Consider the following 56,570-nt stretch of genomic DNA (forward strand, 5'->3'; position numbering starts at 1 on the left):
TCGCGCAGGACTTCCGGTCCTACCGGGACGAAATGATCCTTTCCACGAAGGCCGGATATCTGATGCACCCCGGTCCGTACGGAGAATGGGGTTCCCGGAAATACCTGCTCTCGTCGCTGGACGCGTCGCTTCGGCGGATGGGCGTCGATTACGTCGACATCTTCTACTCGCACCGATTCGACCCGGAGACGCCGCTCGAGGAGACGATGGGCGCGCTGGCTTCCGCGGTGCAGCAGGGCAAGGCGCTGTATGTGGGCGTTTCCTCCTACAACTCCGCGCAGACCCGCGAGGCGGCCCGCATTCTGCGGGAAATGGGCGTACCGGCGCTGATCCACCAGCCCTCGTACAGCATGATCAACCGCTGGACCGAGGACGACGGGCTGCTGGACACCCTGGAGGCGGCGGGCATGGGCTGCATCTCCTTCGCGCCGCTGGCCCAGGGGATGCTCACCGACAAGTACCTGAACGGTATCCCCGAGGGCTCGCGCGCCTCCCAGGGCAAGTCGCTGGACCCGAACCTGCTGTCCGACGAGGTCGTGCGGCGGCTGCGCGGGCTGAACGAGATCGCGAAGCGCCGCGGCCAGTCGCTGGCGCAGCTGGCGCTGTCGTGGGTGCTGCGGGACGCGCGGATGACCTCGGCGCTGATCGGCGCGAGCAGCGTGGCGCAGCTGGAGGCGAATGTCGCGGCGCTCGGCGGGGACAAGCTGACCGACGCCGAGCTGGCCGAGATCGATGAATTCGCGACCTCGACGGAGGGCGTGAACATCTGGGCGCGGCGGTAGGCCGCCGACAGCGCGCCGGAACATAAAAAAGCGGGCCGGTCCGTGGGGGGGATACGGACCGGCCCGAGGGGGGGTTTCCACCATAACCCCGGTTGGGGTGTGCTGCGCGCATCAGCGGCGGTCAGCCCGCGTGTCACGGAGTTGATCAAGGCGCGGCGAGAGCGTCCCGGCGGTACCCGAATTCCGTTAATGATCTTGAATTCGGGTGCCGCCGCCCGTGCCATGGCGGGCCCGTCGCCTTAATGATCTTGTTCCGTACCGTGTCGGACCTGTCCCCTCCGTCACGTCGCGAGCGTGACGGACCTCTCGTCCCGCCGGTCACGGATACCCCGCAGGAGCGACACGTCCACGGTCGTCGGCTTGACGCGGAAAAGGGAAGCGCCCCGAGTGCGGCGCGGCGCACCCGGAGCGCGAGGCAATGACCGGACTTTTCCGGTCTTCGTAGCGGACTTCACCGGTCGTCGTGCGATCGTTCCGTCTCGGTCCTCCGCGGCCCCCAATCCTCACGGTCCTCGGTCCCAGCGGCGCGCCGCCGTGCCGCGCACCGGCTGGTGGCTCGTCGCCGCGGGCCCGGCCGCCCCCGGCGGCGGGGACGGGCGGCCCGGGCGATGCGCTTCCAGCTGAGCGCCGCGGGCGGTGCGGAAACGACAATAGGGCACATACCGGTCAAGCTGTGGCGTATCCCCCGAGCAGCAGGCCGAGCAGCGCGCCGAGGACCATGAACGGGCCGAAGGGCATCGCGGACTTCCGGTCCGCGCGTCGCGCGAGCACCAGCCCGATCCCGTACACCGAGCCCAGTACGAACCCCGCGAAGGCGCCGAGGAAGAGCACGGCCCAGCCGTACCAGCCCAGCGCGATCCCCAGCGTCAGCGCCAGCTTGACGTCGCCGAAGCCCAGCCCGTCGGGCCGGATCAGAAAGAGCACGAAGTACGCGGCGGCCAGCGCGAGCCCGCCCAGGAGCGCGCCGGTCCACGATCCGCGGTGGCCCGGCAGCAGCGCGGCGGCGCCCAGGAGCGCGGCGGCGGCGCCGGCGGCCGGCAGGGTCAGCACGTCCGGCAGCCGGTGCACGGCCGCGTCGACCGTCGCGAGCAGCACCGCGACCGGCGCGAGCAGCAGCCAGACGGCGAGCTCGGGCCGGGGCCCGACGCCCGCGGCCAGCAGCGCGCAGGCCGCGGCGGTGATGAGGGGCGCGGTGGTGCGCGCGGGTCCGTACGCCGGGCAGGGCGCGGGGCGTACGGAGGCGAGGGGCGCGGGGACCGTGACGAGTGCGGCGGGCTCCACGGCCCGGCAGCGCGCGCGGCCCAGCCAGCCGCGTGCCACGCCCGTGATCGGGTGCCCCTGCGGACACGCCGTCCGCCGGCCCTCCTCGGGCTCGACGGCCAGCCGGTAGGCGGCGCGCGGCACGAGCAGCCCGGCGGCGGCCCCGTACACGGCGGCGAGGACGATCAGGAGCGGATGCACGCCCCGACCGTACGGGCGATGACCGCACCAGGTCATGGGCCCTGGGGCCCAACCACGGCCAACGACCCTACGGCGTCTCGATCGTCAGGCGGGTGCCCGGCCGCAGGCCCCAGGCGGCCAGCGCGCCCGCCTCGGCCTCCAGGACGTGGCGGGCGCGGAGCCGCGGGCGGCCGAGCCGGTTCGGCCGCATGGTGCGGACGGCGCGGACGGTCAGGTCACGGTCCAGGTAGGCGACATCGATCGCGAAGCGCATCCGGAAGGTGTGGATACTGCTCGCGGGCGTCAGCAGGACGGCTCCCTCGATGCCGTCCCGGCCCAGCAGCCCGCGGGTCCGGGCGCGGTAGGACGCCGCGATCTTCACGGGGACGCTCTCGCCGCCCGAAATTTGCAACCGCCCCCGGCCGTCCCGCCACCTGCCCATCGTGCCCCTCCCCTGCGCCGGGCCGGGATCTTACCGGCGCGCGATCACCACTTCGCGCGGTCCATCGGGTACGGCAGTTCCTCCAGCGCGCCGGCCTTGCGGAGCAGGCCGTTGACCGCGAGGACGTGGTCGGCGTCCGGGGCCGTGCCGTCCGGCCGGCCGAGGTCGATGACCAGGCCGCCGTGCTCGGTGTGCAGCCGGCGCCCCGGTACGTCCTCCGGGACCAGCACCCGGCGGCGCTGGGAGAGGTAGACGGCCCGGCCGCAGCGCGGCGTGGAGTTGTCGAGCTCGTACTCCTTCTCCAGCGCGCGGAGGAGGTCGTCGTCGGCGATGTCGCCCCAGTCCGCGTCCCACTCCTCCGCGATCGCGGTGAGCACCTCGGGGAGCCGGGTGACCAGCGGTGCCGAATCGTTCAGGTCGGCGGAGCGGACCGTGATGACGGCGGTCTGCGGCGCGAAGGCGGGGGTGCCGCCGGCCCCGACGCTCAGGGTGATGATCGGCCGGCCGGGCCGGGCCGCGACCAGGACCGCGGAGTACCCGATCGTGGCGGCGTCGTCCTGGGGGTTGACGCGCGAGAGGTACGAGGCGAACCACGCCGCATCGACGTTCTCGGGCAGCTGCTCCGCCTGTCCGACCGCCTCGGCCCGCCAGCCCGCGAAGTCCTCCGGCGCGATCCTCGCCAGCCGCCGCAGGAGTCGCAGCCAGCGCTCGGCGAGCTGGTCCGGGCTCTCCTGCCGCGGGCCCCAGACACCGCCGACCGTCAGATCCAGTGTCACGTCAGCTCCCACTCAGGTGTTCCGTATATTGCCTTTCGTCGCCGCACCTGCGGGATGTGGCCGCGGGTACGCCGGCCGGCGCGTACGACAGCCATCAGGCCGGCGCCCACCCGGTCCGGATGCACGCTGTCATCCGTCCCCGGGCCGCGTCGAGTCCGGCCTGGGCCTTCTTCACCACCTTCACGGGGATATGTGGTGTCTCTTCACATGGAGGCGCCCGTCACGGGCCGATGCTCACTCGGCCCGTGGGAAGGACACCTCGACGCGGCGGTTCTTCTTGCGGCCTTCCTCGGTGTCGTTGCTCGCGACGGGCGCGTCCTCGCCGTAACCGCGGATCTCGAAGGTGATGCCGCTGCCGCCGAGGTCCTCGTTCAGCTGCCGCTGGACGGCGTCCGCCCGCTGCTTGGACAGCTTCAGACCGTGCTCGGACGAGCCGAGGTCGTCGGTGAAGCCGGCCACGGTCACGGTCGTGGCGTGCTGCTGCTCGATCTCGTCGGCGATCTGCTCGATGCGGTCGTTCGCCACGTCGGACAGCTTCGCGCTGTCCTTGCCGAACAGCACCTCGGCCTGGAGCTGGAACTTCACATCGGAGTTGGAGTCCTCGCGCTGCTCCGTGCCGCGCTCGTCACCGACGACGGTCTTGATGTCCAGCACCTTGGGCGCGGCGAGGGTCTTGCCCTCGGGAAGCTTGAGGTCGGGGTCGTTGACGTCGACCTTGCCGCGGAAGACGGAGGGCGCGGCCGGTACGTCCTCGTCGGCGAGCGCGGCCGATCCGCCGGCCAGGGTCAGGCCCGCCGCCAGCGCCGAGGACAGCAGCAGTACGGGCCCGCGCACGCGGTAGCGGTGAGTGGTCCTCATCGGATCACGCGTCCGTGAGCGTGAGGGAGACGGCCTGGAAGGTCGGGATCTGCAGGTCCACGTCGGTCGTGCTCTTGGGCGGCGCGGGGAACTGCATGAAGACCTTCTGGGCCGAGTTGGCCGCGACGATGCCGAGCCCGGTGGTGGCCAGCGGGCGGTTCTCCGTGTCGCGCAGCGTGTAGTACCGCTTCTTCTCGGCCTTGTCCACGAGGGTGGCGCCGCCGAGGGAGTCGCCGGCGGCCCGCTTCATGGCCAGCTCGGGACCGGTCCACTGGGCGGTGTCGGTGAAGTCGTCGTCCGAGGAGTTCTTCAAGTTGCCGTTGACGGTGACGAATCCGCTGGAGTCGCGGGTCGCCGAGGTCACGTCCAGCGTGATGCCCTGCGGGCCGTGCAGCGTGGCGATCACCGTCTCCTCGGCCGGCTTCTCGGGCTGTCCCGCCCGCTCGCTGCCGCCCTGGTCACTGGTGTGCTGCGGGCCGGCCGACGGTATCCGGCTCTGCGTCTTCCCTGTGTCGTCACCGCACGCGGACAGCGTTAAGGCGAGCGCCGCCGCGAGGGAAGCGGCGGCCACCGTCCGTCGCGCCGGGGTGATCTGCCACATACTCATGAACTCGTCCTCTACTCGTCTTCGCGCCGTCAGCCGTGAGAGGGCTTCAGTCGGCAAGCTTTACGGAGAACAGATCGGCCGCACGCGGGAAGCCCGGGTGCGCGGGATCCGGTTCCTCGGGATCGATGGACCACTCCTGGCCGTCGCACCTCAGGCTCAGCTGCCGGGAGTCGCGGTCCTTGTCCTTGTCGCCCGCACCGGGCTCCTGGTCGCCCGCGCCGGGCTCCGGCTTCGGGCTCTCGTCGCCGGTACCGCCCCCGCCCGGCTCCTCGTCCGGTTGCAGGGCGCACTTCGGCTCGATGACCGCGGTGGCCCGCGCCTCCGCCTGCTCGTTCTCGGTGCCCGGGATGACCGAGGCGCCCATGCCGCCGGTGGTCCGCACCTGGACGGTGAAGCCCTGCCGGTCATCGGCCAGTTGCAGGCAGCCGTCGCCCGCCACCGCGGCGTCGTTGCGCTGCGCGAAGCTGCCGGCCGCCAGACAGGCCCGGATAGCGTCGTAGCGCTGCCCCGCAAGGAGTACGGGCCAGTCGGCGGGCTCCTGGAGGGAGCCGATCAGGGCCTCGCGCAGCTGGTCACGGGCATCCTGCGCGGCCGCCAGCGCCGCCGCATCGGCCGCGGACTGGGCGCCGTTGCGGGCGGCCGCCGCCTGTCCCACCGCGAAGTACGCGAACGCGAGAAAGAGCAGGCCCGCCACCACCGTGATGTAGATGGGGAGGGCCTGCCCTGAATCGCGGCACGTCCGCAGCGCCGCGCGCGAAATCCGCGGCGCGGGAAGGGTCAGCCGGTCTTGACGCTGTTGATCGCGGCCTTGATCTTGTTCTTGATCGTGTCGCCGATGTCCGTGAAGCCCGCGATCGCCGCCATGATCGCCACGACCACCACGATCATGCCGATGTACTCCACCGCGGTCTGCCCCTTGGAGCGCTCCCGCCCGTACATCCGCTCGATGCAGGCGTCCCGCCAGGATCCGATGTGCACCTGGGTGGCGGTCGTGGCCTTCAGCATCCGCTTGTTCATGATGGTGGTGTTCCCCTCCGGGTCCGGCCGGCCGGATACGGGCCGGCGCGCAGGCTTCCACGCCGTACGTGGCACCTGCTTCCCCCCGGCCGGTACCGCCGGCGACCCGGGAAACGTACGCCGGGGCGCCCACGCCGGGCATGGGTCCCCGGACCCAATCCCGGGCCCAAACCTCCCCGCGGGCCCAAATTTCGGTGCGGGCCGCGCCGGTCCCCCCTCGGACCGGGCGGCCCGTCCCCCCTTCAGCCATGGCTCTGCGTTCCCCTTCGGGCGGTACCGAGCCAGACCGCGATGGCCTGGCTCCGGCTGGTGGCGTGCAGCTTGGTGAAGATCCGGTTGATGTGGTTCTTGACGGTCTTCTCGCTGATGAAGCAGGTGGCGGCGATCTGCGCGTTGGTCATGCCTGCCGCGATCAGTTCCATCACCTCCGCCTCGCGATGGCTCAGCCCGAACCGGTCCGTGCCGTTTCCCTGCTGCGCCCACCGGGCACCGTCCCGCTGCGCGGGGACGGCCGCGGCCGCTCGGTGCGGCCCAGTCGCAGACTGTGCCATATCGACTTGCGGTTGCGAAGTAGTTTGCACCGGACGCGATGAATTCGAGACCGAGTACACCCCGCAATACTGCGAACTCGCAGCGTCAGGCGGGCCATTCTGACTGGAATTGCCATTTGCAGCAGCAGCGAGTTCGTCCGGTGCGCCCGCACGGTGGCCGGAAGGTGAAGCCCCGGCTCCTTGGCCGGTTCCGTACGGCGCGCCGCCCGCCGGCTCCGCCCCGTACGCCGCGCCCAGCCCCTCCGGGAGGGGCTGTTGAGGTACTCCCGGCCCCGGCGGCTCCGAACGGACGTGGGCGAGCAGGGCGTTGCAGGCCGTGGCGGTGAAGCGGGCGCGGCCCGCCGTGATGTCCCGTACCGCGTCGGCCAGTTCGTCCGCGGTGAACTCGCCGTGCACGAGATAGCCGCCCGCGCCCAGCCGCAGCGACTCCCGTACGAGCTCGCTCTCCCGGCTGTACGTGAGCATCATGACGGGCGCGAGGCGGGCGAGGTGCGGCAGCGCGGAGATGCCGTCGACGCCGGGCATCCGGACGTCGAGCAGGATGACATCGGGGCGGTGCAGGCGCGTCTCGTCGTACGCCTGGCGGCCGTCCGCCGCCTCCGCGACGACCTCGATGTCCGGGCGCCCGGAGAGCAGGACGGTGAGCCCGGCGCGTACGACGGGGTTGTCGTCCGCGACGAGGACCCGGAGGGGCGCGCCCCGCCCGGGCAGCGGGCCGTCCGGGAAAGGGGCCGGAGCCTCCCCGAAGGACGACGGCCCGCCCCCGTAGGACGACGGCCGGTCCCCGAAGGCGAACGGGTCCTCGTCGAGGACGAACATCTCGTCGTCGAAGGGGAACATGTCGTCGAGGGGGAACGGGTCGGTGGCGGGCGCGCCGCCCGGATCACGGAATTCCGGCATGGTGCGGCCTCCTCTCACGGCCTGGCGGCTGGTCGGGACGGCGGTACGGGCAGCGGCGCGAGGGGCGCCTTCGGCAGGACGGCCGCCAGCGGGAGTTCCACCCGGACCTCCGTCCCCTTCGTGGCACGGCCGCGGCCGATGCGGATGCGGGCGCCGATGCCGGCCGCCCGTTCCACCATGCCGACCAGGCCGAAGTGCCCGGCCCTGCGCAGGCCGTCCAGGGTGGTACCGGGCGGCAGGCCGCGGCCGTCGTCGTACACGCTGATGCGCAGGCTGCTCTCGACCACGCCCGCCGTGACGTCCAGGCGGCTGGGTGCCGCGTGCCGGCGGGCGTTGTCCATCGCCTCGGTGACGATGGTGAGCAGCTGCCGGGCGATGGCCTGCGGGACCGGGGGCGCGGGCGTGTCGCCGAGCGGGCGGTAGCAGGCCGTGAAGCCCGTACGGCGGGCGAAGTCGGCGACCCGCGCGGAGAGTTCCCCGACGACGTCGACGCCGCCGTCCAGGCCGGTCTCGCGCCGCAGGTCGGAGAGGAGCTCGCGGGACTCGGCCGCGGCCCGGCGCGCGGCCCGGGAGACCAGCTCGGCGCGGCGCTTGACCGTCGTGGGGTCGGTGCGGTCGGCGGAGCCGGCCAGGCCGTCGGCGGCCAGCGCCAGGCCGTGCAGCGTCTTGGCGACCGAGTCGTGCATCTCGCGGGCGAGCCGGGCCCGTTCGGACTCGACGGCCTCGTTGACGGCGAGCCGGGAGCGGGTCTCGGTGAGCGCCTGGCTGGCCGCGCCGAACCGCAGCATCAGATTGCGCAGGGTGACGCCGACCGCGCCGGCCAGGACGCAGACGCCGGGCAGCAGGGTGGAGCCGGCGAGGGTGATGTCGAGGTCCGCGTCGCCGACGTACGCCAGCAGGACGATGCAGACGGTCAGCGAGGCGAAGACGCCCGCGCCGCGCCAGCCGTAGGCCAGGCCCGCCAGCAGCGGCGTGCACATCGTGACGTAGCTGAGCGGGCTGGCGGGCGAGGCCGTGAAGAGGAGGAGGGCGCCGAAGGCGGCGTCCAGGGCGAGCAGCCAGTGGTGGCGCAGCAGCAGCGGCCCGAAGCGCTCCCAGTCACGGAAGAGCATGTAGGAGGCCATGAAGGTGAACAGCACGGCGGAGCAGACCAGGACGGTGGGCCAGCCGCGCTTGGTGCCGTAGATGGCGAACGGGGTGGCGAGGGCGATCATCGCCAGCCGGAAGCCGAAGACCTGCCGGCACAGCGCCTGGAGGGCGCTGAGCTGGAGGCGGAGGGTGGGCTCGGCGGTGGGCGCGGCCGGGTCCTCGGGGCCGTGCGGCGGCAGCGGGCCGCCCGCGGTGATGGGCGCGGCGGCGCGCCGCCGGAACATACCGTTCCGCCGGTCCCGCCGGTCCGCCGCGCCGCGCCTCACCCCAGCAGCCCCGATCCCAGGAACATCCCCGCGCCGATCAGCAGGATCGTGGCGGGGACCATGACCATCGTGATCGTGGTGGTGGCCTTCGGGACGGCCCTGGCCGCCTTGCGGCGGGCATTCTGCGCGTCGGTGCGCCGCATGTCGTTGGCGATCGCGATGAGCGTGTCGACGATCGGCGCGCCCAGCTCCTCGCCCTGCTGGAGCGCGGTGACGAACATCGCGACCTGCTCGGAGTCATTGCGCCGGCGCAGCTCCTCGAACGCCTGGCGGCGGCTGACGCCCATGTCCATCTGGCGCAGCGTGATGCGCAGTTCGTCGGACCAGGGGCCTTCGTACTTCTCGGCGGTACGGTCCAGGGCCTGGCGGAAGCCGAGGCCCGCCGAGACGACGACGGCGAGCACGTCGAGGAAGTCGGGGAGGGTGCGCTCGATGGCTTCCTTGCGCTGCCGGACGGCGGACCAGAGGGCGACCTCGACCCAGAAGAGCCCGAACGCGACCATCAGGAGGGCCAGTACCGGCTGGCCGTTCGCCGTCATCGCGAGGGCACCGAGCGCGCCGGTGACGCCGTAGACGAAGCGGCGGGCCGCGTAGCGGTCGACGGTGAGACCGCCGGGGTTGCCCGCCATGTCGATGCGCTTGCGCAGCCGGTCGACGCGCCTGGGGCCCATCATGCGCAGCACCATCGGCGCGTACCGCATGCCGAGCCGGTCGATGGCCGAGCCCGCCGCGCTGGTGCGGGAGGAGCCGACCTCCAGCGCCACGACGAGGTCGCCGGGCAGCTTCGCCTCGGAGCGGTACAGCCGCCAGCCGTACACCGCGCCGAGGACGGCGAGGCCGAGGAGGAGGGCGTAGAGGAGTCCCATGGTGCGCCTCTCAGACGTCGATCTTGCCGAGCCGGCGGACGAGGAAGAAGCCCAGCGCGTACAGGGCGAGCGAGACGAGGATCGTGCCCTGGCCCAGTACGCTGCCGGTGATCTTGTCCAGCGCGCCGGGCCAGATGCCGTTCATGACGAGCAGCGCGCCCAGGCCCAGCAGCGGGACGACGTACCCGGTGGCGGTGACCTGCGACAGCTGCGTACGGACCTCGCGGCGGGTCTCCTTGCGCTCCTCCAGCGTCTCGGTGAGGTTGCGCAGCGAGCTGACGACCGTGCCGCCCGCCCGGTTGGCGAGTACCAGCGTGGTGACCAGCACGACCAGCTCGCGCGAGGGCAGCCGTTCGGCGAGCGCGCCGAGCGCGTCGTCGATGGAGTGCCCGATGGCGAGCTGGTCGGCGACCTTGCCCAGCTCCTCACCGGCCGGCGCCTCCAGCTCCTCGGCGGCCATCGCCAGCGCGGTACGGAGCGCCAGGCCCGCCTGGGTGGCGTTGGCGAGGACCCGGGAGAGCTCGGGGAGCTGATTGATGAACCGCTCGGTGCGCTTCTGGCGCTGCCAGTTGAGGTACGCGAACGCGCCCCACAGGCCCGCGGCGGCGGCGATCGGCCCGAAGAACGGCGCGAGCAGCACACTGGCGAGCAGCCACAGGCCGAGCACCGCGGCGACCATGGCGGCGAAGAACGTGCCGGGCGTGAGGTCCAGGCCGGTCGCGGCGAGCCGGATCTCCAGCCGCTTGCCGAACCGCGTCCCGCGCAGCCGGCGGTCCAGGCCGTCGAAGCCGCGGCGGCGGCCCGGCGCGCGGAACTGCCCGGTCCGGTCGAGCCGGTCGACCAGCGCGGCGTGCTGCGCCCGGCCCGAGGCGACGGCGTGCACGCCGAGCACGGCGAGCACGCAGCCCAGCAGCGTGGCGCCGATCGTCAGGAGCGCGAGGTTGTCCATGGCAGCGGGGGTTTCTTCCGTGAGGGGGCGGGGTGAACGGGCGGAGGGTCAGTACTCGCCCCTGCGGACGAGGAGCTGGCCGGGGTCGGAGGCGACGCCGAAGGCGGCCGGGAGCGGTTCGTTCTTCATGTAGAGCCGGTCGGCGACGCGGCGCGGCAGCGGGTAGTACTCGAAGGTGCCGTGCACCGTGCCGTCTGCGGCCATCGGGCGGGGCAGGAACTTGGCGACCGAGACGAGCCGGTAGTCCTCGCGGCCGTAGGAGTCCACGATCGCGATCTCGCTGATCTTGCGGGTGCCGTCGGCGTGCCGGGTGAGCTGTACCAGTACGTCCAGCGCGCTGTTGATCTGGTCCTTGATCGCCACGAACGGGATCTCGACCTCGGACATCGACGCCAGGGTCTGCAGCCGCATCAGCGCGTCCTCCGCGCTGTTGGCGTGCACGGTGGCCAGCGAGCCGTCGTGGCCCGTGGACATCGCCTGCAGCATGTCCAGCGTCTCGCCGCCGCGCACCTCGCCGACGACGATCCGGTCCGGGCGCATCCGCAGCGAGTTGCGCACCAGGTCGCGGATGGTGATCTGCCCCTTGCCCTCGACGTTGGCGGGGCGCGCCTCCAGGGTGATCACGTGCGCCTGCTGGAGCCGGAGTTCGGCGGAGTCCTCGATGGTGATGATGCGCTCGCCCTCGGGGATCAGCCCGGAGAGCGCGTTGAGCAGCGTGGTCTTGCCGGAGCCGGTCGCGCCGGAGACGACGATGTTGAACTTCGCCCGCACCAGCCCCGCGAGCAGCATCAGCATGTGCTCGTCCAGCGAGCCGAGGCCGATCATCTCCTGCAGGGTGTACGAGCGGGGGAAGCGGCGGATGGTGAGCGCGGGGCCGGACAGCGCCAGCGGCGGGATGATGACGTTGACCCGCTCGCCGGAGGGCAGCCGGGCGTCGACCATCGGATTCGTCTCGTCCACCCGGCGGTTGACCGTGGAGACGATGCGCTCGATGGTCTGCATCAGCTGCTCGTTGGAGGCGAACCGCAGCGGCAGCAGCTCGACCTTGCCGGCCCGCTCGACGAAGATCTGGTCGGGCCCGTTCACCATGATCTCGGTGACCGAGGCGTCCTCCAGGAGCGGTTCGAGGATGCCCAGGCCCAGCGCCTCGTCGACGACGCGCCGGATGAGCATGGCCCGTTCGTGCGTGGAGAGGACCGGGCCCTCGCGGCTGATGATGTGGCCCAGTACGCGCTCCAGCCGCGCCCGCCGCTCGGCGGCGGCCAGCGAGGACATCTCCGCGAGGTCGATCTCCTCCAGCAGCTTGCCGCGGTAGACGGCGACGAGGTGATTCTCCTCCTGCTGCCCGTTGGGGGCCTCGGGAGCGTTGATGCGCGCCCTCAGGCTCATGGTGCGGACTCCTTCGTACGCGGCATGGTGACGGTCTTCTCGGTGGCACCGAGGTCGTCGACGAACGGGATGATCGAGGGGATGCGTACCGTGGCGGTCACCGTCACCGCGTCCGGCCCGCCGCTGCCCGGCGAGAAGGTGGCCCCCCTGGCGAGCCAGCCGCTCATCGCCGCCCGCCCGGCGGCGTCCGGGGTGATCTCCGGCTCGTCCAGCCCGGCGGTGCGGGCCGCGGCGCGCGCTCCCGTACCGGTCTGCTGGATCGCGTACGCGGCGATGCCGAACTGGACCAGCGCCAGCCCGACCAGGATCAGGATCGGCAGCATCCCCACGAACTCGACGACCGTCTGGCCCCGGTCCTTGGCGGGCTTCCCGCGCAGCACCATGGCTCAGTCCTCCTTCACGGCGGCGGCCTCGCCGGTGACCCGGAAGGGAAAGGCGAGCGAGCCGGGGAAGAGGACCGGCACCTTCAGGGCGACCTCGGCCTTGACCAGGCCGGGCGCGGGCGTACAGGAGACCGAGGCGCCCGCGCGCCAGCTCGCGCCCAGGTCCTCCGTACCGCCGCGCTCACAGGCCCCCGGACCGCCGGAACTGCCCGCGCGGGCCGCCCGGTCCGCGGCGTTTCCGGCCAGCGTGTACGTGAAACCGACCAGCGCGCACTGCCACAGCAGCACCAGGGTGGTCACGATGAGCGGCAGCATGCCGAGGAACTCCACCGCGACCTGCCCCCGGTCCTCCCGCATCCGCCGCACGCGCCGCGCGACACGTACCCGCAAGGCCGTCATCGGTCAGCCTTCCTCTAGCGGTCTGTCCGCGGGGGCCGCGCCACCGCGGCCCTCTCGGCGGCGCCGGAAGCCGATCGAGCCCCGGTCGTTGCGGTACTTCCCGCGCCTGCTCCGGCCGTGCCCCACCGGACCGTCCTGCGACCCCTGGCCCAGGCCCAGTTCGCCGGCCAGCGCCCACATCGCCTGCTTGACCTGGCCCCGGTCGTCCAGATCCTGCATCCGGCCCGCGTCGACCGCGGGCTGCAGCTCCTTGAAGCCCGCGGGCACGGCCGTACGGGCCACCCGGGTGCCGACGATCCGCTCGACCAGCTGCGGCTGGATCTCGGTGGTACGGGTGTGCCGGTTGACCACCGCCAGGGTGTCCTCGGCCTTGCGCACCTGGAGGCGGTCCCACATCCGCACCGTGCGCTTGGCCGCCCGTACCGTGACCACGTCCGGCGTGACGACCAGCAGCGCGCCGTCGGCCAGCTCCACCGCCGCGGCGTTGGCGCCGGTCAGCTGGGTCCCGCAGTCGACGATCACCACGTGGTACCGGCTGCGCAGCGCGCCGATGACCTGCCGGGTGGTCCGCTCGTCGACCTCCTCGCCGCGCTCCCCCTCGCCCGGCGCGAGCAGCAGCCCCACGCCCGTCTCGTGGTGCAGCACCACGTCCTGCAGCACGCGCGGCGAGATGTCCTTGATACCCGCCAGGTCGGCGATGGACCGGCGGAACTGCACGTCCAGGTACGACGCGACATCGCCGCTCTGGAGGTCCATGTCGACCAGCGCGACGTGGCGGCCCACCGCCCGGGCCGCCAGCGCCAGCTGCACGGCGAGCGTGGTCGTCCCGACGCCGCCCTTGGCGCCGCTGACCGTGATGACCGTGCCGCCGGGCCCGGCCGGCATCCCGGCGTCCGCCATCAGATGGCGGCGCACCCCGGCCGCCCAGTTCCCCGTGGCGTGCACCCGCGCCGACAGCTCGTCGTACGACAGGGGCAGGCCGACGACGCCGCGCGCGCCGGAGTCCATGGCGGCGGCGTACACCCCCGAACCGGTGTCGGCGGTTATCAGAATCACCCCGACCGCCGGGAAGCGGAGGGCGACCTCGCGGATCAGTTCCAGCGCCGGCACCGGGCCGATGCGCTCGTGGACGAGGACGACCTCCGGCAGGTCGGCGAGCGATTCCTCGGCGAGCTGCGCGAGGGTGTCGAGCAGCAGCGTCGAATCGCCGACGGGCTGGGCGGGCTCGGTGTCCGGCAGCTGGCTCAGCAGCGTCGTCACCGCGCGCGCCGCGTCGGCGTCGCCGACGGCCGGGAGGATTCGTGTGACCATCCGTTACCTCACTTGTCCCCGGCCAGGGTGTAGTCCCGCTGGTCGTCCGGGATGGTGGCGTCGCTGCCCGGCGCGACCAGCGCCAGGCGTACGTGGGTGGCGAAGGACTCCGCGTACGCGACGCGCTGCGCGTCCAGCGTCTTGAGCGCGAACGTGATCGGCACCGCCTCGCCGCCGTTGGCCGTCTCGCCCGGCCGGGGCTTGAGCGCGGTGAGCCGGCCGACGTCGATGACCTTGGCGTTGCTGACGATCACCTTGGAGCTGTTGGCGCCGCCGTCCTCCCCCGCGAAGGTGGCGTAAATGTTGACCGAGGCACCGGGGGTGATCTTGCCGGCCACGCCGGTCGCCGCGTCGATCATGATCGCGATCTCCTGCTGGCCCGGCTTCAGCGCCGGCCGGTCCGCGACCATGTCGGTCTGCAGCAGCGAGCCCTTCCGCAGCGGATTGACCGCGATCTTGCCCACCACCTGGTCCAGGTCGCGCACGGCAGTACTCGGCAGCCAGCGCTCGGGCACCTGGACCTTGCGGAACTGCCCCTCGCTCAGGGTCTTGTACGCGGCGACATCGGTCCGCAGCTCGTACGCGGAGACCTCGGGCCCCACCTTGGACTGCACGTCGCTGATCACCGACAGGACACCGGCGAAGGCGCCGAATGCGCACAGGACCGACAGGAGCAGCAGGACGATGCCGCGGCGCTGGCGTGAGTTCATGGTTGCGGACTACCTCGTTCAGGGCGATTACGGTGAGCGGGGCGGGGCATGACGCAGGGGTGATACGGGTGCGGTGGGGCCGTGACCGGCTCGTGTGCCGCCCCCGTCGCCGAGTAATCCGTCCATGTGCCCACTGTGGCCGCCGCACCGGATGGCCGCTACCGCGACCGGCCGGACGGTCCGGCTCCGCCCATGGCGGCGGTGCCGGAGGGGCTGGAGTGCTCCGCGGGGAGCACCGGGGCAGCACAGAACGCACAGCGGTCGCCGATCAGTTCCAGACCGCACCAGGGGCAGGGGAAGCGGTGCACGGAAGCCACGAGCCGGGCGAGTACGGCGGTGTCCGCGATGCCGGCGGCGAACTCGGTCAGCCGGCCTGTCCCCCACCAACTCGCCGAATCAGCGGGCAGTTCGGCCTGCTGCACGGCCTGTACGGACCACTGGCGGGCCAGGGTCTTCGGCCACTGGGACACGAACTGCCCCTGCGCCACCGTCAGGTGGGTGGGGAAGTCGGGACCGGGCAGCCGGGCGCCGTCCGCGCCGAGCATGGCCAGGTGCGGGGTCGGGTGGGCCAGCACGGCGAACTGCGAGCCCGGCACCCAGGATCTGGCGTGCGCCTTGAGGCTGACGGGCACGGCGTCGAGGCGGGTCACGCTGTTCAGCAGCGCGCCCGCGTGGATGTAGTACGTGAGCAGCTTCGCGGCCGCGCCGAGCACGCCGGGGCCCACGTCGCACGCCGACAGCTGACGTAACTGACGGACCAGCAGACCGATGCCGAGCGGCGGCAATGCGCTACTGATCAACGCGATCCGGTCACTTTCCAGAACGGCACGGAGGGTCTGCAGGCGACGCACGTGCTCCTGCGGCGCCGCGTGGGAGTGGACCACCAGGACATGGCCGTGCTGCTCCAGGAGGAAGTGCATCTGGGACAGCGCGTCGTCCAGCGACTGGCGTTCCGGAGGGCCGAGCACATGCGCGGGGGGCGTCACCCTGTCGGGCGGCGCCAGCACCAGATCAGGGCTGGTGACGGCTATCGCGGTCGGCATGTGTGTGTCCCCGTTTCACCACGTCAGTCGCTCCACAACTTCCCTCGCTGCGGTGTCTTGTCCTGCGCAGACTTTAGCCGCGTCCCGGGCAACAGAAAACACTCCGACGCCTCCGACGACCGCCACCACAACGCTCTCACGGTAGCCATTCCGGAGATCATTTACCGATCAACGGCGATCTATCCACAGCCATTACCGTTGAATGCTAAAGTTTACAAGTCGGCAGGCGACTAGATCCGGACAAGGGGCGCGATCCGGCCACAAGTGCGGGCATGTGCCGATCAGTTGCCGCGTACCCACCCGCAACGACCCACCCACGACCCGCCATTCCGTACGGATCCGGGCAGCCGCGCGCTCTGTTCGCTCCCAGGAGAATTCCCCTCCCCGCATCGCGCACGCGAACACCGGGAGCCCGCCGGGGAATTCAGCCCCCTGTCCCGGAAATGACGCCACGAAACGTGATCTGCGCCAATTCCCGTTCCACTCGGACCCGTGCCGGAATTATTGGTCTGGACCACGTTGCAGAGCGGCAACAGAGGGCGTCACGCCCGCGTTCACCGACACCACCGCCACGCCGAGCCAGGTCGCCGTCCCCCTCAACCCGGCGCTCACCCACGCCTCGACCGACGGGACTACAAAGCAGACATCAAGGCCAAAAAGGCGGCCGGCAAATCCCTCGCCGATTCCGTCGGCCGGCCGATGGACGAATACGGCCTCGACGGCGCCGACAACGACCTGGAGAGCGACCTCAATTCCACGTACATGACGTGCGCGGGGCCCCAGGCGCCGAAGCCCCGCACGCCGCCCACAGCGACCTCGTGGCCCGGATGGCACCGCCGACGGTCGACACACAGTCGCCGCGGAACGACTACTTCAAGACCGCCCCCGGCATCAAGGACGCCCCCACCCCACTGGCCTGTATCCACCTGCAGAACGGCCGGGACCCATCGCAGGTCGGGCCCGCCACCGGGTCCCCCGGCGACGGGCCCCTTTCACCCAGTCACTCAGTCACTCGGTCGCTCGCTCACTCCCCGGCCGGCCTGGGGAGCGTGCACCCCTCCCGCCCCAGGTCGAGCTTGTTGCCCGTACCGAAGCACTTCGGGATGGTGTAGGTCTGCTGGGCGTAACCGATGCCCTGACGGACGGTCACCTGACCGCTCTCGTCGACCTCGCACGGATTGTTCAACGTGCAGCGCGCGCCGTCCTCATTCATGGTGTTGTTGACCGCCGTGACCTTGCCGGTGGCCGTGTCGATCACCGGCGAACCGGACGTCCCGCCAATGGTGTTGCACGTGGAGGTGTAGCGGACCGAGTCCTTCCAGGTCCACTCCCCCTCCTTCAACCGGTACGCGAACCCGTCGATGCCGCACGAGTAGATCTTCTTCCAGTACCCGGAGACGACCTTGATACCGGCCCCCTGCGTGGGGTGCTCGGTCGCCAGCTGCAACGCCTTGATGCCGTACTTCCGCTGGATGTCGGCGTAGGTGGAGGTCAGTTCGTACAGCGAGACGTCGGTGTCCGTCATCGTCGCGTACGAGATCTTGCTCGCCCGCACCGTGCCCTTGTTGCCGCCGGACGAGCTGAGCAGAGTGAAGCTGCGGCTGGACGGCTGGTCGACGAGGACCTCACCGGCCCCCGGCATCCCCGACTCCACACAGTGCCCGTTGGACATGACCAGCGCCTTGTCGGTGTCCACCGACTCCGGCATCCGCACCACCGCACCGGAACAGTTGCTGAGCGCCACGGTCCCGGCAAAGTCCACGGCCTTCACCCGCGGCGAAGAATCCGCCGCAGCAGGCCCGGCCCCGGCCCCTATGAGCGCGGCACTTCCGAGTACGGCACTGGCGAGAGCGCCGACGAGAGGTCTGTGCATGTGGGGTCCTCTCCGATATGCGAACCGAAGACACCAATCTCCGGCATTGTCATGCACATACTCGGGTGCCCGAGGCGCCAAGGCAATGGCCGTGCACGGTAATCACCGTGCACGGCCAGGACCACGTCAGACCACGAGACGCACCGTCAGACCACGAGGCTCACCAGCGCCGCGACCACGAAGCCCGCGACGGAGAGCACGGACTCCAGGACCGTCCAGGTCTTGAGGGTGTCGCGTTCGGAGATCCCGAAGTACTTCGAAACCATCCAAAAGCCCCCGTCATTCACATGCGAGGCAAAAATGGACCCCGCCGATATGGCCATGATGACCAGGGCCAGGTGGGGCTGGGAGAGGTTTTGGGATTCGACCAGGGGGAGGACGATGCCGGCGGTGGTGACAATGGCTACCGTGGCGGAGCCCTGGGCTACGCGGAGGACTACGGAGAGCAGCCAGGCCAGGACGATGACCGGGAGGCCGACGTTCTGGAAGGTGTCGGAGAGGGCGTCGGCGACGCCGCTGCCCTTCAGGACCGCGCCGAAGATTCCGCCGGCGCCGACGACCAGCAGGATGTTGCCGACCGGCTTCAGGGACGCGGTGGAGACCGTCTCCAGGGACTTGCGGGACCAGCCGCGGCGGATGCCGAGGAGGTAGTACGCCAGGATCAGCGCGATGGTCAGGGCCGTGAAGGGGTGGCCGAAGAACTCGATGACCGAGCGGCCGGAGGACGGCTGCAGCGCGATGGAGGAGAACGTCGCGAGGAGGATGAGGATCAGCGGGGTGCCGATGATGGCGAGGACGGTGCCGAGCGGGACCGGCTTCTCGTCGGGGTCGGCGCCGGCCGCTGCCTTCTCCGCGGCGACCGCGGCCTTGGCCTCCTCGGCGGCCTCGACCATGTCGTGCGGGACCGGGACGAAGACGCGCTTGCCGATCCAGGCGGCGTAGCCCCAGGCGGCCAGCACGGCCGGGATGCCGCAGACCAGGCCCATCAGGATGACCCAGCCGAGGTCGACCTTGAAGAGGCCTGCCGCGGCGACCGGACCGGGGTGCGGCGGCAGGAAGGCGTGCGTCATCGACAGGCCGGCGAGCAGCGGCATGGCGTACAGGACGATCGACTTGCCGGAGCGCTTGGCGGCGGCGTACACGATCGGCGCGAGGACGAAGATGCCCACGTCGAAGAAGACCGGGATACCGAAGATCAGGCCGGTCAGGCCCATGGCGAGCGGCGCGCGCTTCTCGCCGAAGAGGCGGAGCAGGCGGGTGCTGAGTACTTCGGCGCCGCCGGAGACCTCGAGTATGGCGCCGAGCATCGTGCCCAGGCCGATGATGATCGCGACGTGGCCGAGGATGCCGCCCATGCCGCTCTCGATCATCGAGACGACATCGGACTTCTGGACGGTGCCGAAGAGTTCGGTGACGGAGAGTCCGGCGGCCAGGCCGACCGCGATGGAGACGGAGAGCAGCGCGACGAAGGGCTGCAGCCTGACCTTGATGATCAGGACGAGGAGGAGGGCGATGCCGAGGGCCGCGACGGTGAGCAGGCCGGGCGTGCCGGGGATCAGGGCGAGCAGGCCGCCCGTGTGTGGTGGTGCCGGCGGGGCGGGGGCCGCGGCGAGGAACATGGGGGACATTGCGGGACTCCGTTGTCAGGCAGGGGGGTTCCAGGCAAGGGGGGACCGCGGCACGGCGCCCCGTCGGTACGGGACGCCGCGCCCTGCGGCAGGTTGTGCGGGTGGGGAAGGACTCGCGCTAACGGCACGGGGCCGATGCCTCTTTCCGTGAGGTAGCGGGAGGGCAGAGGGGTGGTTCAGCCGGGACTCAGCCGAGGACGGCGAGCGCGTCGATCTCGATGAGCAGGCCCTTGGGCAGGCCGACGTACACGGTGGTACGGGCGGCCGGCGCCTCCTTCAGGCCCTGCTCCTCGAAGTACGCGTTGTAGATCTCGTTCATCTCGGCGAAGTGGTCGACGTCGGTGAGGTAGACGCGCATCATCATGACGTCGTCCCAGGTGGCGCCGCCCTCTTCGAGGATCGCCTTGACGTTGGCGAAGGTCTGGAGGGTCTGCTCGCGCAGGGTCGGGCCCGCGGGGGTGGGGGCCTGGCCCTCGACGGCCGGGAGGAAGCCGACCTGGCCGGCGACCTGAAGGATGTTGCCCTTCTTGACGCCGTGGGAGAACTTGGCGGGCGGGGTGGTGTGGGTGGCCGGGGTGAGGGCGGTCTTCTCGGTCATGGTGGCTCTCAGGCTTCCTTGTGGTCCTGCGGGGTTCTTACCGGGGCGTTGCCCGAGTACTCCCGGCTGATGGCGTCCGCGGTACGGCGCACCAGGGGGAGCAGTTTGAGGAGTTCGTCGGCGGAGACGACGACGTTCGGCGCGGAGACCGACATCGCCGCGACCAGCCGGCCGTCCGCACCGCGGATGGGTGCCCCGATGCAGTTGATGGACTCCTCGTGGCCACCGAGGTCGGTGGCCCAGCCCTGTTCGCGTACCTTGGCCAGCTCGGCCAGGAAGGCCGTGGCGTCGGGGGTCGAACGGGCCGTGTATTGGGGGTAGTCGAGCCGTTCGGCGACGGCGCGCCGCTCGGGCTCGGGGAGGTCGGCGAGCAGGAGCTTGGCGACGGCGGCGACGGTGATCGCGACGGGCTTGCCGATGCGCGAGTACATCCGTACCGGGTAGCGGCTCTCGACCTTGTCGATGTAGAGGACCTCGTTCTCCTCGTACACGGCGAGGTGGACGGTGTGTCCGACCTTTTCGTTGAGTTCGGCGAGGTGGGGGTGGGCGATGTCGCGGATGTCGAGGTTTTCGACGGCTTCCTGGGCGAGGGCGAAGAGCCGGGCGCCCAGGCGGTAGCGCTGGTCGGGCTGGCGGTAGACCATGCCGTGCTCGTGGAGGGTGCGCAGCAGCCGCAGGGCGGTGGACTTGTGCACGCCGAGCCGGTCGGCGACCTGTTCGAGGTTGGCCGGTCCCTGTGCGAGCAACGGCAGGATGCTCAAAGCGCGGTCGACTGTCTGACTCATGCTCGAACCTCGCTTCGCGAGGCCCGACCTGAGTCGGGCACGCACCTTTCAATGATTCGCTCGCTGCGCTCACTCATGATGTGGGGACCTCCACCCGTACTTCCTCGGTCCCGGTCTCCGTCCAGCCGGGGCCGAGTCGCAGTGTCTCCCAGGCGGCCGCGTCGAGCGCGACGAGGTGGTCGGTGAGCTCTCGGGCGGGCGGGGTGCCGAGGTCGCCGGGGACGGTGAGGGAGGCGGCGGCCATGAGGTGGCCGTGCCGGATGCGGTCGAAGACGGGCAGGCCGCGGAGGGTCGCGGAGAGGAAGCCGGCGGCGAAGGCGTCGCCGGCGCCGACCGGGGCCGCCACCTCGACCTTGAGCGCGGGCGCGAAGGTCACGGTGTCGGTGCCGTCGGGCTGCCGTTCGTACACGGTGGCGCCTTCGCCGCCCTGCTTGACGACGAGGACGCCGGGCTCGGGGAGCGCCGTGCGGACGGCGGCGGGGCCGTGCACGTCCCAGGCGGCCGCGGCCTCGTCCTCGCCGACGAAGACGAGGTCGCAGCCGCGGGCGAGGCCGAGGAGGAGGCCGGGCGCCTGGTCGGCGCGGTCCTGCCAGAGGCCGACGCGGTAGTTGAGGTCGAAGGAGACGAGCGGGCGGCCGGGGCGGCGCTCGGTGATCTTCTTCAGGACGTCGAGGCAGCCGTCGGAGAGGGCCGCGGTGATGCCGGTGACGTGGACGACGCGGGCGTCCCAGAGGGCCTGGCCGTCGAGGAGGGCGGGGGTCATCGCGGAGGCGGCGGAGCCGGCGCGGTAGTAGACGACCTCGGCGAGGTCCTGCCCGTCCGCCGCCGGCTCGGCACCGGTGGCGCGCTCGCCCGCGGTACGGAAGTAGATGCCGGTGGGGCGCGTGGGGTCGCGCCGTACGTGGGTGACGTCGACGCCGTGTGCGGCGATGGTCTCCAGGAGGTGGTCGCCGAAGCCGTCGGTGCCGACCCGGGAGATCCAGCGGGCGGTGTGCCCGATGGCGGCGAGCGCGCAGGCGACGTTGGATTCGGCGCCGCCGATGCCGCGGTCCCAGGAGTGCACGTCGGCGAGTCTGCCGGGGCGTGCGGGCAGGAAGGTGACCATGGACTCGCCCAGGCAGACGACGTCGGTGGTGACGTGCGGTGGCGTGGTCGCTGTGGTCACGGTGTTTCCCTGCTCCTTGCGGTGGTGGTGCGGGGTCTTGGTGGTGTCGTGGGGGCGTGTTCCGCTCCCTGTTTCCCACCATTGACCCGACGATGAATCGGATGCTAGACAGCATTCAGCGATATGCGCAATGGGCGTTGCAGATGATGCAACAGGAAATTTGAGGAGACATCCCATGGCCGCCGATCCCCAGTCCGACCACCCCATCGGACAGCTCGCGGACGAACGGGTGGACCACCGCTTCAAGGCCCTCCCCCCGGACGCGGAAGGACTCACGGTCGGCGCCCTGGCGGCCCAGCGCCGCAACCTCTTCACCGGCGGCTTCACCACCCCGGTGCTGGCCCTGTCCGCCGAGTCGGTCGAGCACAACCTCGCGCTGATGGAGGAGTACTCCACCCGGCACGGCCTCGCCTTCGCGCCGCACGGCAAGACCTCGATGTCCCCGCAGCTCTTCGCCCGGCAGCTGGCGCACGGCGCGTGGGGCATCACCGCGGCCGTACCCCATCAGGCCCGGGTCTACCGCGCGTTCGGCATCCAGCGGATCTTCCTCGCCAACGAGATGGTGGACGCGGCCGCGCTGCGCTGGCTGGCGGGCGAGCTGGACGCCGACCCGGACTTCCGCTTCGTCTGTTACGTCGACTCGCTGCGCGGCATCGAGCTGATGGACGCCGCGCTGCGCGAGGCCGGCGCCTCCCGCCCGGTGGACGTCGTCATCGAGCTGGGCGCGGGCGACGCGGCCCGTACGGGCGTCCGCGACGAGGCCACCTGCCTGGACCTGGCCAACGCCATCGCCGCCGCCGACACCCTCCGGCTGGTCGGCATCGCCGGGTACGAGGGCGAGGTGCCGGACGCGGACGCCGAGCGGGTGGCCGCCTGGCTGCGCCGTCTCGTGGCGCTGCTCGTCGACTTCGACAAGGCGGGCCGCTTCGCCGACCTGGACGAGATCGTGCTGAGCGCGGGCGGCAGCGCGTGGTTCGACACGGTCGCGGAGGTCTTCGCCGAGGTGCCCGAGCTGTCCCGGCCGGTACTGAAGCTGCTGCGCTCCGGCGCGTACGTGTCGCACGACGACGGCCACTACCGCCACCTCACCCCCTTCAACCGCCACCCCGACGAGGGCGCCCTGCAGCCCGCCTTCCGGCTGTGGGCGCAGGTCGTCTCGCGCCCCAACGGCACGCAGGCGTTCGCCAACGCGGGCAAGCGGGACGCGGCGTACGACCTGGACCTGCCCGAGGCACAGGTCGTCCGCTCGGCCCGGGACGGCTCGGTCCGCCCCGCCGACGGCATCGCCGTGACCGGCCTCTCCGACCAGCACGCCTGGATCAGCACCGAACCGGGCGCCGAGCTGGAGGTCGGCGACTGGATCGGCATGGGCCTGTCCCACCCGTGCACGTCCTTCGACAAGTGGCAGCTGATCCCGCTGGTCGAGTCCGACGGCACGGTGTCGGACTTCGTCCGCACGTTCTTCTAACCCCCAGCCCGTCCGGCGTTTGAGGACGACGCGGCCGAAGGCCGCGTACCGCGGCCACCGGCCGAAAGAAAGGCAACCCACATGGACACCGTCGTCCGCGACGTCCGCGTTATCGACGGCACCGGCGTCCCCTCGTACCGCGCCGACGTCGCCCTGGACGAAGGCCGGATTGCCGCGATCCACCGAGAGGCGGACGGCGGCGCACGCCCTTCGGCGCGCCGCACTGTCGACGGATCCGGCCTAGCGCTAGCGCCCGGTTTCATCGACATGCACGCCCACAGCGACCTGGCCCTCCTGCGCGACCCGTCGCACGAGGCCAAGGCCGCACAAGGCGTCACCCTCGAAGTGATCGGCCAGGACGGCCTGTCGTACGCACCCGTCGACGACCGCACGCTCGCCGAGGTCCGTGCCCAGATCGCGGGCTGGAACGGCGACGGCTCGGACATCGACTTCAGCTGGCGCTCGGTCGGCGAGTACCTCGACCGGCTGGACCACGGCTTCGACGGAAACGGCATCGCGGTCAACGCCGCGTACCTGATCCCGCAGGGCACGGTCCGGATGCTGGCGATGGGCTGGGACGACCGCCCGGCGACCGACGCCGAGCTGGCCCGCATGAAGCGGCTGGTCGCCGAGGGCATGGAGCAGGGCGCCGTGGGCCTCTCCTCGGGCCTCACCTACACCCCCGGCATGTACGCGTCGGACTCCGAGCTGGCCGAGCTGTGCCGGGTGGTGGCCCGGTACGAGGGGTACTACTGCCCGCACCACCGCTCGTACGGCGCGGGCGCGCTCCAGGCGTACGAGGAGATGGTGGGCCTCACGCGCGAGGCCGGCTGCGCGCTGCACCTCGCGCACGCCACCATGAACTTCGGCGTGAACAAGGGCCGCGCCCCCGAGCTGCTGGCCCTGCTGGACGCGGCTCTGGACGACGGCGCGGACATCAGCCTGGACACGTATCCGTACACCCCCGGCTGTACGACGCTCGTCGCGATGCTGCCGAGCTGGGCGAGCGAGGGCGGTCCGGAGGCGATCCTCGCGCGGCTGCGGGACGACGCCGAGGCGGCCCGCATCCGGCAGGTCGTGGAGGTCGAGGGCGCGGACGGCTGCCACGGCGTCCCGATGGAGTGGGACACGATCGAGATCTCCGGCGTCACGCACCCCGAGCTCACCGAGTACGTCGGCAAGACGGTCGCACAGAGCGCGGCCGAGCGCGGCGAGGAGCCGTGGGTGACGGCCCGCCGGCTGCTCATCGAGGACCGGCTCGGCTCGACGATCCTGCAGCACGTCGGGCACGAGGAGAACGTCCGGCAGATCATGCGGCACCGTGTGCACACGGGCGGCAGCGACGGCATCCTGCAGGGCGCCAAGCCGCACCCGCGCGCGTACGGCACGTTCCCCCAGTACCTGGGCAAGTACGTCCGTGAGCTGGGCATCCTCTCGCTGGAGGAGTGCGTCGCGCACCTCACCGGGCGGGCCGCCGCCCGGCTGCGGCTGCCGGACCGGGGCCTCGTACGCGAGGGATACCGCGCCGACCTGGTGCTGTTCGATCCGGAGACGGTGGCCGCGGGGTCGACCTTCGAGGTGCCGCGCACGCTCCCGACCGGCATCCCGCATGTACTGATCGACGGCCGCTTCGTGATCGAGGACGGCAAGCGGACCGATGTCCTCGCGGGCCGGTCGGTGCGGCGCACCCCCGCGGCGCGCGGCTGAGTCGAAGCTCACACCGCAGGCCGCGCGGGGTGCCGCGTGGCCTGCGGATTTCGTTGTCCGGCTTCGATGACGAAGCGCTGGTTGGTGGCGACATGTGAAATATCGACAATGCGCCGCCGTCGGCTTGGAATGCCCGGCGCCGGACGCGGGTCGCCGCCGGTCAGCCACGTCCGCACCGCCTCCCACGTGGGCGATAACACCAGGCGGCCACCCCTTGCACGTGCGTAGGCTGGCGGACATGCAGGTCATCCAGTCCACCAAGCTCGCCAATGTCTGCTACGAGATCCGTGGCCCGGTTCTTGAGGAGGCGATGCGGCTGGAGGCAGCAGGTCATCGCATACTCAAGCTCAACACCGGCAACCCCGCCGCATTCGGCTTCGAGTGCCCGCCGGAGATCCTGGAGGACATCCTCCGCAGCGTCGGCACGGCGCACGGCTACGGCGACGCGAAGGGCCTGCTGTCCGCGCGGCGCGCGGTGATGCAGCACTACCAGACCCGCGGCATCGAGCTGTCGGTCGAGGACATCTACCTCGGCAACGGCGTCTCGGAGCTGATCCAGATGTCGATGCAGGCGCTGCTCGACGACGGCGACGAGGTGCTGGTCCCGGCCCCGGACTATCCGCTGTGGACCGCGTCGGTCTCGCTGTCCGGCGGCACGGCCGTGCACTACCGCTGCGACGAGCAGGCGGACTGGATGCCGGATCTGGCCGACATCGAGCGGAAGGTCACCGACCGCACAAAGGCCATCGTCGTCATCAACCCGAACAACCCCACGGGCGCGGTGTACGACGAGGAGCTGCTGCGCGGCATCGCGGAGATCGCCCGCCGGCACAACCTGATCGTCTGCGCCGACGAGATCTACGACAAGATCCTTTACGACGGCGTGACGCACACCCCGTTCGCTTCCCTCGCACCCGACCTGCTGACGCTGACGTTCAACGGTCTGTCGAAGGCGTACCGGGTGGCGGGCTACCGCAGCGGCTGGCTCGCGGTGTGCGGCCCGAAGGCGCACGCCACCTCGTACATCGAGGGGCTGACGATCCTGGCGAACATGCGGCTGTGCGCCAATATGCCGGCCCAGCACGCGGTGGCCACCGCGCTCGGCGGCCGCCAGTCGATCAACGATCTGGTACTGCCGGGCGGCCGGCTACTGGAGCAGCGGGACGCCGCGTTCGACCTGCTCTCGCAGATCCCGGGCGTCAGCTGCGTGAAGCCCAAGGGCGCGCTGTACGCGTTCCCGCGGCTGGACCCGAAGGTGTACAAGATCAAGGACGACCGGCAGATGGTGCTGGACCTGCTGCGCGCCGAGAAGATCATGATCGTGCACGGCACGGGCTTCAACTGGCCGGAGCCGGACCACTTCCGCCTGGTCACGCTGCCGAACAAGGACGATCTGACGGACGCGGTGACCCGCATCGGCACCTTCCTGGACGGTTACGGCCAGTACTGAACCGATCCTTTTTCTGTACGCGGGACAACTTTAGACTCAGTCCAAGGTAGGATGGTCTCCTGACGTTGCCAGGAGGCCATTCCATGTACGAGCCGATCCGCACCAAGTCGGTCCACACCACCATGGCCGAGCAGGATGACTTTCCGCACCGCTCCCGCGCGGAGGAGCTGGACATCCGGCTCGCCGGGCATCTGACCGCCCTGCTGACCACCCTCGACGAGCTGCGCGCGCTCACGCCCGACGGCTCGCTCGACGACGCCGCCGACCGGCTCGCCGAGCAGGTCGCCCGGCTCCGTGGCGGTGATTTCCCGCTGCGCGCCCGGCCGTCCGGCGGCGCCCCGGAGCGGATCCCCTCGCTCCGCCGCCGCGCCCACACCCTTGCCGGGAACGCCCTGGTCGTGGCCAATTCCCGGTCCGACAAGGCGGCCGCGGAGCTGGCCGCCGAGCTGCTGAAGACGCACTCCGAAGAGCGTCGGCCGGTCAGCGCCTGACCGCTCCCATACCTCCGGGGGCGAGTGGTGCTCACCCCGTCCGCCCCCGGAGCTCCACCCAAGAGCAGTGGCCCCGCACCGAGTCGGTGCGGGGCCACTGCCGTCAGCGGGGAAAACCTCAGCCGAGGCGCTTGACCAGCGCCCGGTACTCGTCCCACATCTCCTTCGGCGTGTGGTCACCGAAGGTGTTGAGGTGCTCGGGGACCAGCGAGGCCTCGTCGCGCCAGACGTCCTTGTCGACGCTGAGCAGGAAGTCGAGGTCCGCCTCCGGGAGGTCCAGGCCCTCGGTGTCCAGGGACTCCTTGGTCGGCAGGATGCCGATGGGGGTCTCGACGCCCTCGGCCTTGCCCTCCAGGCGCTCGACGATCCACTTCAGGACGCGGCTGTTCTCACCGAAGCCGGGCCAGACGAACTTGCCCGCGTCGTTCTTGCGGAACCAGTTCACGTAGTAGATCTTGGGCAGCTTGGCCGCGTCGGCGTTCTTGCCGACCTTGACCCAGTGGCCCATGTAGTCGCCCATGTTGTAGCCGCAGAACGGCAGCATGGCGAACGGGTCGCGGCGCAGCTCGCCGACCTTGCCCTCGGCCGCCGCGGTCTTCTCGGAGGCGACGTTCGCGCCGAGGAAGACACCGTGCTGCCAGTCGAAGGACTCGGTGACCAGCGGTACGGCGCTGGCGCGGCGGCCGCCGAAGAGGATCGCCGAGATCGGCACGCCCTTGGGGTCCTCCCACTCGGGCGCGATGATCGGGCACTGGCCGGCCGGGGTGGTGAACCGGGCGTTGGGGTGGGCCGCCGGGGTCTCCGACTCCGGGGTCCAGTCGTTGCCCTTCCAGTCGATCAGGTGCGCCGGAGTCTCCTCCGTCATGCCCTCCCACCACACGTCGCCGTCGTCCGTCAGCGCGACGTTGGTGAAGACGGAGTTGCCCCACAGGGTCTTCATGGCGTTGGCGTTGGTGTGCTCGCCGGTGCCGGGCGCGACGCCGAAGAAGCCGGCCTCGGGGTTGATCGCGTAGAGGCGGCCGTCCTCACCGAAGCGCATCCAGGCGATGTCGTCGCCGATGGTCTCGACCGTCCAGCCGGAGATCGTGGGCTCCAGCATGGCGAGGTTGGTCTTGCCGCAGGCGCTCGGGAACGCGGCCGCGACGTACTTCGACTCGCCCTGCGGCGGGGTGAGCTTGAGGATCAGCATGTGCTCGGCGAGCCAGCCCTCGTCACGTGCCATGACGGAGGCGATGCGCAGCGCGTAGCACTTCTTGCCGAGCAGGGCGTTGCCGCCGTAGCCCGAGCCGTAGGACCAGATCTCGCGGTCCTCGGGGAAGTGCGAGATGTACTTCGTGGAGTTGCACGGCCACGGCACGTCCTGCTCGCCCTCCGCGAGCGGGGCGCCGAGGGTGTGCACGGCCTTGACGAAGAACCCGTCGGAGCCGAGCTCGTCCAGGACCGGCTGGCCCATGCGGGTCATGGTGCGCATCGAGACGGCGACGTACGCCGAGTCGGTGATCTCCACGCCGAGCGCGGAGAGCGGCGAACCCAGCGGGCCCATGCAGAACGGGACGACGTACATCGTCCGGCCGCGCATCGCGCCCCGGAAGATGCCCTGCTCACCGGAGAAGATCTCGCGCATCTCGGCGGGGGCTTTCCAGTGGTTCGTCGGGCCCGCGTCCTCCTCCTTCTCGGAACAGATGAAGGTGCGGTCCTCCACGCGGGCTACGTCCCTCGGATCGGAGGCCGCGTAGTAGGAGTTGGGCCGCTTGATCGGGTCGAGCTTCTTGAACGTTCCCTTGGCGACCAGTTCCTCACAAAGGCGGTCGTACTCCGCCTCGGAGCCGTCGCACCAGACGATGCGGTCCGGCTGGGTGATCGACGCGATCTCATCGACCCAGGCGATGAGCTCCTGGTGGTTGGTCGGGTGCTTGAGGGAGGGAGCCGCGTTGTCGCGCGCCACGATCGCTCCTAGATGAGGGGTTTTTACGAACATCAGCACAATGTCCGCTTTTGAAGATGTTGGCCCCTTGGGGGCTGCGACCCGGATGCTTCGTGACCGCTCATCCGGTGCCGACCGCACTCATATGATCATCCGTCCCCGACCGGATTCTGTCCAGGGGGCCCTCTCGTGACCGTCACCACTCAGCGGACTGATCCGTAACTTACGGTGGCGTAGATAGGGTGGCGGCCATGTCTTCCGCGCCCGAAGCCGCCGACACCCACACTGCCGAAAGCCCAGCTCAGGCCGTGAGCTCAGCGGTCTCCGCGCTGACCGCCCCACTCAAGCCCAAGCTGCGGGGATGGCTGCACGCCGGGATGTTCCCCGCGGTCCTCTTCTCGGGGGTCATGCTCACCGCATTGGCCGACAGCACCCGAGGCAGGCTGGCGTGCGGCGTCTACACGCTCACCGCCTGCCTGCTCTTCGGCGTCAGCGCGATATATCACCGGGGCAACTGGGGCCCACGAGTGCTGGGGATCCTGCGCCGGCTGGATCACGCCAATATCTTCCTGATCATCGCGGGCACCTACACGCCGCTGACGATCCTGCTGCTCCCCGACGGCCGCCGGGACCTCCTGCTGTGGGGCATCTGGGCGGCCGCCGCCCTCGGCATCGCCTTCCGCGTCTTCTGGGTCGGCGCGCCGCGATGGCTCTACACACCGTGCTACATCGCGATGGGCTGGGCGGCGGTCTTCTTCCTCCCGGATTTCCTGCAGAAGGGCGGCATCGCCGTCCTCGTGCTCGTGGTCGTCGGCGGGCTGCTCTACAGCGTGGGCGGCGTGATCTACGGGATCAAGCGCCCGAACCCGTCACCTCGGTGGTTCGGCTTCCATGAGGTCTTCCACTCCTTCACCCTCGCCGCCTTCGTCGTGCACTACGTGGGCATCTCGCTGGTTGCCTATTCGCACGCCTGACGTCTGCACGCCTGACGCGGGCCCGGACGTCGCCTTTCCGGCGGCCCCCGCGACTCGGCCGAACCGTGGCCGCGGCATCGATGCCGCGGCCACCTGCCATGTCAGGGCCGCCACCCCGGCCAGTACCAGCGCGAGCACCACCGCCGTGCCGCCCATCAGGAAGCCGCCGACACACACCACGGCAGCCAGCCCGACCGCTCCATGCATCGCTCTCCGCATCCGCAACAACCCCCTCCAGCTCTCACCAGCTCTCACTGAATGTGACTGTGCGCTCTTAGAGCGTTACACATCCCACTGACAACGGGGAGACCGCCGGAGGGGGCGGGCTGCTCGGAGGGGCTACGCCTTCAGATGCTCAGAGGGGCTGCCCCTTCAGGCGCTCCGCCAGTTCGCCCGGGTCGGCGGTGGGGCGCTCGCAGGTGAAGTTGCGGCACACGTAGGCGGCGGGGCGGCCGTCCAGCAGCGGGCGGTCCATGAGGAGCGGTACCTCCTCGCTTCCCGGCTCGCCGACCGCGACCACGGCACCCGGCGCGGTGCTCAGCAGCGCCGTGCGGTGCAGCTCACGGGTGGCCTCGTCGTCGTACGAGCCGATCACCGCGACCTCGCGCGGCCCGTCCAGCAGGGCCTCGGCGGCCGCGAGCCCCCAGCCGATGAAGCGCGGGGCCCGGCTGCTGAGCGCCTTGACGATGCCGAGCGCGCTCTCCGCGGCCTCCCGGTGCGGCGAACTGCCCGTGAGCGCCGCGTACGAGAGCAGCGCACCGGCCGCCGCGGTCCACCCCGACGGCGTGGCGTTGTCGGTCGGGTCCTGGGGCCGCCGGATCAGCGCCTCGGCATCGTCCGCGGTGTCGTACAGCGAGCCGTCCGCGCCCCGGAAGTGAATCAGCACGGTGTCCAGCAGCAGTCCCGCGAAGTCCGCCCACACGCCTTCGCCGGTGACCTGGGCGAGCGCGAGGAACCCCTCGGAGACGTCCGCATAGTCCTCCAGCACACCGGAGTTGGTGCCGGCGATGCCGTCGCGCGAGGTGCGGTGCAGCCGCGCCCGGCCGTCCATATGCACACGGACCAGCAGGTCGGCGGCGTCGGTCGCGGCCTGCACGAGGTCCGGCCGGTCGAAGTACGCGCCGGTCTCCGCGAGCGCGGCGATGGCCAGCCCGTTCCAGGCGGCCACGACCTTGTCGTCCCGGCCGGGACGGGGCCGCTCCTCACGCGCGGCCCGCAGCCGCTCCTTGATACCCGCGATCCGGTCGGCATCCAACAGGCCGTCGATATCCGGGAGCTGAAGCACAGAGGCGCCCTCCTCGAAGGTCCCCTCCTCAGTGACGCCGAAGTAATCAGCAGCCACCTGCGCGTCCTTCTCCCCCAGCACCGCGGTCAACTGCTCGGGCGTCCAGACGTAGTACGCGCCCTCGACATGCCGCCCCGACCCGTCGTCACTGTCGGCGTCCAGCGCGGACGCGAACCCGAGCTGCTCGGTGCGGAGTTCACGGACCATGAAGTCGGCGGTCTCCAGGGCGATACGGCGGGCGAGGCCGGAGCCCGTGGCACGCCACAGGTGCGCATACACCCGGCACAGCAGCGCATTGTCGTACAGCATCTTCTCGAAATGCGGCACTACCCATTCCGCGTCCACGGAATAGCGCGCGAACCCGCCACCCAGCTGGTCGTAAATACCGCCCCGCGCCATCGCCTCACAGGTGGCCGTCACCATCTGCAGCGCACCTTCGGAATCGGTCCTGGCGTGGTGCCGCAGCAGGAATTCCAGCACCATCGACGGCGGGAATTTCGGCGCCCCGCCGAATCCGCCGCGGTTCGCGTCGAAATCCCGGGTCAGCTGCATGAGCGCGGCGAGCAGATCCTCACGCTCCGGCGGCTGCGCCCCGCCGACGGCCAGCGAACGGCCCGCGAGATCCCGCACGATCTTCCCCGCGACCTCACCGACCTCTTCCCTCCGGTCCGCCCAGGCACTCTTCACGCCCTCCAGAACCTGCGAGAACGAGGGCATGCCGTGCCGCGGCGCCGGCGGGAAGTAAGTACCGAAGTAGAACGGCTCGGCATCCGGCGTGAGAAATACCGTCATCGGCCAGCCGCCGTGCCCCGTCGCGGCCTGAACGGCCTCCATGTACACGGCGTCGACGTCCGGCCGCTCCTCCCGGTCCACCTTCACCGACACGAAGTTCTGGTTCAGCAGGGCGGCGGTGGCTTCGTCCTCGAAGGATTCGTGGGCCATTACGTGGCACCAGTGACACGCAGAGTAGCCGACCGACAATAGTACGGGCACATTACGCCGCTTCGCCTCGTCGAACGCCGCCTGCCCCCAGGGCCACCAATCCACCGGGTTGGAGGCGTGCTGGAGGAGGTAAGGCGACTGGGAATTGGCCAGTCGATTCATACCGCCATCGTGGCACGACGGGTACCGTCCGGCCCAACCCCGCGTGCCGGAACACGGAAGCAGAATGATGTACACCCCCTCGCCCGGATGCCGCCAGGACCTCGTCCCAGGTCCGGACCCGCCGGACGTGCCGAGCCTTCCAGGACCTCCAGGGCCGTCGTGCTGACGGGCTGCCGCCGGTCCGGCGACGTGGGGTCAGTACCGGTCGCCGGGGTGTCCAGGGCAGGGAAAAGTGGGGGGCAGGGCCCGAAGCCGAGCGGAGGCGTTCATGGTGGGTGACGACGGCGCAGTGCCGCGGGCACGTCCGGGGCCGGCTTGCCTGGTGACCGGCGCGACGGGCTATATCGGGGGCCGGCTGGTGCCGGAGCTGCTGGCGGCCGGCCACCGGGTGCGGTGCCTGGCCCGGTCGCCCGGAAAGCTTCGTGACCACCCGTGGGCCGACCGGGCGGAGGTGGTCCGTGGCGATGTGACCGACGAGGCGTCCGTCCGGGCGGCCATGCAGGGCATCGACATCGCGTACTACCTGGTCCACGCGCTGGGCACCGGTTCCGGCTTCGAGGCCACGGACCGGGAGGCCGCGCGCATCTTCAGCGAGCAGGCTGCCGCCGCGGGCGTACGACGCATCGTCTACCTGGGTGGTCTCACCCCGCAGGACGTGCCCGAACGGGAACTGTCACCGCATCTGCGTTCCCGGGCCGAAGTGGGACGGATTTTCCTGGACTCAGAAGTTCCCGCCACCGTGCTGCGCGCCGCAGTGATCATCGGCTCCGGCTCGGCGTCCTTCGAGATGCTGCGCTACCTCACCGAACGGCTGCCGGTCATGGTCACCCCCAGGTGGGTGCGCACCCGGATCCAGCCGATCGGCGTGCGGGACGTGCTGCGATATCTCGTCGGCAGCGCCGCCATGCCTCCCGAGGTGAACCGCGCCTTCGACATCGGAGGGCCGGACGTCCTCACATACGTGGCGATGATGCGCCGCTATGCCGAGGTCGCCGGCCTGCCCCGGCGTCTGATCGTGCCCGTACCGGTCCTGACGCCGCGGCTGTCCAGCCTCTGGGTCGGCCTGGTCACGCCCGTGCCGGGTTCGATCGCCCGGCCGCTCACCGAATCCCTGCGCCACGAGGTCGTCTGCCACGAGCACGACATCGCGCGGTACGTCCCCGACCGGCCGGGACAGCCGGTCACCGTCAACACCGCACTTGAGCTGGCGCTGCGTCGCGTACGGGACGCAGAGGTGACCACCCGCTGGTCGTCCGCCGCGGTGCCCGGCGCCCCCAGCGACCCGCTGCCCACCGATCCCGAGTGGACCGGTGGCAGCCTGTACACGGACCAACGGGAACTGACCGTCGACGCCTCGCCGGAAGCGCTGTGGCGCGTCATCGAAGGCATCGGCGGCGACAACGGCTGGTACTCCTTCCCGCTCGCCTGGGCCGTACGCGGCCGGCTGGACCGGCTGATCGGCGGCGTCGGACTGCGCCGCGGCCGGCGGGACCCCCAACGTCTGCGGGCGGGGGACTCCCTGGACTTCTGGCGTGTCGAGGAGATCGAACCGGGACGGCTGCTGCGGCTGCGCGCCGAGATGCGGCTGCCCGGCCTGGCCTGGCTGGAGATGCGCGCGGACCGCGACGAGGCCGGCCGCACCCGCTACCGCCAACGGGCCCTCTTCCACCCTCGCGGCCTGCTGGGGCACGCGTATTGGTGGAGCGTGTCGCCCTTCCATGCTCTGGTGTTCGGCGGTATGGCCCGCAATATCGCGCTGGCCGCGGCCAGGGGAACGACCGGTCGCGGAGGCAGCGGAACGCACCGCGCAGTGCCTGAATGACGGCCGCGGCCCCCGATACCGCCCGAGCACCCGCGCAGTTGGCAGTGGGCCGTCCCCTCGACCAGCCCGACCAGGAGTGGCGCGATGACCGTCCCGATCGTTCTGTTCACCGCCGATCTGCGGGTGCACGACCACCCGCCGCTGCGCGCGGCGCTCGCCTCCGCGAAAGAAGTGGTACCGCTGTTCGTACGTGACGCTGCCATCGATGCGGCAGGCTTCGCCACGCCGAATCGCCGGGCGTTCCTCGCGGACTGCCTGACCGACCTCGATGCGGCCCTGCGTGACCGCGGCGGCCGGCTGGTGGTGCGCTCGGGCAACACGGTGGAACAGGTGTGCCGGGTCGCCACGGAAGTGGATGCGCACGAGGTGCACATGGCCGCCGGAGTGAGCCGGTTCGCGCTGCTGCGGGAGACACGGCTCCGGGAGGCCGTGGAGTCGGCGGGCCTGCGCCTGCGCGTGCACGACGCGGTGACCACCGCGGTATCGCCCGGCGCGGTGACGCCGGCGGGATCGGACCACTTCGCGGTGTTCACGCCGTACTTCCGCCGCTGGTCGCAGGTGTTCGGACGGTCTCCCTCGGCCGCCCCGAGAGCGGTACGCGTGCCCAGTGACGTCGCGTCGGAAGAACTGCCCTCCCGAGCGTCGGTGACCGGGGTCTCGGAGGGGTTGGCCGCGGGCGGGGAGAACGAGGGCCGCAGGCGCGCGACGGCCTGGTGGCGGACCGGCCTCGCGGAGTACGAAGACCGCCACGACGATCTGGCCGGGGATGCGACCTCCCGGCTCTCGCCGCATCTGCACTTCGGCACGCTCTCCGCCGCGGAGCTCGTCCACCGTGCGCGCCGCGCGGGAGGGGCGGGTGCCGAAGCATTCGTCCGGCAGCTGTGCTGGCGGGACTTTCACCATCAGGTGCTGGCGGCCCGGCCCGCGGCGGCCGTCGCGGACTACCGGACCCAGCACGACCGCTGGCGGTCGGAGGCGGCGGCGTCACAAGAGATCGCTGCCTGGAAAGAGGGCCGTACGGGGTATCCGGTGGTGGACGCGGCGATGCGCCAGCTCTCCCACGAAGGCTGGATGCACAACCGGGGCCGGCTGCTCACGGCGAGCTTCCTGACCAAGACCCTGTATGTCGACTGGCGGATCGGCGCCCGTCATTTCCTGGACCTGCTGGTGGACGGAGACATCGCGAACAACCAGCTCAACTGGCAGTGGGTGGCCGGCACCGGCACGGACAGCCGGCCCAACCGGGTGCTCAACCCCGTGCTTCAGGGCAAGCGGTACGACCCCGACGGCACGTATGTCCGCCGCTGGGTGCCCGAGCTGGCCGGGATCGCGGGGACGGCCGTGCACGAACCGTGGAAACTGCCGGGGCTGGAGCGGGCCCAGTACGACTATCCCGATCCCGTCGTCGCGCTCTCCGATGGCAGGGACCGCTTCCAAAGAGCCCGCGGCCGGGCCGGTTGAGCACGTCCGGGGGCGGGGGCCGAGGGCCGATGACGCCGAGGCGGGCCGCTGTGGCGGCGGCTCTCACCAGCCTGCTCGGGTCGGGGCGTGCGTGGCGGATCCGCCGGGGCCCGCAATACCCCGGCACGGCGGGCGTTTTACGGCCCGTGTGACACGTCCGGGCCGAGTTATCCACAGGGCTGCCGGATTCGGCGGGGAGACGGAAGACTGGGCGTACGAAGCGATCATCGCTGGAGGGGGATCCAGATGACGGGCTCACCGGCTGTGCTGCGCGAGGCCCATCGCGCGGATGCGGACGCGCTGTTGGCGCGCGCGGTGGAGGAAGAGGTACGCCGCTCGGGCGGGCGCGTCGACGGGGGCGTCCTGCTCGGCAGGGCCCGCGACGCGCTGGACCGGCTGGCGGCCGGCGCCGCCGAGGAGTACGGCGCGTATGTGCGCGCGCTGGACGAGGCGGCGGCCGCGCGCCGGCCGCTGACGGAGCGGCTGACCCGCAAGGAGACGGGCACGCCCGCGGTGGTCACGCTGGTCGCGGCGGTCGCCGCCGTCGCCGCTGACCTTGCGTACGGCACGGGCCCGGGGACCGCGCTGGGCACGGGGGCCGCGGTCGCGGTCGCGGGGGCCGCGGCGACGGTCCTGAAGCTGACGGCGGGTCACTGGCCCGCCGCGCACCAGCAGGCGGGGATGCGCGGCCAGCCGGGCGGCCCCGAGCAGCTGCGGCTGCAGTGGCTGACGGCCCTGGAGGTGCGCGGCGTCCGCCCGTTCCTGGACCAGCAGCGGATGCTGACCGCGTCGACGCGGAACGGCGGGGCGGGCAGCGACAAGAGCGCCGGGACGGGCGGGCGCGGGCCGCAGTTGCGCGGCGGCGACCGCAGCGCGGCGGCCCGCCGGCGGTCGGTGCTGGCCGAGTCCTTCCACCATCTCCCGGACCCGCAGGGCCCGTTCGCCGGACGGCGGTCCCAGCTGACGCAGATCACGCAGTGGGTGCACGCCGCTCGCGCCAGTACGGAGACCAAGCCGACGGTGGTGGTGCTGCACGGCGAGCCGGGCTCGGGGCGGACGGCGCTCGCGGTGCGGGCCGCGCGGCAGCTGCGCGACCAGTTCCGCGGGGCGTGCGTGGTGGACCTGCGCGGCGAGACCCCGGGCGAGACTCCGCTGCCCACCCGGGACGCGCTGCTGCACCTGCTGAATCGCCTCGGGGCGCCCCGCGAGCAGCTGCTGTTCCGTGAGCGGCCCTCGCCGGAGCAGCATGTGAAGCGGCTGACGGAGCTGTACCACCAGCATCTGACCAACCTCCCGGTGGTGGTCCTGCTCGACGACGCCACCGACCCGGAGCAGGTCCGCACGCTGGTGCCGGACCGCTCGGAGTCCCTGGTGCTGGTCACGGCGCGGGAGCCGCTGGAGCTGCCCGATGGGCTGCCGGCGTGGGTGCATCAGCTGCCGGTGGGTCCGCTGGACTCCGCGGGTGTCGAGGAGCTGCTGCGCGCCACCGGCACCGGGGCGGAGGGCGCGGCCGGACCGTACGACCCGCAGGCCCTGGACCGGATCGGTGAGCTGTGCGCGGGGCTGCCGCTGCCGCTGCGGGTGGCGGGCTCCTCGCTGGACCGGCGCGACCCCGCCACGCTGGCGGCGGACCTGGCGGCGTACGGCCCGGTGACGGCCGTGGAGCGGGCCCTGTGGCTGCGGTACACGGACCAGTCCGACGCCGAGCGGCGGCTGCTGCGCAGGCTGGCGCTGGTCGGCCGGGCCAGCCTGGGCGCGGCAGCGGCGGCGGCGCTGCTGGGCGTCGAGGAGGAGGAAGCGGAGCGGCGGCTGGGCCGGCTGGCCGAGGCCGGGCTGGTCGAGCACGTCCGCGGCAGCCGGTATCGCCTGCACTCCCTGGTGCACCGCTTCGCGCACGCCCGGCTGCTGGACGAGGAGGACCCGACCGAGCGGTCCACCGCGCAGGAGCGGCTGATGCGCAGCTACGCCGAGCTCGCGGACTCCGTCATCCGCCTGGTGGACGGCAACACCTCCACCCGCGCCCACCACTTCGGCTCGCACGGCTTCACCTCGCTGGACGCGGCGCTGCAGTGGCTGGACGACGAGACCAGCTTCATCACGGCGGCGCTGCGCCACGCCGATCAGGACGTGGACCAGGCCACGCTCTCCCATCTCCTCGGCGCGCTCGCCGACTACTGTCTGCTCCGCGGCGACCTGTACCGGCTCGGCGAGCTGAACGAGCTGACGAAGGCCGCCGACAAGGGCCTGCTGGCGCGCTCGGTCCAGTGGCGCACCGGCGTCGCTGCCCGTCAGCTCGGCGAGCTGGACAAGGCCCGTACGACGCTGGCCTCGGTGGTCGACCTGTACTTCGAGGCGGAGCATCCGGCGGGCGCGGCGCGCGCCCTGCGCGATCTGGGCATCACCCTCCAGCAGCAGGGCAATCTCACCGAGGCGGCGGCGAAGCTGCGAGAGGCGCTGGCCATGCAGAGCGGGGACGCCATGCGCGGCGACCGCGCGTGGACGCTGCATGCGCTGGCGGCGGTGGAGCGGGACCGCGCGCAGCTGGCCGAGGCGTTCGCGCTGCTCGACGAGGCGCTGGAGCTGCACCGGGAGAGCGAGAGCGTGCACGGTCAGGCGTGGGCGCACTTCCAGCTCGGCCAGGCGTGTCTGCGCGGGGGCGATGTGCCGCGGGCCGAGCGCGAGCTCCAGGAGGCGCTGGAGCTGTACGGCCGCACGCAGGACGAGCGCGGCGAGGCGTGGGCGATGACCCAGCTGGCCCGGGCCCGGCTGGTGGACGGCGACCCGGGCCCCGCGGTGGACCAGCTGCGCCAGGCCCTCCCGCTGCACCGCCGGCACGAGGACGCGCGGGGTGAGGCGTGGACGCTGTACTACCTCGGCCAGGCCCTGGAGGAGGACGGCGACAAGGACGGGGGCGTGCGGCAGCTGGACCGGGCGCGCACGATGTTCAGCCGGATGCAGGACGCGTACGGCCTGGCGTGCGCCCGGCATCATTCGGGGCGCATAACCCGTGATCTGCGGGCCGCGCAGACCGGTTCGCTGCGCAACAGCGGCTTCGCGCGCCAGCTGCTGCAGGACGCCCGCCGGGACTTCCAGCGGATCGGGGTGCCGCACAGCGAGGCGTGGTCCTGCCTGGAGCTGGCGGTCATCGACGCGGGGAACGGCCGGAGCGCGCAGGCCCTGGAGCTGGCCGACGAGGCGGCGGAGATCTTCGCGGGCTACGGCGACCGGCGCGGCGAGGACTGGGCCCGCTTCCTGCGCTGCACGCTGCTGCCGCTGGCTTCGGCGGGCGGCTCGGTGGTGGGCACGGCCGTCGCCCAGGAGGAGCTGGCCGAGCTGCGGCGCTCCCCGCACCCGGCCCGCGACTCCAAGCTGGAGGACTGCGCCGAGGCGTACGCCGTACTGCTGGACCGCGGCGTCGAGCCGGAGGCCGGCTGGCAGGCCTGGCGCCTGGGCATGGTCCCGACCCGCCACGCCCGCGAAATCATGGGGGTCCCACTGGAGCCGATATCCGGGCCGGACCGGCCGGGGGCGACACCCGCGTAAGGGGCCACTGCGGGCGACGCCTGCGTGAGGGCCGGGCTGCCCCGGCTCCCGGACGGCTGCCCCGGCTCCCGGACCGCTGCCCGCGCCCGGCGCCGGGCAGCGCAAAAGCCCGGCCGGGCGGCGCGGCCGCCTGCCGGACCGGACAGGCGGCAGCCACCAAAGGCCACCGCCCGCCCCCCTCAGCTGGTCTTCGGAGCGCCCTTGCCCGGGGCGGCCGGGGTCGCGGCGCTCTTGGCCGACGGCTCCGGACCATCGCCACGGTCACCGCCGCCGGCCCCGTCACCGCCGCCGGCGCCATCACCGGCGCCGTCCGCGGCCGCGTCCGGCTGCTCCTCGAAGTCGACCTTCCGCATGTGCTTGTTCATCGACTTCATCAGCAGCCAGACGGCGCCGCCGATGACCGCGAAGACGATGAAGCCAAGGACTCCGGGGGTCACCTTGTTCTCGTCCAGCTCCTTGGCAAGGGGGACGAGATGAGTCATGGCGAGGGTGCTGTTCGCGCTCATCATGAGGTCAATTGTTGCGGATGCCCGCGAAGAGGTCGTCCTCGGGGAGGGAGGTGTCCACCAGAGACTTGGCGAGCTCGTACTCCTCCGTGGGCCAGACCTCCTTCTGGATCTCCATCGGGACGCGGAACCACCCGCCGTCGGGGTCGATCTGCGTGGCGTGCGCGATCAGCGCCTTGTCCCGGATCTCGAAGTAGTCCGCGCACGGGATGTACGTGGTCAGCGTGCGCTCGGCCCGCTCGAAGGACTTCCAGCGCTCCAGCCACTCGCCGTACGGCGACTCCATGCCGCGCTCCAGCAGCGCCTCGTGGAGCGCGACCGTGCGCGGGCGGTTGAAGCCCTGGTTGTAGTAGAGCTTCAGCGGCTGGTAGGGCTCGCCCGCGTCCGGGTACTTGGTGGGGTCACCCGCCGCCTCGAAGGCCACCATCGAGATCTTGTGGGTCATGATGTGGTCGGGGTGCGGGTAGCCGCCGTTCTCGTCGTACGTCGTGATGACCTGCGGCTTGAACGAACGGATCAGCTTCACCAGCGGCTCGGCCGCGGCCTCGACGTCCTGCAGCGCGAAGCAGCCCTCGGGCAGCGGCGGCAGCGGGTCGCCCTCGGGCAGCCCGGAGTCCACGAAGCCCAGCCACTCCTGCTTGACGCCCAGGATCTCCCGGGCCTCGTCCATCTCCTTCTTGCGCACCTCGTGGATGTGCGCCTCGATGTACGGGTCGCCCTGAAGCTTGGGATTGAGGATGTCGCCGCGCTCTCCCCCGGTGCAGGTAGCGACCAGCACGTCCACCCCCTCGGACACGTACTTGGCCATGGTGGCCGCGCCCTTGCTCGACTCATCGTCGGGGTGGGCGTGCACCGCCATCATTCGCAGCTGCTCAGTCAAGACTCGATCCTCAGTCAAGGGTCATGGGACGCCGTTGAACGACGCCTTCTATAGTGACCGAAGCGAGGGGGCAATTAATTCCAGGTCCCCCGTACCAGGAGGAAGATCATGGCCGCGGTGCGCGACGGACTGCCCGACGGACGGTACGGCCGTACCGCCGACGAGCGAGCCGACCGCAAGCTCAAGGTCATCGGCGCGGTGCTGGGCGCCGCGCTGGTCGCGATGATCGCCTGGTTCGGGATCTCGTACATCACCGGGCAGGACCTCAGCGGCCGCCTGGTCACGTACAAGGTCGTCTCCGACACCACGGTGCAGGCGCACCTGGAGGTCGTGAAGGACCCCGGTACCAAGGGCGTGTGCACGCTCCGCTCGCAGTCCGCCGACGGCGCCGAGGTCGGCCGCAAGGACGTCCCGATCGATCAGGCGAAGGGCCAGGTCGACACGGTGATCACGATCCGGACGACGGCCCGGGCGACCAACGCCGAACTGGTCGGCTGTACGACCTCGGACGCCCCGGGCGCAAGCAGCTGAGAGACGGCGGCCGGCGCCCGTTCCGGGACTCGCCCGGAATCGCCTCCCGGCCTTCCTGACCAGCGGTGACGTGTTTTTTGCGGTTTACCGCTCCCCCTTTTGTGCCGTAATTGTTAGGCTCGTGGTTTCGCCCACCCGAGAAGGCGCAAGCCTTCCTGGTAGGGCGTTTGATTTATCCCCAGTACCGACGAGGAGCACCTGTGACCCAGACCAGCGACAACGTCACCTGGCTGACCCAGGAGGCGTACGACCAGCTCAAGGCCGAGCTGGAGTACCTGTCTGGTCCCGCACGCGCCGAGATCACCGAAAAGATCGCGGCGGCCCGCGAGGAAGGTGACCTGAAGGAGAACGCCGGGTACCACGCGGCCAAGGAAGAGCAGGGCAAGCAGGACCTTCGCATGCGCCAGCTGAAGCAGCTGCTGGAAACCGCGAAGGTCGGCGAGGCGCCCGCCGCCGCCGGTGTCGTGGCCCCCGGCACGGTCGTCACCATCGCGTTCGACGGAGACCCGGACGACACGCTGACGTTCCTGCTGGCTTCGCGGGAGTACGCGAGCTCGGACATCGAGACCTACTCCCCGCAGTCCCCGCTGGGTACCGGGGTCAACGGGAAGAAGATCGGCGAGACCGCGGAGTACGAGCTGCCGAACGGCAAGAAGGCGGCCGTGAAGATCCTGGAGGCCAAGCCCTACACGGGCTGAGGCCACGCCGAACGCGTCACGACGACGTCGAAGGGCCCGGGTCGAGCAGAGACCCGGGCCCTTCGCCGTGCCCGCACGCGCCGCGCCGGGACGTGCCCGCACCCGCCGCGCGCCGCGCCCGCGTACGTATCGCCACGCGCCGCGCGACGCGCCCCCTCACGCCGTCGCCGACCGGTACTTCCGTACCGCCAGCGTGCGGAAGACCGCGATGATGACGACCGACCACAGCACCGAGGCCAGGACCGGGTGCTGCATGGGCCAGGCGTCCGGCACCGGATAGCCGGGCGGCAGATTGCCGAAGAGGTCGCGCGCGGCCTGCACTGTGGCGCTGAACGGGTTCCACTCGGCGAGATGCCGCAGGAACGTCGGCATGGAGTCCGAGGGCACGAACGCGTTCGAGACGAAGGTCAGCGGGAACAGCCAGATCAGCCCGCCGGAAGTCGCCGCCTCCGGGGTCCGCACGGACAGCCCGATCAGCGCGCCGATCCACGAGAAGGCGTACCCGAGCAGGAGCAGCAGGCCGAATCCGGCCAGTACCTTCCCGAAGTTCTCGTGCGTGCGCCAGCCGATGATCAGCGCGACGCCCGCGATGACGACGAGGGTGAGCGCGGTCTGTACGAGGTCGGCGAGGGTGCGCCCGGTGAGGACCGCGCCGCGGGCCATCGGCAGCGACCGGAAGCGGTCGATCAGGCCCTTGTGCATGTCGTCCGCGATGCCCGCGCCCGCACCCGCCGTGGCGAAGGTGACCGTCTGCGCGAAGATGCCCGCCATCAGGAAGGCGCGGTACTGCTCGGGGTCGATCGGGCCCTGCTGTCCCGGGAGCTGGATCGCGCCGCCGAAGACGTAGCTGAACAGCACGACGAACATGATCGGCTGCACCAGGCCGAAGATCACCACCTCCGGGATGCGCAGCATTCTGATGAGGTTGCGCTGGGCGACCACGAGCGAGTCCCGTACGGACCGTCCGATGCCGCCCGGCTGCGGCGCACCGGCCCGCCGGGACGCCTCCGTGATGACGCTCATGCGTCCTCCTCCTCTTCGGCCGGCGTCTCGGCCGCGTGGCCGGTCAGCGAGATGAAGACGTCGTCCAGGGTCGGCCGGCGCAGCCCGATGTCGTCGATCTCGACGGCCCGGGTGTCCAGCTCGCGGATGACCTCGGCGAGCAGCTTCGCGCCGCCGCTGACCGGCACGGTGATTCTGCGGGTGTGCGGCTCGACCTTGGTCCCGCCCTTGCCGAAGCCGCGCAGCACCTCGTCGGCCGTGCTCAGCTGCTCGGGCGTGTGCACGACGACCTCGACGCGTTCGCCGCCGGTCTGCGCCTTGAGCTGGTCGGACGTGCCGCGGGCGATGACCCGGCCGTGGTCGACGACGCAGATGTCGTGCGCGAGATGGTCGGCCTCTTCGAGGTACTGGGTGGTGAGCAGCAGCGTCGTACCGCCCGCGACCAGCTCCTGGATGACGTCCCACAGCTGCTGGCGGTTGCGCGGATCGAGGCCGGTGGTCGGCTCGTCCATGAACATCACGGGCGGGCTGACGACCAGCGCCGCGGCCAGGTCGAGGCGGCGCCGCATGCCGCCGGAGTACGTCTTCGCGGGCCGGTCGCCCGCGTCGGCGAGGTGGAAGCGGTCGAGCAGTTCGCCGGCCCGCGCCTTCGCCGCCTTCGCGCCCATCTGGTACAGCCGGCCGACCATGGTGAGGTTCTCGCGGCCGGTCAAGTACTCGTCCACGGCAGCGAACTGGCCGGACAGGCCGATCGCGCGGCGCACTTCGTTGGGGTGTTTCAGTACGTCGATCCCGGCCACCTCCGCCGTGCCGCGGTCGGGCCGCAGCAGGGTCGTCAGGACCCGGACGGTGGTGGTCTTGCCGGCGCCGTTCGGGCCGAGCAGACCGAGGACGGTTCCTTCGGGGACGTCGAGGTCGACGCCGTCCAGAGCCCTGACTTCGCCGAAGGTCTTCACGAGACCCTCGGCGTGAATAGCGCCTGGCATCTAGGCACTCCCGGGGTTGGGTTTCGAGGGAAATCTTACGTTTGCCGGACTTCACCCGCTCAGCGGACGCCGACCCGCCCAGCGGGCGGCCGGCGTCACAGGACGCCACGATTGCGCCACAGGAGGGGACCGTTCCGGCACGTCTTTCGGTGACCGTTCCCCGGATGTTACACCGAAACGCGATACATCGCGATAGCCGCGCGACGCCCGCACTCTCTCGCGTACTCATGCCAGCGGCCGATGCCCCCAAGGGACACCGGCCGCAGCAATGTATGTCGCGTCTTGGCGTGCGGTCAGGCGATGACCGTGTACCCCGCCTCGCTGAGCGCCGTGCCGACCTCCGTGCAGTGCTCCGGCCCCTGCGTCTCCAGGTGCAGTTCGACCTCGGCCTCCGTGATGCCGAGTCGCGGATCGGTCCGTACGTGGCTCACGTCGAGCACATTGGCGTCCGCCTCGGACAGCACGCCCAGCAGCGTCGCGAGCGCGCCCGGGCGGTCCGTCAGGCGCAGCCGCAGCGACAGGTAGCGGCCGGCCGCGGCCATGCCGTGGCGCAGGATGCGCTGGGTGAGCAGCGGGTCGACGTTGCCGCCGGAGAGCACCGCGACCACCGGCCCCTGGAAGGTCTCCGGCTCGGAGAGCAGCGCCGCGACCGGGCTCGCGCCGGCCGGCTCGACGACCATCTTCGCCCGCTCCAGGCAGAGCAGCAGGGCGCTGGAGAGCGCGTCCTCGGAGACCGTACGGACCTCGTCGACCAGCTCGCCGATGATCCCGAACGGCACGTCGCCCGGCCGTCCGACCTTGATGCCGTCCGCCATCGTGGCCGGCGAATCGATCGAGACCGGGCGCCCGGCGGCCAGCGAGGGCGGGTACGCGGCGGCGCCCGCCGCCTGGACGCCGATGATCCGCACGTCGGGACGGACCGCCTTCACGGCGACCGCGACGCCCGCGGCGAGCCCGCCGCCCCCAATGCCGACGACAATCGTGCGGACCTCGGGGCACTGCTCCAGGATCTCCAGGCCGACGGTGCCCTGCCCGGCGATGATGTCGCGGTGGTCGAAGGGGTGGATGAAGACCGCGCCCGTCTTACGGGCGTACTCCTGCGCGGCGGCCAGCGTCTCGTCGACGACCTGACCGTGCAGCCGCACCTCGGCGCCGTAGTCGCGGGTCGCGGCGACCTTGGGCAGCGGTGCCCCTTCCGGCATGAAGACCGTCGACCGGACGCCCAGCAGGGAGGCCGCCAGCGCGACGCCCTGCGCGTGGTTGCCGGCGCTCGCCGCCACCACTCCGCAGGAACGTTCCTCCGCCGACAGCCCGGCGATCCGCACATACGCGCCGCGGATCTTGAACGAGCCGGTGCGCTGGAGGTTCTCGCACTTGAAGTGCACCGGCGCGCCCACCAGCCCGGACAGGTAACGGCTGCCCTCCATGGCGGTGGACCGGCTCACCCCGGACAGCAGCTTCTGCGCTCCGACGATGTCGTCAAGCGTGACGGCGGGAAGCACCCCTGCGTCTGCGGTGGCCCGCGGAGCGGCGGCGGCCGCCGCGGGACCGGTGGTCCCGGAAGCGGCGGAAGCGGGCATCTGCGGCGTGTGATCGGCCATGGCGCCAGTCTTACAGCTCCCGCCGCCGCGGGCCCCCGCGGCCCGGAGAGCCGCCCCGCAGCCGTACATCTTTGGTCAGCGCCGGTACGGTCCCCGCGCGGGCCGCGTACTCTGTCCCCCAATCCGTACGCACCCCCATGAAGCGAGCAACCGGCCATGCCCACCTCTTCGGACATGACGACCCACACCGACCCCGCTCTTCTTGACGCGCTGCAACATCAAGTGGCCGTCTTCGCCCGACGTGCCGAGCAGAGTCGGCTCGGCGGGGTCGGGCAGGCGCGCAACTCCATGGACCGCGCCGCCTACCTGCTGCTCAACCGGCTCGACCAGGAGGGCGCGATGGGCGTCAAGGCCCTGGCCGCCGGCATGGGCATCGACTCCTCCACGGTCACCCGCCAGGTCGCGCCGCTGGTCGACGCGGGCCTGGTCACCCGCGCCTCGCACCCGGAGGACGGGCGCGCGGTCGTCCTGCAGCTCTCCGAGCGCGGCCGGGCCCGCCTGGAGGAGGTACGCGCCTCGCGCCGCGAGCTGATGGCGCTGGTCACGGAGGAGTGGAGCGAGGAGGAGCGCAACGCCTTCACCACGCTCCTGACCCGCTTCAACTCGTCGCTCTCGACGGTGACGGCGTCGCTGTCCCCGGGGGCGCCGGCGTCCTAGGGCCCCGGGCGCGGCTTTACGGGTCGTACCGCCTGCCGCACGGCTCTTGACCTCCTGCCCGCGCTGCCGTGCCATGGAGCCATGGCCGGGCCGCGGGGCCCGCGAGCCGGGAGGCCCGGGAGGCGCTGTGCGAGAGCGACGGGCAGCACTGGAGCACCGCCGCGCCCAGGAATTCGAAGCCTTCGTGGCGGGCGCGGCGGGCCGGCTCCTGCACACGGCCACCCTGCTGACCGGAGAACCGTCCGGCGCCCCGGCCCCCGCCGCCGAAGAGCTGCTGACCGCCGCGCTGTCCCGTACGTACGCCTCCTGGGACCGGCTGCGCGGCGAGGACCCCTACGACCGCACCCGCCAGGAGCTGGCCGGTCATTTCGCCCGTACGGCATGGCGCCACCGACGCCCGCGCGGCGGCCTGCTGGACCGGCTCGCCCCACAGGAACGGCTGATTCTCGTCCTGCGCCTGTACGAGGGCGTCGCCGAGGAACAGACCGCGGCGCTACTGGGCCTGCCCGTCGAGCGCGTACACGCACTGTGCCTGCACGCGATCGCGGAAATGCGCAGCACCGGGCACGACGCCGGGCCACGGACGGTGGCGTCATGAGCCCGCACGTCGCGGCCGGCGCGGTGGCGTCATGAGTCCGCCCGACCGCAAGGAGGCCGAGGTGCGGCGGATGCTCGACGGGCCGCACCCCCTCGTCCCGCCCGACCTCGCGCTGCGGGCCGCCGCGCGCGGACGCCGGCTACTGCTGCGGCGCCGCCGACTGGAATGGGCCGGCTGGCTGCTGCTGTTACTGGCGGCCGTGGCATTCACGTACTGGGCCGTCATCCAACAGCCGTGGATGCCGCCACCGACACGGACGACGCCCCCGTTGGAGGGGTGGTGACCCGACCCCGCCGAGCCCGGCCGGGCGCCGCCGCACGCGGGGCGGCGCCCCGGAGTACAGGTACCGCCTAGCCCAGCGCCTGTGTCAGGTCCGCGAGGAGGTCGTCGACGGACTCGATGCCGACCGAGAGGCGGACCAGGTCGGCCGGTACCTCCAGCGCGGAGCCCGCCGCCGAGGCGTGCGTCATCCGGCCCGGGTGCTCGATCAGCGACTCCACGCCGCCCAGCGACTCGCCCAGCGTGAACAGCTGCGCCCGGTCGCAGACGTCCACCGCGGCCTGCTCCCCGCCCGCGACCTGGAAGGACACCATGCCCCCGAAGGACCGCATCTGCTTGGCGGCGGTCTCGTGGCCGGGGTGGTCCGGCAGCCCCGGGTAGTACACCTTGGTCACCTTCGGGTGCGCGGCCAGCAGCTCCGCGATCCGCGCCGCGTTGGCGCTGTGCCGGTCCATCCGTACGGCGAGCGTCTTGATGCCGCGCATCACCAGCCAGGCGTCGAACGGCCCGGCGATCGCGCCCATCGCGTTCTGGTGGAAGGCCAGCTCCTCGCCCAGCGCGTCGTCGTCGACGACCAGCGCGCCGCCCACCACGTCCGAGTGGCCGCCCATGTACTTGGTCGTCGAGTACACGACCACGTCGGCGCCGAGCGCGAGCGGCTGCTGGAGGTAGGGACTGGCGAAGGTGTTGTCGACGACGAGCTTCGCACCGGCGGTGCGCGCGACGTCGGCGAGGGCCGCGATGTCGGTGATGCCGAGCAGCGGGTTGCTGGGCGTCTCGACCCAGATCGCCTTCGTACGCGGCCGGACCGCTTCCCGTACGGCCCGCGGGTCCGAGGAGGAGGCGACCGACCACTCCACGCCCCACCGCTCGGCGACCTTGGCGAACAGGCGGAACGTGCCGCCGTACGCGTCGTCGGGGATGACGACGTGGTCGCCCGGGACGAGCAGGGTGCGCAGCAGGCAGTCCTCGGCGGCGAGGCCGGAGGCGAAGGCGAGGCCGCGGCGGCCGCCGTCCAGGGCGGCGAGGTTCTCCTCCAGGGCCGTCCGGGTCGGGTTGGCGCTGCGGCTGTACTCGTAACCGCCGCGCAGCCCGCCCACGCCGTCCTGCTTGTACGTGGAAACCTGGTAGATGGGCACCGATACCGCGCCAGTGGCCTGGTCGGCCTCCTGACCTGCGTGAATGGCGAGAGTCTCGAAGTGCTGGTGGCGCTGTCCGCGCTGATCACTCATGGCTGACGAGGGTAGTCGTCCACAGGCTTGCACGCGCCCTGGAACTTTCTGCTTCGCTGGAGAGTGGAAAGAGAACAAGACACCGTGGCACCGTGCCGCATCCGCGCGACGCGGCCGGTCCGACCGACCGACGCAACCGTCCTCACCCGCCCGACCGATCCACGCACCGGCCCCACCGACCTGGAAACGACTGACTGCTCATGGACGTACTGACCGCCCTGCTCGCCCTTATCGTCCTCCTCTCGATCGCGGGGCTGATCGGCTACCCCCTGCGGCGGCGCCGGCGCGCGCTCCAGCAGGCCGGCCGGGGCCTGGCGTCGGTCGCCGACCCCATGGCCGGGTACGGCTTCGTCCCCGCCGAGCAACTGGACCCGCGGCTGCCCGGGCCCGACCCGGAGCTGACGGAGGCGCTGGCGGAGATCGCCCGCACACAGGACTGGCGGCCGGCGTCCCAGCTGCTGGCCGGCACCCCCGAGGGCGACGAGCGGCGCTGGCAGCGCGTGCAGTCGCTGGCGGGCGCCGCGGCGTTCGCGTCGGCGCCCGGCCAGGACGGCGCGCCGGGCCCGCACTCCGAAGCACCGGGCGGCTCCCCGGGCGGCATCTGGCTGCGCACGTGGCGCTCCGAGAAGCCCAAGGACTCCGGCGGCGCCCAGACGCACGCGCAGTTCCTGGTGATCCAGGCCCTGCGCGACCCCGGCTCGCAGGACTTCCGCATGATCCTGGAGGAGGCCCGCACGGTCTGCGGCGAGGCGGCCCTCCTCGCCCCCGGCAGCCCGGTCCCGTACATCATCGAACTGGCCGTGGCCCGCGGCCTCGGCGACCGCCGCCCCGATTACGAAGAGCTCTGGTCCAAGGTGACCCAGCGCGCCCCGCACCACATGGGCGCGCACCTCGCGGCCCTGCCGTACTGGTCGGAGAAGTGGCACGGCTCCAAGGAGGACGCCGACGCGTTCACCGAGCGCGCGGCCGGCGGCGCGCCCGCCGATTCGCTCCTCCCCGCCCTCCCGCTCTTCTCGGTGTACGACCACCTGCCCGACGCCAACATGGTCCGCAGCCTCTTCCAGAGCGCGGTCGTGGAGCGCGCCATAGAGGGCGCGCACTACGCGCTGCGGCAGGCGCCGGCCGGCCATCCGGTGGCGCCGCACGTCCGCCACCTGCTCGTCTGGTTCCTCGTGCAGGCGGAGCGGTACGCCGAGGCCATGGAGCAGCTGCGCCTGGTGGACGGCCATGTCGGCGCGGTGCCGTGGTCGTACCACCCGCAGCCGGCCGCCGCGTACGCCACGTACCGCGCCCTCGCCGTCGCCGGCTGGGAGTCCCAGGGCGGCACCCCCGCGACCCTGCCCCCGGACCGCCCCCCGTTCTGACCGGAATTCCGGACGCCTCCAGGACGTTCACCGATCGCCGCCCCCTGGCCGCCCACCGCCCCCGTCCTTCCTCCCCCTCGTCCCCTCGTCCCCTCGTCCCCTCGTCCCCTCGTCCCCTCCTCCCCGTCCTTCGTCCCTCCGGAGCCTGATCACGATGCTGTTCTCCCGCTTCAAGAACCACCTCCCCACCGCCGACGAGGCGCTGAAGGGCCGCCCCGAGCCGGAGTTCACGGTCCCCGACCGCCACACCGTCCTCGGCAACGCCCTGCTCGGCCCGTACCCGGAGGGCCTGGAGGTCGCCGACTTCGGGCTGGGCTGCTTCTGGGGCGCCGAGCGCAAGTTCTGGCAGACCGACGGCGTATGGACGACCCTCGTCGGTTACCAGGGCGGCCACACCCCGAACCCCACGTACGAAGAGGTCTGCACCGGCCACACCGGCCACACGGAAGCGGTCCGCGTCGTCTTCGACCCCTCGAAGGTCTCCTACGCCGCCCTCCTCAAGGTCTTCTGGGAGTCCCACGACCCCACCCAGGGCTTCCGCCAGGGCAACGACGTCGGCACGCAGTACCGCTCCGCGATCTACACCCACTCCCCCGCCCAGGCCCAGGCCGCCGAGGCCTCCCGCGACGCCTACCAGAAGGTCCTCACGGCCTCCGGCCACGGCACCATCACCACCGAACTCCTCCCCGCAGGCCCCTTCTACGCCGCCGAGCCCTACCACCAGCAGTACCTCGACAAAAACCCGGCAGGTTACTGCGGCATCGGCGGCACGGGGGTGTCCTGCCCGGTGGGGGTAGCTCAGGCGGACGGCTGAGGTATCGCTTCTCCCTCACTCGTTCGAGCGGTGGACGAGCGCTCGTCGCCGATACGCTGACGCACGGGATCAATCGCGCCCATGGGAGCAGCCATGACCACCTCCGCCGCCGGGCAACCGCTCATCCCCCAGCCCCCCGCCACTGTTGCTGGACCAGGCCGCCGACCAGTCCCGGCAGGGCTCTGACCTGGCGCCGCTCCAGCGGTTCGTCGCCTAGTAGGCCGTAGCGTCGGCCCGACCTGGCGGACTGCGCCGCATGGACGCCCTCGGCGGCTGGTTCTACTTCCTGGTGGCACCGCGTGAACCGCTGATCGTCATCGTCCGAATCGTGCCGCCTTTCGACGCGCTGTAGCGTCGCCACTGGCACGTCTCTCGCACCACGGTCACCTGCCGCTATCAGTGCCGCCGCCCTCCATGTCCTGGCGGCTCGGCGCGAGCACGCCCGTTGGGCCGATCACCGCTTCGGCCGGGGTGCGGCGTTCGTGCAGGTCGTAGTAGGCCGCGCCGATTGTGTCTGCTGTGGTCGGGGAAGTTGGTGGGGCCGTCAGGGTGACTGCGGCCACGTGGATGCCCTGGGGGGTCAGTTCGGTGTGGAGGGCGCGGGCGTAGTGGTGGAGGGCGGCCATGGCCAGGCCCTCGTTGGCGTGGGAGGGGGTGGGGGTGGTCGCGGCGGGGCCGGTGGTGATCAGGAAGGTGCCGGAGCCGCGCGCGAGCATGTCCGGGAGGACCTGGCCCACGGCCGTGATCGCGCCCCGGACGTACAGGTCGAGCTGGGCGGCCGCGGAGGCGGCGGTGGTCTGGGTGGCGTGGGTGACCGGGCCGGAGGGGCCGGGGGCGTAGTCCAGTACGTCGGGCGGGCCCAGGGTCTCGGTCGCCTGCGCGAGCGCGACGGCCAGCGCGTCGCGGTCGCGGATGTCCGCGGGGAACGCGGCGGCGGGGATGCCCAGTCCGGCCAGCTCGGCGACCTGGGCGTCCAGCCGGTCCTTCGTACGGGCGACGAGCCCGACCCGGAAGCCGTGGCGCCCGAACGCGCGGGCCACCCCCATGCCCCGCCCCGGCCCGGCACCGACCATCACGAGCGTCCTGGCCACCGCTGCTCCTCTCCGCGCCGGCGGCGGGCCCGGAACTGCCGTGGCCGCGCCGGCTGATCACTTGATCACTTGTCGGGTGCGTTTCCTTGGTGTGCCCGCTCAACGCCCGGTGACACCAGGCCGTCAACGCCCGGGGTCAAGGGAGGGAAAGGAGGGAAGGGGGAAGAGAATCAGGGGGATGAGTTCTCAGGGCTTGCGGGCCACCAGGGCGTACTGGGCTATCTGCGGGGGTTCGGCGGGGCTGCCGTCCGGGGCGGGGTCCGGGCGCCAGCGGGTGCAGGAGACCAGGCCGGGCGGGAGCAGGTCCAGGCCCGCGGCGAAGCGGGCGATCTCCGCGCCGGTGCGGGCGGTGATGGGCGGGGTGGCATTCTCGTTCCAGAAGCGCATGGCCTCGGCGTTGCCCTCGCCGCCCAGTTCGAGGGTGGGGTGGGTGAGGACGAGGTGGCTGCCGGACGGTAGGGCGGCGAGCAGCCGGTCCACGGTCCGCTGTGCCTGCGTGGTGTCGACGATGAAGTTGAGGATGCCCAGGAGCATGATCGCGACGGGTCGGCCCAGGTCCAGGGTTCGGGCGGCCGCGTGCAGGATCGCGTCCGGGTCGTTCGCGTCCGCGTCGATGTAGTCGGTGGCGCCGCCCGGGACGCTGGTGAGCAGCGCGCGGGCGTGGGTGAGGACGATGGGGTCGTTGTCGACGTAGACCACGTGGGAGTCGGGCGCGACGCGCTGGGCGACCTCGTGGGTGTTGTCGGCGGTGGGCAGGCCGGTGCCGATGTCGAGGAACTGGCGGATGCCGGCCTCGCCCGCGAGGTGGCGCACGGCGCGGCCGAGGAACGCCCGGTCGGCGCGGGCCACTTCGCCGATGCTCGGGTACAGGCCGGTGATGTGATCGCCGACCTCGCGGTCGATGGCGTAGTTGTCCTTGCCGCCGAGCCAGTGGTTCCAGACCCGGGCGTTGTGTGCGACCGCGGTGTTGATCCGGGACATCGACATGTAAGTGACGTTACCAGTGGGGTAGTTGACGCCCTATGAGGAGGTGGCGGCCCTACCGCCCGCCACGATCCAGCCGGGCCCGGTCCGCGGCCGCCGCGCCCTGGTGGAGGCCCTCCGCGTCCCGTACGCCCCGCATTCGTACGGCCGTGGTCTCCGGGAAGAGCGCGCCGGTCCGTTCCTGGACCGCGAGGTCGCGGGCGGCCAGTACCGGCAGGAGGTCGGGGGCCTCCTCTGTGGCCTCGGCGGTGACGTGGTCGGCCGCGTCCAACAGCCGCTCGCGGATGCGGGACGCGTATCCGGCGAGGAAGGACTGGCGGAAGTCCTTCGTGCGGCGGGACTTGCCGCCGCGCCTGTGGTGCGTGTCCGCCGCGCGGTTCATGGCGGTGGTGGCCTGGACGAGGAGGGAGGTGTAGAGGAGTTCGGCGGCGTCCAGGTCCGGCGCGAAGCCGACGAGGGTGGTGAAGGCCGCGTCGGGCGACCAGACGGCCTGGCAGCGGTTGGCGGTGGCCACCGCGTCCAGGAGCAGCGCCTTGGCGTTCTCGTACGGGCCCTCGACGCCGATGCGCAAGGCCTCCGGGCCGTCGGCGGGCGCGGCGCCCGCGAGCAGCGCCTCGGAGACGCTGTGCCGGGCCATCAGCTCCTGGGCCTTCGCGGAGAGCGCCTCGGCCTCCTCGGGGAAGGCGGTGGACTCGGCCTTGGCGAGCAGTCCACGGATACGGCCGAGGACACGCGGCTCGGAGGCCGGGCGCGCACCCGCGTAAGCCGTACCGGTCGGGCGCGCCCCGGCGTAGGCCGTACCCGTCGCCCGCGCCCCCGGCATCGGCCCCGTCGGCGTGACGCGGGGCAGCCGGCCGAGGATGCGCAGTACCTCCAGTACGGCACAGAGCGCATCGAAGCGGGTGGTGCGGCGGCGCCGGGCCAGCGCGTCCGGGTAACCGCCGTCGTCCGGCCACCAGACCTCGGCGCCCGCCTCGCGCAGCTGGGCTGGCCAGCGCGGCGGGAGTTCCTCGGCGGGGTAGCGGCGGAGCTCGGCGGCGATGAGGTCGGCGACGAGAGCGGCGGCGAGCTCGGGCGCCGTACCCGCACGCCGTACGAGACGTACCAGGTCGGCGGGGTGCCAGCCGCCCTCCCAGCAGCCGCGCACGGTGGCGGCTGCCGCGGTCAGCAGGGCGCGGCTCACGGCCTCGGGGCCTGCCGGGTCCGCGCTCAGCGCCGAGGCTCCGGCCTCGACGGCGTCCTCGGCGGGCCGGCCGTCCGCGGCGTACCGGACGGCGCCCAGTACGCGTGCCACGGTCTCCTCGGCGCCGGCACCGGCACCGTTCCCGGCACCGCTCTCCCGGCGCCCGCCGCGCCCCTCACCTTTGTTGCCCACCGGATCACTGTACGGACGCGTACGGCGCGCCCAGAAACGGCGCCGGAAACCACAGCGACAACGGCACCGGAAACGGCAGCGGGCGGCACCCGGACACCGGTCCGGAGTGCCGCCCGCGCGGCTCGGGGAAGCCGTCAGGTCGGTGAGCTGTCAGGTCAGGTCAGGTCAGTACGCCCGGGTCACTGCAGGGCGCTGCCCGCCGTCCACTGCGACCAGTCCATGTTCCAGCCGTTCAGGCCGTTGTCGGGCTGGATGGTCTTGTCCGGGGAGTTCTTCATGACGACGACGTCACCGAGGAGGGAGTTGTTGTAGAACCACGCGCCGTCGGTCTTGTCGTCCTTGGCGCCCTTGGCGTCCTCCAGGCCGATGCAGCCGTGGCTGGTGTTGGCCTTGCCGAAGATGCCCTTGCCCCAGTAGTTGCCGTGGATGAAGGTGCCGGAGTTGGAGAGCCGCATGGCGTGCGGGACGTCGGGGATGTCGTACTCGCCCTTGCCGTCCTTCTTCTTGAAGCCGACCGTCGAGCCGTCCATACGGGTCTGCTCGAACTTCTCGGAGATCACCAGCTGACCGTTGTAGGTCGGGTTCTCCGGGCCACCGGCCGAGATCGGGATCTGCTTCACGGTCTTGCCGTCGCGCACCACGGTCATCCGGTGCGTCTTGGCGTCGACGGTGCTCACCTGGGAGCGGCCCACGTCGAAGCTGACGGTCTTGTCCTGGATGCCCTGCACGCCGGGCGAGGCCTCGACGCCGTCCAGGTCGAGGTCCATGGTGACCTTGGAGCCGGCCTTCCAGTACTCCTCCGGGCGGAAGTCCAGGCGGGTGTCGCTGAACCAGTGGCCGACGACCTTCTGGTTGCTGCTCGCCGCGACCTTGATCTTCGACTCGACGGCGGCCTTGTTCTTGACCGGCTTGTCGAAGTTCAGCGATACCGGCATGCCCACGCCGACGGTCGAGCCGTCCTCAGGCGTGAAGTTGCCGATGAAGCTGTTGCTGGGCGAGACGGTGCTGAACGTGGAGTGCTCGACCGCCGTGCGGCCCTTGGAGTCCTCGGCGTGCGCGGTGATCCGGTACTGCGTGGAGCGCTTCAGCGGGGACTGCGGCTTCCAGGACTTGCCGTCGGGCGCGATCGTGCCGGTCACCTGCTCCTTGGTCTCCACGGAGGTCATGGTGACGTCGGTCAGCTTGCCCTGCGTGACGCTGACCTTGGTGTCGTTGTTGATGCCCGCGTCGTCCGTGCCGCTCTTCGGAGCGATCTTGATCTGGGCGTCCGAGGCGTCCTTGGCGGCCGCCCGGTCGACCTGTTCCTGTTTCTCGTGCTGCTGGGGAGGCCCCGAGCCGCCGCTGTCGCCGCTCGCCTTGTCGGCACCGCCGCCGCAGGCCGCGAGCGTCAGCGCCCCGCCCAGCAGAGCGGCGGTGGCTATGAAGCCCCTGCGGCGCTTGCTGTCCGTCATCAGTCACTACTCCATTGCTACTGAACCTGAAGGTTCCCCGAGCCCGACTGGGCGCACTTCGCCCCAGTCACTCCCATGATGAACACCTGTTCCCCATTTCCCGTTCCATTCGCCCGGAAAGTGTGGGAAAGGACACCGCCGGTACGGGCGTGCGGACGGCCGCCCGTACCGGCCCTTCAGGCCGTGGCGCAGGGCCTCAGCAGGACCTCAGACGAGTTCTTCGTCGTCCCCCGCGTCCCCGAGGTCCCACTCCTCGGCCTCGGGGTCGTAGTCGGTCTCCTCGCTGGTCCAGGACGCCTGGGTGAGTTCGACGCCGGGTACGTCGTTGACGAGGTCGAAGGGGTCGACGAGGTGCGCGACGGCCTCGGCCGGCTCCGCCTGGACCGCTTGCCGCGCGTAGCTGCGCTCCTGATCGGAGAGGTGGTCCTCGTCGCTGATCCCGTCGAGGGCCGCGCCGGTCAGCAGGTCGGGATCCGTGATCTCCATGACCAGGTCGACGCGCAGGCGGACAAACCGTGATGTGTCACCGTTGCTCATGCCACGGAGCGTAAGCACGTAGGGCCCCTGGCTTCCCCGCGACCCGCGGCTGTTACTAACATCTGGGTAACGGCCAACCGCCGAGCCGTGAAGGGGGATCGTTCCGTGACCGCACGCCGACCACTGGTGACTGCCGCTGCGGCCGGTTCGGTGCTGATCGCGCTCTGTTTCGTGCCGTCGGCGAACGCCACGGCCGAGCACGAGGAGGGGACGCGGCACTCCGCCGCCCCGGCCGTGGGCCAGGACGTACGGGCCGGTACGGACGCGACCGCGGGGGCCGGTCAGCAGGGGCGCGTCGCCCCCGGTACGCAGGTCGCCGCCGGTACGGACGGCACGCAGGGCACCGGCGAGGTCCGGCTCGCCGACTCCGGCTCCCTCGACACCACGCCGTACGCCGTCGGCGGCACGGCCTTCCTCGGCGTCGGGGCCGCCCTGGTCACCCTCGCCGTGCGCCGCTCGCGCGGCGAGACGGCCTGAAGCCCCGCGGGTCCGGGACCCACGGGGCTTCCAAGAACGGCCACCGCGCCTTACAGGCGATTCGAACGATCACATCCCCCCAGCAGGGGGTTACCCAGAGGGGACGGCGGGGAACCGCCGGCGGCGGGCGTCAGGCCAGCTTCCCCGTGACCGACTCCACGGCCGCGACCAGCTTGCCGCTGCGTACGACGTCGTACGCCGCCGCCAGGTCGGGGGCGAGGAAACGGTCCTCCCCCGGGCCCTGCACGCCCTCGGCCCGTACGGCGTCCAGCACCGCGCGGGTGGCGGGCGACGGGGTCGCCCCTTCGCGCATCTCCACCGCGCGCGTCGCCGCGTACATCTCGACGGCGACCACCCGGGTCAGGTTGTCGATCGCGGTCCGCAGCTTGCG

Annotated in this window: 53 protein-coding genes (2 of these 53 cut by a window edge); 17 read left to right on the plus strand and 36 right to left on the minus strand. The window is 71.6% G+C overall.

Going from position 1 to position 56,570, the window contains the following annotated elements:
* Positions 1-782: the 3' portion of an L-glyceraldehyde 3-phosphate reductase gene (gene mgrA, locus AB0I82_RS18590; RefSeq protein WP_363258316.1), read on the plus strand. Its footprint begins 253 nt before the window's first position; 782 of the gene's 1,035 nt are visible here — the last part of the coding sequence; its start codon lies off the left edge, out of view; its stop codon occupies positions 780-782.
* A gap of 666 nt (positions 783-1,448) precedes the next feature.
* Here the strand turns inward: mgrA and AB0I82_RS18595 are convergent.
* From AB0I82_RS18595 to AB0I82_RS18700, 22 genes are all read right to left on the minus strand, one after another.
* Positions 1,449-2,243 (minus strand): A24 family peptidase, encoded by a 795-nt coding sequence (locus AB0I82_RS18595; protein ID WP_363258317.1) that lies wholly within the window; start codon positions 2,241-2,243, stop codon positions 1,449-1,451.
* 67 nt (positions 2,244-2,310) lie between these two features.
* Positions 2,311-2,664 carry a DUF192 domain-containing protein gene (locus tag AB0I82_RS18600; RefSeq protein ID WP_363258318.1) on the minus strand — a complete coding sequence of 118 codons (354 nt, stop codon included), beginning with the start codon at positions 2,662-2,664 and terminating at the stop codon, positions 2,311-2,313.
* A gap of 44 nt (positions 2,665-2,708) precedes the next feature.
* Positions 2,709-3,440 (minus strand): Imm52 family immunity protein, encoded by a 732-nt coding sequence (locus tag AB0I82_RS18605; RefSeq protein WP_363258319.1) that lies wholly within the window; start codon positions 3,438-3,440, stop codon positions 2,709-2,711.
* A gap of 234 nt (positions 3,441-3,674) precedes the next feature.
* On the minus strand, positions 3,675-4,298 hold the full coding sequence (locus AB0I82_RS18610; RefSeq protein WP_363258320.1) for an OmpA family protein: 624 nt from the start codon (positions 4,296-4,298) through the stop codon (positions 3,675-3,677).
* A 4-nt stretch (positions 4,299-4,302) separates the two neighbouring features.
* The gene (locus AB0I82_RS18615; protein WP_363258321.1) at positions 4,303-4,905 is read right to left on the minus strand and encodes a hypothetical protein; all 603 of its coding nucleotides are present in this window, start codon (positions 4,903-4,905) and stop codon (positions 4,303-4,305) included.
* Between the two features lie 46 nt (positions 4,906-4,951).
* Positions 4,952-5,686 carry a pilus assembly protein TadG-related protein gene (locus AB0I82_RS18620; RefSeq protein ID WP_363258425.1) on the minus strand — a complete coding sequence of 245 codons (735 nt, stop codon included), beginning with the start codon at positions 5,684-5,686 and terminating at the stop codon, positions 4,952-4,954.
* Positions 5,683-5,922: a hypothetical protein gene (locus tag AB0I82_RS18625; protein ID WP_363258426.1), complete on the minus strand. Its 240-nt coding sequence runs from the start codon at positions 5,920-5,922 to the stop codon at positions 5,683-5,685. The genes AB0I82_RS18620 and AB0I82_RS18625 overlap by 4 nt, the downstream gene beginning before the upstream one ends.
* A gap of 242 nt (positions 5,923-6,164) precedes the next feature.
* Positions 6,165-7,373, minus strand: a complete 1,209-nt coding sequence (locus tag AB0I82_RS18630; RefSeq protein ID WP_363258322.1) for a response regulator transcription factor — start codon at positions 7,371-7,373, stop codon at positions 6,165-6,167.
* A gap of 14 nt (positions 7,374-7,387) precedes the next feature.
* Complete coding sequence (locus tag AB0I82_RS18635) at positions 7,388-8,746, minus strand: histidine kinase (RefSeq protein ID WP_363258323.1); 1,359 nt, start codon at positions 8,744-8,746, stop codon at positions 7,388-7,390.
* Between the two features lie 38 nt (positions 8,747-8,784).
* On the minus strand, positions 8,785-9,654 hold the full coding sequence (locus AB0I82_RS18640) for a DUF5936 domain-containing protein (RefSeq protein WP_363258324.1): 870 nt from the start codon (positions 9,652-9,654) through the stop codon (positions 8,785-8,787).
* A gap of 10 nt (positions 9,655-9,664) precedes the next feature.
* On the minus strand, positions 9,665-10,603 hold the full coding sequence (locus tag AB0I82_RS18645) for a type II secretion system F family protein (protein WP_363258325.1): 939 nt from the start codon (positions 10,601-10,603) through the stop codon (positions 9,665-9,667).
* Between the two features lie 48 nt (positions 10,604-10,651).
* Positions 10,652-11,992, minus strand: a complete 1,341-nt coding sequence (locus AB0I82_RS18650) for a CpaF family protein (RefSeq protein ID WP_363258326.1) — start codon at positions 11,990-11,992, stop codon at positions 10,652-10,654.
* On the minus strand, positions 11,989-12,375 hold the full coding sequence (locus AB0I82_RS18655) for a TadE family protein (protein WP_363258327.1): 387 nt from the start codon (positions 12,373-12,375) through the stop codon (positions 11,989-11,991). The genes AB0I82_RS18650 and AB0I82_RS18655 overlap by 4 nt, the downstream gene beginning before the upstream one ends.
* Positions 12,376-12,378: 3 nt before the next feature.
* Entirely contained in the window at positions 12,379-12,774 is a 396-nt protein-coding gene (locus AB0I82_RS18660) for a TadE family protein (protein ID WP_363258328.1), read from the minus strand.
* 3 nt (positions 12,775-12,777) lie between these two features.
* The gene (locus AB0I82_RS18665; RefSeq protein WP_363258329.1) at positions 12,778-14,085 is read right to left on the minus strand and encodes an AAA family ATPase; all 1,308 of its coding nucleotides are present in this window, start codon (positions 14,083-14,085) and stop codon (positions 12,778-12,780) included.
* 8 nt (positions 14,086-14,093) lie between these two features.
* On the minus strand, positions 14,094-14,795 hold the full coding sequence (gene cpaB / locus AB0I82_RS18670) for a Flp pilus assembly protein CpaB (RefSeq protein ID WP_363258330.1): 702 nt from the start codon (positions 14,793-14,795) through the stop codon (positions 14,094-14,096).
* Positions 14,796-14,953: 158 nt separating this feature from the next.
* The gene (locus AB0I82_RS18675; protein ID WP_363258331.1) at positions 14,954-15,838 is read right to left on the minus strand and encodes a hypothetical protein; all 885 of its coding nucleotides are present in this window, start codon (positions 15,836-15,838) and stop codon (positions 14,954-14,956) included.
* Positions 15,839-16,862: 1,024 nt separating this feature from the next.
* On the minus strand, positions 16,863-17,711 hold the full coding sequence (locus tag AB0I82_RS18680; protein WP_363258332.1) for a trypsin-like peptidase domain-containing protein: 849 nt from the start codon (positions 17,709-17,711) through the stop codon (positions 16,863-16,865).
* A 146-nt stretch (positions 17,712-17,857) separates the two neighbouring features.
* Entirely contained in the window at positions 17,858-19,330 is a 1,473-nt protein-coding gene (locus AB0I82_RS18685) for a gluconate:H+ symporter (RefSeq protein ID WP_363258427.1), read from the minus strand.
* 196 nt (positions 19,331-19,526) lie between these two features.
* Positions 19,527-19,937, minus strand: coding sequence for a RidA family protein (locus tag AB0I82_RS18690; RefSeq protein ID WP_223733971.1), 411 nt, complete (start codon positions 19,935-19,937; stop codon positions 19,527-19,529).
* Positions 19,938-19,945: 8 nt separating this feature from the next.
* Positions 19,946-20,722 carry an IclR family transcriptional regulator gene (locus AB0I82_RS18695; protein ID WP_363258333.1) on the minus strand — a complete coding sequence of 259 codons (777 nt, stop codon included), beginning with the start codon at positions 20,720-20,722 and terminating at the stop codon, positions 19,946-19,948.
* Positions 20,723-20,795: 73 nt separating this feature from the next.
* The gene (locus AB0I82_RS18700; RefSeq protein ID WP_363258334.1) at positions 20,796-21,887 is read right to left on the minus strand and encodes a sugar kinase; all 1,092 of its coding nucleotides are present in this window, start codon (positions 21,885-21,887) and stop codon (positions 20,796-20,798) included.
* Positions 21,888-22,062: 175 nt separating this feature from the next.
* Here AB0I82_RS18700 and AB0I82_RS18705 point away from each other — a divergent pair, with 175 nt between their 5' ends.
* The 4 genes from AB0I82_RS18705 to AB0I82_RS18720 all read left to right on the plus strand — a co-directional run bounded on the left by AB0I82_RS18705 (position 22,063) and on the right by AB0I82_RS18720 (position 27,003).
* Positions 22,063-23,355, plus strand: a complete 1,293-nt coding sequence (locus tag AB0I82_RS18705) for an amino acid deaminase (protein ID WP_363258336.1) — start codon at positions 22,063-22,065, stop codon at positions 23,353-23,355.
* 81 nt (positions 23,356-23,436) lie between these two features.
* Complete coding sequence (locus AB0I82_RS18710) at positions 23,437-25,062, plus strand: D-aminoacylase (protein ID WP_363258338.1); 1,626 nt, start codon at positions 23,437-23,439, stop codon at positions 25,060-25,062.
* A gap of 238 nt (positions 25,063-25,300) precedes the next feature.
* Positions 25,301-26,512, plus strand: coding sequence for a pyridoxal phosphate-dependent aminotransferase (locus AB0I82_RS18715; RefSeq protein WP_031062426.1), 1,212 nt, complete (start codon positions 25,301-25,303; stop codon positions 26,510-26,512).
* An 83-nt stretch (positions 26,513-26,595) separates the two neighbouring features.
* Entirely contained in the window at positions 26,596-27,003 is a 408-nt protein-coding gene (locus AB0I82_RS18720; RefSeq protein WP_363258339.1) for a hypothetical protein, read from the plus strand.
* 118 nt (positions 27,004-27,121) lie between these two features.
* On the opposite strand, the gene AB0I82_RS18725 is transcribed toward AB0I82_RS18720, so the two are convergent.
* Positions 27,122-28,948, minus strand: a complete 1,827-nt coding sequence (locus AB0I82_RS18725) for a phosphoenolpyruvate carboxykinase (GTP) (protein ID WP_363258340.1) — start codon at positions 28,946-28,948, stop codon at positions 27,122-27,124.
* A 230-nt stretch (positions 28,949-29,178) separates the two neighbouring features.
* Here AB0I82_RS18725 and AB0I82_RS18730 point away from each other — a divergent pair, with 230 nt between their 5' ends.
* Positions 29,179-29,901, plus strand: a complete 723-nt coding sequence (locus AB0I82_RS18730; protein ID WP_363258341.1) for a hemolysin III family protein — start codon at positions 29,179-29,181, stop codon at positions 29,899-29,901.
* Between the two features lie 355 nt (positions 29,902-30,256).
* Here AB0I82_RS18730 and AB0I82_RS18735 read toward each other — a convergent pair whose 3' ends face one another.
* Entirely contained in the window at positions 30,257-32,290 is a 2,034-nt protein-coding gene (locus AB0I82_RS18735) for a thioredoxin domain-containing protein (protein WP_363258342.1), read from the minus strand.
* A 268-nt stretch (positions 32,291-32,558) separates the two neighbouring features.
* Here AB0I82_RS18735 and AB0I82_RS18740 point away from each other — a divergent pair, with 268 nt between their 5' ends.
* The 3 genes from AB0I82_RS18740 (at position 32,559) to AB0I82_RS18750 (ending at position 39,116) form a co-directional block, all read left to right on the plus strand.
* Complete coding sequence (locus AB0I82_RS18740; protein ID WP_363258344.1) at positions 32,559-34,112, plus strand: SDR family oxidoreductase; 1,554 nt, start codon at positions 32,559-32,561, stop codon at positions 34,110-34,112.
* A gap of 84 nt (positions 34,113-34,196) precedes the next feature.
* The gene (locus AB0I82_RS18745) at positions 34,197-35,573 is read left to right on the plus strand and encodes a deoxyribodipyrimidine photo-lyase (protein WP_363258345.1); all 1,377 of its coding nucleotides are present in this window, start codon (positions 34,197-34,199) and stop codon (positions 35,571-35,573) included.
* A gap of 246 nt (positions 35,574-35,819) precedes the next feature.
* On the plus strand, positions 35,820-39,116 hold the full coding sequence (locus AB0I82_RS18750; protein WP_363258346.1) for a tetratricopeptide repeat protein: 3,297 nt from the start codon (positions 35,820-35,822) through the stop codon (positions 39,114-39,116).
* A gap of 179 nt (positions 39,117-39,295) precedes the next feature.
* Here the strand turns inward: AB0I82_RS18750 and AB0I82_RS18755 are convergent, their stop codons facing one another.
* Entirely contained in the window at positions 39,296-39,625 is a 330-nt protein-coding gene (locus AB0I82_RS18755; RefSeq protein WP_363258347.1) for a hypothetical protein, read from the minus strand.
* 4 nt (positions 39,626-39,629) lie between these two features.
* On the minus strand, positions 39,630-40,502 hold the full coding sequence (mca, locus tag AB0I82_RS18760; RefSeq protein ID WP_363258348.1) for a mycothiol conjugate amidase Mca: 873 nt from the start codon (positions 40,500-40,502) through the stop codon (positions 39,630-39,632).
* 108 nt (positions 40,503-40,610) lie between these two features.
* On the opposite strand from mca, the gene AB0I82_RS18765 reads away from it, so the two are divergent.
* Both AB0I82_RS18765 and greA read left to right on the plus strand, forming a co-directional pair.
* Complete coding sequence (locus tag AB0I82_RS18765; RefSeq protein ID WP_363258349.1) at positions 40,611-41,033, plus strand: DUF4307 domain-containing protein; 423 nt, start codon at positions 40,611-40,613, stop codon at positions 41,031-41,033.
* A gap of 200 nt (positions 41,034-41,233) precedes the next feature.
* Complete coding sequence (greA, locus tag AB0I82_RS18770) at positions 41,234-41,731, plus strand: transcription elongation factor GreA (protein WP_031062407.1); 498 nt, start codon at positions 41,234-41,236, stop codon at positions 41,729-41,731.
* A 156-nt stretch (positions 41,732-41,887) separates the two neighbouring features.
* On the opposite strand, the gene AB0I82_RS18775 is transcribed toward greA, so the two are convergent.
* From AB0I82_RS18775 to ilvA, 3 genes are all read right to left on the minus strand, one after another.
* Positions 41,888-42,754 carry an ABC transporter permease gene (locus AB0I82_RS18775; RefSeq protein ID WP_363258350.1) on the minus strand — a complete coding sequence of 289 codons (867 nt, stop codon included), beginning with the start codon at positions 42,752-42,754 and terminating at the stop codon, positions 41,888-41,890.
* Positions 42,751-43,719: an ATP-binding cassette domain-containing protein gene (locus AB0I82_RS18780; RefSeq protein WP_363258351.1), complete on the minus strand. Its 969-nt coding sequence runs from the start codon at positions 43,717-43,719 to the stop codon at positions 42,751-42,753. Before AB0I82_RS18780 ends, AB0I82_RS18775 begins: the two co-directional genes overlap by 4 nt.
* A gap of 293 nt (positions 43,720-44,012) precedes the next feature.
* The gene (gene ilvA, locus AB0I82_RS18785; protein WP_363258428.1) at positions 44,013-45,299 is read right to left on the minus strand and encodes a threonine ammonia-lyase; all 1,287 of its coding nucleotides are present in this window, start codon (positions 45,297-45,299) and stop codon (positions 44,013-44,015) included.
* A 177-nt stretch (positions 45,300-45,476) separates the two neighbouring features.
* Between ilvA and AB0I82_RS18790 the strand changes: the two genes are divergently transcribed.
* The 3 genes from AB0I82_RS18790 (at position 45,477) to AB0I82_RS18800 (ending at position 46,858) form a co-directional block, all read left to right on the plus strand.
* Positions 45,477-45,977 carry a MarR family transcriptional regulator gene (locus AB0I82_RS18790; RefSeq protein WP_363258352.1) on the plus strand — a complete coding sequence of 167 codons (501 nt, stop codon included), beginning with the start codon at positions 45,477-45,479 and terminating at the stop codon, positions 45,975-45,977.
* 127 nt (positions 45,978-46,104) lie between these two features.
* On the plus strand, positions 46,105-46,575 hold the full coding sequence (locus AB0I82_RS18795) for a sigma factor-like helix-turn-helix DNA-binding protein (RefSeq protein ID WP_363258354.1): 471 nt from the start codon (positions 46,105-46,107) through the stop codon (positions 46,573-46,575).
* A 31-nt stretch (positions 46,576-46,606) separates the two neighbouring features.
* Positions 46,607-46,858, plus strand: coding sequence for a hypothetical protein (locus tag AB0I82_RS18800; RefSeq protein ID WP_363258355.1), 252 nt, complete (start codon positions 46,607-46,609; stop codon positions 46,856-46,858).
* A 67-nt stretch (positions 46,859-46,925) separates the two neighbouring features.
* On the opposite strand, the gene AB0I82_RS18805 is transcribed toward AB0I82_RS18800, so the two are convergent.
* Positions 46,926-48,086, minus strand: a complete 1,161-nt coding sequence (locus AB0I82_RS18805) for a cystathionine gamma-synthase (RefSeq protein WP_363258356.1) — start codon at positions 48,084-48,086, stop codon at positions 46,926-46,928.
* Positions 48,087-48,286: 200 nt separating this feature from the next.
* On the opposite strand from AB0I82_RS18805, the gene AB0I82_RS18810 reads away from it, so the two are divergent.
* A complete protein-coding gene (locus AB0I82_RS18810; RefSeq protein WP_363258357.1) occupies positions 48,287-49,450 on the plus strand; it encodes a hypothetical protein in 1,164 nt (387 codons plus the stop codon).
* 154 nt (positions 49,451-49,604) lie between these two features.
* Complete coding sequence (gene msrA, locus AB0I82_RS18815) at positions 49,605-50,264, plus strand: peptide-methionine (S)-S-oxide reductase MsrA (RefSeq protein WP_363258358.1); 660 nt, start codon at positions 49,605-49,607, stop codon at positions 50,262-50,264.
* 383 nt (positions 50,265-50,647) lie between these two features.
* Here msrA and AB0I82_RS18820 read toward each other — a convergent pair whose 3' ends face one another.
* The 5 genes from AB0I82_RS18820 to AB0I82_RS18840 all read right to left on the minus strand — a co-directional run bounded on the left by AB0I82_RS18820 (position 50,648) and on the right by AB0I82_RS18840 (position 55,702).
* The gene (locus AB0I82_RS18820) at positions 50,648-51,355 is read right to left on the minus strand and encodes an SDR family NAD(P)-dependent oxidoreductase (protein ID WP_363258359.1); all 708 of its coding nucleotides are present in this window, start codon (positions 51,353-51,355) and stop codon (positions 50,648-50,650) included.
* A 186-nt stretch (positions 51,356-51,541) separates the two neighbouring features.
* Entirely contained in the window at positions 51,542-52,342 is an 801-nt protein-coding gene (locus tag AB0I82_RS18825; RefSeq protein WP_363258360.1) for an SAM-dependent methyltransferase, read from the minus strand.
* 52 nt (positions 52,343-52,394) lie between these two features.
* A complete protein-coding gene (locus tag AB0I82_RS18830; RefSeq protein WP_363258362.1) occupies positions 52,395-53,714 on the minus strand; it encodes a DUF2786 domain-containing protein in 1,320 nt (439 codons plus the stop codon).
* 179 nt (positions 53,715-53,893) lie between these two features.
* Positions 53,894-55,165 carry an Ig-like domain-containing protein gene (locus AB0I82_RS18835; RefSeq protein WP_363258363.1) on the minus strand — a complete coding sequence of 424 codons (1,272 nt, stop codon included), beginning with the start codon at positions 55,163-55,165 and terminating at the stop codon, positions 53,894-53,896.
* Positions 55,166-55,372: 207 nt separating this feature from the next.
* Positions 55,373-55,702, minus strand: a complete 330-nt coding sequence (locus tag AB0I82_RS18840) for a hypothetical protein (protein ID WP_223733806.1) — start codon at positions 55,700-55,702, stop codon at positions 55,373-55,375.
* Between the two features lie 105 nt (positions 55,703-55,807).
* Here AB0I82_RS18840 and AB0I82_RS18845 point away from each other — a divergent pair, with 105 nt between their 5' ends.
* Positions 55,808-56,179, plus strand: a complete 372-nt coding sequence (locus AB0I82_RS18845; RefSeq protein WP_363258364.1) for a hypothetical protein — start codon at positions 55,808-55,810, stop codon at positions 56,177-56,179.
* 130 nt (positions 56,180-56,309) lie between these two features.
* On the opposite strand, the gene hutH is transcribed toward AB0I82_RS18845, so the two are convergent.
* A protein-coding gene (gene hutH / locus AB0I82_RS18850) for a histidine ammonia-lyase (protein ID WP_363258365.1) crosses the window boundary here: on the minus strand, positions 56,310-56,570 show its final stretch. It continues 1,284 nt past the right edge of the window; 261 of the gene's 1,545 nt are visible here — the last part of the coding sequence; the start codon falls outside the window, past its right edge — the gene reads right to left on this strand; it ends in the stop codon at positions 56,310-56,312.

The sequence above is a fragment of the Streptomyces sp. NPDC050315 genome (assembly GCF_040655775.1).
In the GTDB taxonomy this organism is placed as follows: Bacteria; Actinomycetota; Actinomycetes; order Streptomycetales; family Streptomycetaceae; genus Streptomyces.

Bases quoted from the DNA above. Each gene is read 5' to 3' on its own strand.
- AB0I82_RS18600 (WP_363258318.1), bottom strand. From the start codon at position 2,664: ATGGGCAGGTGGCGGGACGGCCGGGGGCGGTTGCAAATTTCGGGCGGC.
- AB0I82_RS18610 (WP_363258320.1), bottom strand. From the start codon at position 4,298: ATGAGGACCACTCACCGCTACCGCGTGCGCGGGCCCGTACTGCTGCTG.
- AB0I82_RS18615 (WP_363258321.1), bottom strand. From the start codon at position 4,905: ATGAGTATGTGGCAGATCACCCCGGCGCGACGGACGGTGGCCGCCGCT.
- AB0I82_RS18625 (WP_363258426.1), bottom strand. From the start codon at position 5,922: ATGAACAAGCGGATGCTGAAGGCCACGACCGCCACCCAGGTGCACATC.
- AB0I82_RS18630 (WP_363258322.1), bottom strand. From the start codon at position 7,373: ATGCCGGAATTCCGTGATCCGGGCGGCGCGCCCGCCACCGACCCGTTC.
- AB0I82_RS18635 (WP_363258323.1), bottom strand. From the start codon at position 8,746: ATGTTCCGGCGGCGCGCCGCCGCGCCCATCACCGCGGGCGGCCCGCTG.
- AB0I82_RS18640 (WP_363258324.1), bottom strand. From the start codon at position 9,654: ATGGGACTCCTCTACGCCCTCCTCCTCGGCCTCGCCGTCCTCGGCGCG.
- AB0I82_RS18645 (WP_363258325.1), bottom strand. From the start codon at position 10,603: ATGGACAACCTCGCGCTCCTGACGATCGGCGCCACGCTGCTGGGCTGC.
- AB0I82_RS18650 (WP_363258326.1), bottom strand. From the start codon at position 11,992: ATGAGCCTGAGGGCGCGCATCAACGCTCCCGAGGCCCCCAACGGGCAG.
- AB0I82_RS18655 (WP_363258327.1), bottom strand. From the start codon at position 12,375: ATGGTGCTGCGCGGGAAGCCCGCCAAGGACCGGGGCCAGACGGTCGTC.
- AB0I82_RS18660 (WP_363258328.1), bottom strand. From the start codon at position 12,774: ATGACGGCCTTGCGGGTACGTGTCGCGCGGCGCGTGCGGCGGATGCGG.
- AB0I82_RS18665 (WP_363258329.1), bottom strand. From the start codon at position 14,085: ATGGTCACACGAATCCTCCCGGCCGTCGGCGACGCCGACGCGGCGCGC.
- cpaB (WP_363258330.1), bottom strand. From the start codon at position 14,795: ATGAACTCACGCCAGCGCCGCGGCATCGTCCTGCTGCTCCTGTCGGTC.
- AB0I82_RS18675 (WP_363258331.1), bottom strand. From the start codon at position 15,838: ATGCCGACCGCGATAGCCGTCACCAGCCCTGATCTGGTGCTGGCGCCG.
- AB0I82_RS18680 (WP_363258332.1), bottom strand. From the start codon at position 17,711: ATGCACAGACCTCTCGTCGGCGCTCTCGCCAGTGCCGTACTCGGAAGT.
- AB0I82_RS18685 (WP_363258427.1), bottom strand. From the start codon at position 19,330: ATGTTCCTCGCCGCGGCCCCCGCCCCGCCGGCACCACCACACACGGGC.
- AB0I82_RS18690 (WP_223733971.1), bottom strand. From the start codon at position 19,937: ATGACCGAGAAGACCGCCCTCACCCCGGCCACCCACACCACCCCGCCC.
- AB0I82_RS18695 (WP_363258333.1), bottom strand. From the start codon at position 20,722: ATGAGTCAGACAGTCGACCGCGCTTTGAGCATCCTGCCGTTGCTCGCA.
- AB0I82_RS18705 (WP_363258336.1), top strand. From the start codon at position 22,063: ATGGCCGCCGATCCCCAGTCCGACCACCCCATCGGACAGCTCGCGGAC.
- AB0I82_RS18710 (WP_363258338.1), top strand. From the start codon at position 23,437: ATGGACACCGTCGTCCGCGACGTCCGCGTTATCGACGGCACCGGCGTC.
- AB0I82_RS18715 (WP_031062426.1), top strand. From the start codon at position 25,301: ATGCAGGTCATCCAGTCCACCAAGCTCGCCAATGTCTGCTACGAGATC.
- AB0I82_RS18720 (WP_363258339.1), top strand. From the start codon at position 26,596: ATGTACGAGCCGATCCGCACCAAGTCGGTCCACACCACCATGGCCGAG.
- AB0I82_RS18730 (WP_363258341.1), top strand. From the start codon at position 29,179: ATGTCTTCCGCGCCCGAAGCCGCCGACACCCACACTGCCGAAAGCCCA.
- AB0I82_RS18735 (WP_363258342.1), bottom strand. From the start codon at position 32,290: ATGAATCGACTGGCCAATTCCCAGTCGCCTTACCTCCTCCAGCACGCC.
- AB0I82_RS18740 (WP_363258344.1), top strand. From the start codon at position 32,559: ATGGTGGGTGACGACGGCGCAGTGCCGCGGGCACGTCCGGGGCCGGCT.
- AB0I82_RS18745 (WP_363258345.1), top strand. From the start codon at position 34,197: ATGACCGTCCCGATCGTTCTGTTCACCGCCGATCTGCGGGTGCACGAC.
- AB0I82_RS18750 (WP_363258346.1), top strand. From the start codon at position 35,820: ATGACGGGCTCACCGGCTGTGCTGCGCGAGGCCCATCGCGCGGATGCG.
- AB0I82_RS18755 (WP_363258347.1), bottom strand. From the start codon at position 39,625: ATGATGAGCGCGAACAGCACCCTCGCCATGACTCATCTCGTCCCCCTT.
- AB0I82_RS18765 (WP_363258349.1), top strand. From the start codon at position 40,611: ATGGCCGCGGTGCGCGACGGACTGCCCGACGGACGGTACGGCCGTACC.
- AB0I82_RS18775 (WP_363258350.1), bottom strand. From the start codon at position 42,754: ATGAGCGTCATCACGGAGGCGTCCCGGCGGGCCGGTGCGCCGCAGCCG.
- AB0I82_RS18780 (WP_363258351.1), bottom strand. From the start codon at position 43,719: ATGCCAGGCGCTATTCACGCCGAGGGTCTCGTGAAGACCTTCGGCGAA.
- ilvA (WP_363258428.1), bottom strand. From the start codon at position 45,299: ATGCCCGCTTCCGCCGCTTCCGGGACCACCGGTCCCGCGGCGGCCGCC.
- AB0I82_RS18790 (WP_363258352.1), top strand. From the start codon at position 45,477: ATGCCCACCTCTTCGGACATGACGACCCACACCGACCCCGCTCTTCTT.
- AB0I82_RS18800 (WP_363258355.1), top strand. From the start codon at position 46,607: ATGAGTCCGCCCGACCGCAAGGAGGCCGAGGTGCGGCGGATGCTCGAC.
- AB0I82_RS18805 (WP_363258356.1), bottom strand. From the start codon at position 48,086: ATGAGTGATCAGCGCGGACAGCGCCACCAGCACTTCGAGACTCTCGCC.
- AB0I82_RS18810 (WP_363258357.1), top strand. From the start codon at position 48,287: ATGGACGTACTGACCGCCCTGCTCGCCCTTATCGTCCTCCTCTCGATC.
- msrA (WP_363258358.1), top strand. From the start codon at position 49,605: ATGCTGTTCTCCCGCTTCAAGAACCACCTCCCCACCGCCGACGAGGCG.
- AB0I82_RS18825 (WP_363258360.1), bottom strand. From the start codon at position 52,342: ATGTCGATGTCCCGGATCAACACCGCGGTCGCACACAACGCCCGGGTC.
- AB0I82_RS18835 (WP_363258363.1), bottom strand. From the start codon at position 55,165: ATGACGGACAGCAAGCGCCGCAGGGGCTTCATAGCCACCGCCGCTCTG.
- AB0I82_RS18840 (WP_223733806.1), bottom strand. From the start codon at position 55,702: ATGAGCAACGGTGACACATCACGGTTTGTCCGCCTGCGCGTCGACCTG.